This is a genomic window from Streptomyces sp. sk2.1, from assembly GCF_008120935.1.
GTDB lineage: Bacteria > Actinomycetota > Actinomycetes > Streptomycetales > Streptomycetaceae > Streptomyces.
Genome location: NZ_RDBO01000073.1, coordinates 8,993 through 60,061, shown reverse-complemented (window position 1 = coordinate 60,061; position 51,069 = coordinate 8,993). Strand labels below are relative to the sequence as shown.

Here is a 51,069-nt window from a genome sequence, read left to right as displayed (position 1 = left end):
GACGTCGTCCTTGCTGGCCGGGGCGCGCGGCGGGCCACCGGCCGGCGCGCCGCCGGGGGCGGGCGGAAGCGCACTCGGCTGCGGGGCGGCCTTGGTGCCGAAGAGTTCGGGGCGCCGCTCCTTCAGCTTCTCTGCAGCACCCCGCACGGTGCTCTCGTCGGCGCTGTCGTCGACGCGGAGCAGGGCGGCCGCGTCCTCGAGGTCGTCACCAGTCGCACCCAGGCCGAAGTCGAAGCACTCGCCGCGAAGGAGAAGGCCCAGGGCCAGCGCGCCGGCGCCCGCACCGCCCTCGAGGAGTTCGCCACCGAGCACGGCTTCAGCAACGTCGACGACGCCAAGGCGTTCATCACCGCCGCCCGCAAGGCCCAGCAGGACGCCCTCTCCGAGGACGAGAAGCGCCGCCAGCAGCTGGAGCAGCGCGAACGCGAACTGACCGCCAGGGAAGCCGCGGCAACGGTCCGCGAGCGCGACGCCCATCGGCGGACCGTCCTCGTCGGCCTCGGTGCGACTGGTGACGACCTCGAGGACGCGGCCGCCCTGCTCCGCGTCGACGACAGCGCCGACGAGAGCACCGTGCGGGGTGCTGCAGAGAAGCTGAAGGAGCGGCGCCCCGAACTCTTCGGCACCAAGGCCGCCCCGCAGCCGAGTGCGCTTCCGCCCGCCCCCGGCGGCGCGCCGGCCGGTGGCCCGCCGCGCGCCCCGGCCAGCAAGGACGACGTCCAGGCCCGCGCCCGTAAGCGTGCCGAGCAGATGGGATTCCGGCGCCCCGACGCCGCCTGATCCCACCCGAGCTGAGGGACCACGCCCTCTCCGCACCACCCCCGTGGACGACACCCGACAGGTGTCCGCACCCCCAGTGCCACCCCACATTCCACGGGAGGAGATCGGCGTGGACCTCCAGCCGATGACCCGCACCGAGACCGTGACCGCCGACCGGCGGTGGCTGCGCAACCTGCACGGCTCGGGCATGAACACCACGATCACCCTCGACGTCGCCAAGTTCACGTCGGGCACCCACTACCTGCCGGCCACGGCCACGACCCCGCAGGCCGTGTTCAAGTCGGGCCTGCCGCTTGGCAAGGTCACCGCATCGGGCCTGTACGCCCCCTACACCTCGGGCGCGACCGACGGCACGGAGGTCCTCGCTGGACTCCTCGCCACGGACACGCACTTCAACCCGGCCTCCACGAAGGTCGGCGGGGCGCTCCTGGTACACGGCGACGTCGACACCGCCAAGCTCCCCGTCGCACTCACCGTGCCCGATGCGGCCAGCCGCACCGACCTCATCCACTTCTCCTGAGAAAGGGCGACTGAGTCATGCTTGAGACCCTGCTCAGGGACATCGACGCCACCGAGATCAACGCGTTCGCGCGGGCGGTGCAGACCCCGGCGGACTACGCGCTGACCCTCTCCGTCATGCCGGAGAAGACGATCAACAGCGTGAAGTTCCGGATCAAGTCCACGTCCCGCCGAGTGAACGCGGCGAAGTACCGGGCGTGGGACGCGCAGACCGCCGTCGCGACCCGCGAGGCCAAGCGCATCGTCACCGAGGGCATGCTCCCGCCCCTGGGCCAGAAGTACCTGGTCGGCGAGCTCGAGCAGATCCTCCTCGACACCTCCCGCGGCGCCGACGCGTCCGAGCTCGTGGAACTGCTCTACCAGGACGTGGCCGCGCACGTGCAGTCCATCAAGTCCCGCCTCGAGCTCGCCGTCGGCGACCTCCTCACCGACGGCAAGTTCACCCTGTCCGGGGAGAACGGACTCACCGTCGAGTACGACGCCGGTGTCCCCTCCGCGAACATGCCGACCGCAGCCACCGCGTGGACCGACCCGACCGCGGACGCCCTCAAGGACGAGATGGCCTGGATCGAGACGCTCCGCGCCTCCGGCGCCCCGCTCCCGTCCCGCGTCGTCACCTCCTACAAGGCCCGCGCCCTCCTCGCCGCGAACAACGCCTACCGGGCCGCGTTCTACGGCAGCGTGTCCCCGTCGACCACCCCGACCGCCGTCCTCGCCCCGAACGAGGTCGACGTCGTCCGCGCCCGCTACGGCCTCCCGCCGATCAGCGTGTACGACGTTCAGATCCCCCTGGACGACGGCACGATGAAGCGCCCGCTTCCCGAGGACCGGTGGCTGATGCTGCCCCCGAACCCGCAGACGTGGGGCGAGACGCAGTACGGCGTCACCGCCGAGTCCCTCGTGCTGTCCTCCGGCGGGAACCCCGCCATCGAGCGGGAGGAAGCCCCCGGCATCGTCGTCACCCACGGCTACAAGGACGACCCGGTTCAGGTGTGGACCAAGGGCGCGGCCGTCGCCATGCCGGTGCTGTACGTGCCGGACATCCACATCACCGCCAAGGTCTTCTGATGGGCGCCCGGCTGGCAGCGACCGTGTACGTCACGGACCCGGACACGCACCAGACCGTGCGCCTGGACGAGGGAAGCGAGCCCGACACGAGGCTCGCCGCCCTCATCACGAACCCGGCAGCGTGGGAAGACGGCACCCTCCCCGCCGCAGCGAAGCAGGCCGCCGAATCCTCCGACCCCACGGGCGAGGACGACGACGCGGACACCAAGCCGGCCGCCAAGCGGGCGGCCCGTAAGCCGGCCCGGGGCCGGACGGCCGCCGACGAGGGCACCGGCGGCCAGTAAGCGGAGGCGGGCCCGCCCCTGGTGGGGCGCCGCGGCGGGCCCGCCCCTGCCCCTTCTCACACCCACACGCTTCGGAGGTACCGGTGGACGCAGCCGTACAGGCCTGGCTCCTTGCCGAACTCGGCGCCAACACCGACGTGGCCGACCTGGAGCAGCGCTACCAGCGCCTCCACTCCGCACGTGCGGTCGCGATCGAAGTGGTGCGTGGCCGTCTCGCGGAACTACGCGGCCAGCCAGCCACCGTGTCCGTGTCTGGGGTGGTGTCCGTGTCCTACGCCGAATCCATCAAGGCCTACGAGCGGCAGCTCGCCGCCCTCATCGGAGGGGAACCCCCGGCACCGGACGACCCCGACGACGGCATCAGCGACACCGGGTTCGGGACGATTCAGCTCATCGAACGGCCTCGCCGATGACCACCCCCACCCAGGAACGGACCGGGCAGCACGAGGAACTCCTCGCCCTCGTCGGCGTCCTCCTGACTCGCCTTGTCCGCACGTGGAGGACCCTCACTACCGCCCAGGACACCCTCCTCCGCACGCTGGAGCGGATCAGGCCCGGCATGGGCGCCACCCCGCGGATCCGTGACGCGGTCCGTCAGTACAACCAGCAGGTCGCCCGCTTCGACCGGGAGGTACGGGCGCTCGTCGAACGCTGGGCGGCCACCGACCTGCCGACCGCGTACCGCGACGGCGCCCTCAATGCCCTGCGGCGGGCCCAGCGGGACGTGGCCCTGTTCCGGTGGACGACCGACCACCAAGCAGCCCTCACCCCTCTCACCGCGATCTTCTACGCCGACCTGATCCGCCGCATCCAGGAGACCGTACGCCGCGCCCAGGCGTTCGCCCGAGCCGCCCAGGACGCTGCCCGCGAGGTTGCCGCAGGACGCCAGCACGAAGGCATCAACAGTGCCCGTCTCGCCGCCGACCACCCACTCACCACCGTCATCTACGCCGACCAGTCCCGGCACCCCGTCGAGGCATGGGCCCGGTCCGCACTGATGTGGCAGGGGGTCGTCGCAGCGAACACAGGAGCGGTCAATACGGCCCGATGGGAGCTGGACGCCCAGTGGATGCAGTGCGTCGATGGCCCGGCATGTGGATTCGTCTCACACCCGGACACCGACCACGCCGACGGCACGATCCGCAGCATCGACGACGCGTCCATGTACCCCGCTGCCCACCACGGGTGCATCCGCTCCTGGATCCCCCGCCCCGATCTCAACGGCCGCACCGATATCGAATCCGGAGACCCTGCATGACCGCCCCGCAGAAGTTCCGCAAGAAGCCCGTCGAAATCACCGCCATCCAGTTCACCGGCGACAACGCCCATGAGGTTTGGGACGCGTTCGGCACGGACGGGATTTACGGGCCCACGGAGGGGAACCCGGACTACCTGATCCTCGTCACCGTGCACGGTGACGAGGCCCCAGCGCGCCCCGGCGACTGGGTCATCCCCGACGGCAAGCCTGGCACGTTCTATCCCTGCAAGCCGGACATCTTCGCCAACACCTACGAACCGGTCGGAGACCCGGCATGACCGCCATCGACTACGACCTAGAGTTCATCGAGCACCGAACCGGCTGGTTCCGGAAGCGGTACACCATCGAACTGATCTCCATCGCGCTCGTCTCCGAAGATGGCCGTACCTACTACGCCGCGAACCGAGACATGCCCGTCCGACGCATTCGGCGGCACGCGTGGCTGATGAAGAACGTCGTCCCGCACCTCCCGAAGGGGCAGGGCGACATGCGGAACAGAATGTCGAACCGCTGGCTGTTTCACTACGGCGACCCCCGCGTGAAACCGCAAGAGCAGATCGCGCGCGAGGTCGCCGAGTTCATCCAGGCGACGGACAACGTGGAGCTGTGGGCCGACTACGGTGCCTACGACCACGTCCGACTCTGTTGGCTGTGGGGCCTGATGGTCGATCTCCCCGACGGTGTCCCCATGTTCACCAACGACATCCAGCAGGAAGCCCGACGTCTCGGCTTCACCTGGGACCAACTGCCCAAGCAGGAGTCCGGTGAGCATGACGCCTTGGCCGACGCCCGCCACAACCAGGTGAAGCGGCGCTGGCTCGCAGAGCAGGCGGCGGCGCAATGAGCGCGCCCAGCATGGCCGACGAGCCCCGCCACGTCCGGATCACTGCCGACGGCGTCATGGGGAAGGTCGAGATCGACGGTGCCGACATCAGCCGCTCGATCCGAGGCTACGAGCTCCAGCACCAGGTCGGCGGCCCCCCGGTGCTCGTACTCCACACCGTCCCACATCGGGGGCTCGACTTCGAAGGCCTCGCTCACGTTGCCGTCGCCCCACCCAAGCAGGACGAGGGTGAGCTGGTGGCCGCGTTCCTTCAGAACGTCGACGCGGCCGCCCTCGAACGCGCCGCTCTGGCCCGTGATGACCTCGACGACAGCCGCCACGAACTCACCGTCGCCATGCTCCAGCAGCTTGCCGACTGGGCGCAGGGGAGGACCTGATGGCCGGACTCGACGCGGCACTCGCCGGAGTTACCGCATGGATCGGGGACAACCTCCTCATCGACACCGTCCGCGTCACCCTGCCCGCCACCGGTGACCCGGTCCTGAACGAGGCCACGGGGCAGCTCGAGTACCCCGACGGCGACATCCTCTACGAAGGGCCCGGCGCGGTGCAGGGCTCCGCCGCCCAGGCAGAGATCTCCGCCGTCCCGGACCACAACCTGCCCTGGGTGCAGGAAACCACCTCCCGGTACCGGCTTCTCACCCCCCTGCCCGCCCCGATCCCACCGAAGGACGCCGTGGTCACCGTGGTGGCCGTCCACGACCCGGCACATACCGGGCTCCTCGGCCGGTCCTGGACCTGTACCGACCCCGGCCGGGCCGGCACCGTCGAAGTCGTCCGCATCACCCCGCTCGACCAACTCCGGACGGGGGCGCCGTGACCCCCGACGAACTCGCCGACCGCCTCGACCACGCCGCAACCCGCATCGGGCCCGCGATCCAGAGGGCCGTCCGGCACACCGGAGAGCTCGGACGCGCCCGGATCCGCGGCAACGCGTCCGGCCGGCCCGGCCCGAACGTCATCACCGGCGCCTACCGCAACTCCTGGGAGACGCAGACCCGTCGCCTTCCGTACGGGGCGATGTGCACCATCGGCACGAACGCCCCTCAAGGCCGCCGCCTCGAGTTCGGGTTCGTCGGACCAGACAGTCTCGGGCGCGTCTACAACCAGCCCCCGTTCCCGCACGTCGGCCCAGCCATCGACTACATCGGGACGACGCTGATGATGGAGATGCGGTACGCCATCGCGGAGGTGCTCCAGTGATTCCCCGACGCCCCGTCACCGCCGCCCTGGCCGCGCTCCTCGCATCCGCTACGGCCCTGCCGGTCGGCCGCGGCCGCATGCCCGACGCGAACCCCCCGTACTACCTGCTGTACCCCCTCGACACCGGCCTCGACGGGCCGCCGCTCGCCGACACCCACGACGACATCACCCTCGTCTACCAGGTGACATCCGTGTCCGGACCCGACCCCACCCGGCCCGGATCCGCCGGCACTCTCGACCAGGCCGAACTCCTCGCCGACAAGGCCCGTGCGGCAATCCTCGGCCGCGATCCTGCGTCCGGAGAGTGGTCGCACCCACTCACGATCCCCGGCGCCAAGGTCATGTGCCGGGAACTGGACGTCGAGCCAGGGGGAACGACCGACCCCACTGATGGGATCATCAGCTATGTGCAGAGGTTCAGGCTCGCCCTGACCCCCGCCTGACCCCTGGCCAGGCGATTTACCGCACCGCGGCGGCCCCAGCGCGGACGCGTCACCACCCGGTGGCCGACTCCCACACACGCGTGAGCATTCCAAAGGGGCCCAGCATGGCCAGGTTCAACCGCAAGGGCGTAACGAAGATCCTCTTCGCCGAGACGATTGCCGACCTCGGCTACATGCCGACGCTCGTCGAAATCACCGGCGCGACCGACTACACGAAGCAGACCGCCGCAGTCGACGGGTTCTCCATCGAGAACCAAGAGATCGAAACCCCGGACATGGAGTCCACGTTCGTCGCGAAGATCCCCGGCGACGACTCCGCTGCCGACTCCTCCCTCACGTTCTACGAGGACGACACCACCGACACCATCGAGACAGACCTGGCCAAGGGCACCACCGGGTTCATCCTGATCGCCCGGAAGGGCAAGGCGGCAGGCACCAAAGGCCTCGACGTCTACCCCGTGCGCGTCGCATCGACGTCGGCCGCGATCACCGCCGACAACGAGGCCGCCAAGATCATGGTGAAGTTCTCCATCACGGACCGTCCGCTGCTCAACGCGACGATCCCGGCGACCTGACCCGACCTCCCCACTGCTCCCGGTCGGGCCCGACGCGTGTTCGGGAAGGGGCGCCTGTTGGCGCCCGGCCGGGTCCCTTCCCCTCTGATGGAGGACCACCCCATGCCTACTGCCGCCAAGACCGCTGCCGCGAAGCCCACTCCGCCCACCAGCGCCATCGCCAAGGACGCCCACTGGGCCGCAACCCAGGAGCGGCTCCGTAACCGCACCCGGGCCACAGCCACGCTGACCATCTGCGACAACCTCGAAGCCCGCAAGGCCCTCGACGTCGCCCGGTACGCGCTGCGCCGCATCGAGGGCGAGGCTGCAGACCGGCCGGACGACCAGGCCGTAAAGGACGCGGTAGCCGCCGCAAAGGCCGATGTCGACACCGCGCAGGCTGCGTTCGATGAGACGTCGATCGTCCTCACGTTCCGGGCCCTGCCCCGCCTTGAGTTCGAGGCGCTGAAGAAGGCACACCCGGCGACGGAGGAGCAGGCCGAGGACGGGCACGACCTGAACGTCGAGACACTCGGCCCCGAGCTGATCGCGGCCGCGTCCGTGGACGGCATGCCGGTCGAGGCCGCCCGCGAGTACCTCGACACCTGGTCCGAGGCCGAGGCCGCCGAGCTCTTCAACGTGGCATGGGGCGTGCAGCAGACGACCCGCATGGACCTGGGAAAAGGCTGATCGCCGATGAACGGCTCCGAGGAGAACTCGAACTCTGCGACCGATGGGGCATCCCACACTCGCAGTTCCGGGGCATCGGCGACGGCACCTGGACCCCGCGCGACCGGGCCAAAGCCCTCGCCTACCTCGAGTACCAGCGCACCGTCTGCCCGCAGTGCAACACCCGCTACGACGACTGGGACCACGGCGGCCCCGGCGAAGACGACGCCTACGCCGTCACCGTCCAGCGGTGCGTCGGCTGCCAGGTCATCGCCGACAAGCAGGCCGAACTGGGCCGAGACGGCGACGCGGACAACCACGGCATGAAGGTCGCCCTGATCCCCGCCGCTACTGCCGCGGCAATCGAGGCGCAGAAGGAACTCGCCAGCACCCGGCGAACCCGCACCACAGACGACGACTGAACGACACAGAGAGGGGAGGGCGGACCGGATGGCGAACTGGAACCTGTCGGTCGACCTGCGAGGTCACGGCAACGACCTAGCCCAGTCCCTCAAGTCCGCTGCCAAGCACGCCCGAACCCTGAGCTCGGCAGCCCGGACCGCGAAGACCGAGGTCCGGGAGCTCGGCCAGGCATCCCAGACCGCGACCCGGCACATCCGCACCCTCGGTACCGCGGCCCGCACCACCGCCCGCCGCCTCAACAGCCTCGGGAACGACGCACGCACCGCCGGTCGCCAGCTGGGCCGGTACGGGGACGCCGCCCGAACGGCGAACCGTCACGTCAACGCCCTCGGCGACAACTCCCGCACCACCGGGAGGCAACTCGCCCGCATGTCCGGCCAGATCGACACTGCCGTCCGCGACCTCCTCCGCCTCGCCCAGGCCGCGCAACGCGCCTCCACCCACATGAGAGGGCTCAGCGACCGCGGCACTCTACGCCGCATGGCAGCCGACACCGGGCGTCTTCGCAGCCAGCTCATCGGTGCCGCGTCCCTCCTGTCCGGCGGTGCCCTCGTGATGGGCATTGGCGACATGGTCAAGCACGGCAACGAGTACCAGCAGAGCATGAACACGTTCGGCGCGGTGACGTCCGCGAACCGGATGCAGATGCAGCGCGCTGCGGCGACCGCCGCTCAGCTCGGCAACGACCTGACCCTCCCCGCGGCGACCGCCGCCGAAGCCGCCGAGGCAATGGTGGAACTCGCCAAGGCTGGCTTCCGGACCGACCAGGCCATCTCCGCGACCCGGGCCAGCCTTACCCTCGCCTCCGCCGCCCAGGTCAACGCTGCCGACAGCGCCAAGTATTTGGGCGACATGATGGACCAATTCGGCATGGGCGCCGACCAGGCCGGAGTTGCCGCCGATACCCTCGCCGCGACCGCGAACGCTGCGTCCGGCGACATCATCGACATCTACTACGCCATGAAATATGCCGGGCCAGTGGCGCACGGCCTCGGCGTCAACATGCAGGAAGCTGCCAGCGCGGTCGGCATGCTCGGTAAGGCGGGCATCCTCGGCCAGACCGCCGGAACCACGCTGCGCGGCATGATGGCCAACCTTGCGTCCCCGACGAAACAGATGACGCAGGGCCTCGAGGCCATGGGTATCCAGGCGTGGGACGCCCAGGGCCGGTTCAAGGGCCTTCGGTACGTCATCGATGGCCTGTCCAAGGCGCAGCACCGCATGACTCAGCAGGACTTCGCCGCCGCGGTGAAGCAGTCCATGGGCAAGCCCGCCATGTCCGGGGCCATCGCACTCGCCCACCAAGGCGTCGACTCATTCGACGCGCTCATGGCCGCCGTGTCGGACACCGGGGCCGCCTCCGACATTGCCGCGGCGAAGGGCAAGGGCCTCGCCGGTGCGATGCTGCAGCTGAAGACCCAGTCGAAGCAGACCGGCCTGGCCATCTACGACGGCATGGCGCCCGGACTGGAGTTCCTGACCCGCGGCGTCACCAGCGGCCTGTCCAAAGCCACCCCGAAGATCGAGTCCTTTTTCGCCTACCTGAACGACGCCGCGACCCTGTTCGGCCCGGACATTGCCGCAGCCGCCCGCAGCACGTTCGCCGACATCGGTGACGCCGCCGACGACATGCTCACCCCCTTCAAGGAGCTCGGCGGAGACGCAGCCGCCTCTGCCCTCCACGTCCTCCTGTCGGCCGGCCAGATGGTCGTCGATGTCCTGAAGAACCTCGCCGAGGGTGCCACCCCCGTCGTATCCGCCCTGGGAGACATCGCTGGAGAAGGCAGCGGAGTAGCGGACTCCCTGGACATTGCGGTCATGGCCCTGGACGCCGCGGCCGAAGCCGTGTCGTTCCTGTCCCAGATCCTTGGCCCCGTTGGGCACCTCATCGGCGGACTCGTCTCCGGATTCGGGGCACTGCCCGCCCCGGTACAGGCCGCAGTCCTCGCGATGCTGCTGATGCGCCGCGTCGGCCCGGTCATCCAGTCCACCGCGACAGGTATCGGCACCCGCCTCACCGGCGCCTACCGGTCCCTGAACGCGCAGATGGCTGTACAGCGGACCCTGGCCGCCTCGTCGGGGGCGTCCATCGGCCGCTACGGGGCGGCGTTCGCTGTCCTGCAGACCAGGGTCCCCGTCATCGGCGCCATGGGTGCCTCCTTCCGGGCCGCATCCGCCAGCGCGACCGGGTTCGGCGGCGCCCTGCGCGGTGTCACCGCGGCCGCCGGCACCGGGCTCCGGTCTGCGATGGGCGGCCTCATGGGGGTCATGGGCGGCCCCTGGGGCGTCGCTCTCGCCGCTGCCACCGTTGGCCTGGGCATGCTCGCCTCTCGACAGCAGAAGGCTGCCGCCGCAGCCGCCGAGCACCAGCAGCAGATCTCCAGCCTCTCCCAGGCACTGCGCGAGTCGAACGGCATGGTCGATGAGAACGTCCGCGCCATCGCCGCCGAGAACCTCATGGGGCAGAAGGTCAAGACGACTCTGGATGGTCAGCAGCGTCTCGTCGACCTGGCCCGCAAGGCCAAGGTTCCGATGTCGCAACTCGTCGACGCGTACACCAACCAGGGCACATCCCTGAAGACGCTGCAGAGAGAACTCGCTGCCGCGGCCGAGGCACAGAAGGCCATGGTCATGGACCCGGAAACGGGGCAGACCAGCGAGGCATTCACCGTCCAGGGGCGTGCCGCGGATGACCTCCGCAAGGCCCTCGGCGGCCTGGGCGGGGACTTCGAGAAGGCAGCAGCGGACGCCAAGTCCTTCAACGAGGGCGTGAAGGGGGCCGGGTCCACCACCGCGTACGACCGGCTGAAGGACGCCGTCGGGGCCCTGGCGGACAAGACTGCCGACGCCGACTCCCGCACCCGCGCCCTGCGCGACGCCCTCGACCTCCTGTCCGGCGGTTCCGTCAGCCTGCAGGCCGCGCAGGCCCGCGTGAACGAGGCGATCACCAACGCCAACGAGGCCATGGCTGCTGGTATCGACAAGGCGGACGGGTGGGGGAAGGCGCTTGTCGGGGCGAACGGGGCACTGGACACCACGACGAAGAACGGCCAGCAGCTGTTCTCGACCCTCGACACGATTGCCGACTCCAGCTCGTCCGCCGCAGTAGCCGCGTACGACTTCGCGCAGTCACAGGGCAAGACAGTGCCGCAGTCCATTCAGTCCGCGACTCGTGAGATGCAGACCGCCCGCGACTCCGCGATCAAGCTTGCCGAAGGCTACGGCCTGTCGAAGAAGCAGGCCGCCGGAGTCGCGGACGCGATGGGTCTCATCCCCGGCCGGGTGTCGATCCTCCTGCAGACAGAAGGCGTCGACACCGCGCTCGCGGAGCTCCTCGGAGTCCAAGCCGAGTTCGAACGCTTCCCTGCAAAGAAAACCATCAAGGTCGACGCACTGGGAGCGGAGGCGAAGAAGGAACTCGAGGACATCGGGTACAAGATCCAGCTGATCCCGGGGACCCGCGAGTACAAAATCACCGCCCCGACAAAGGCGGCCCGCGCCGAGTTGGACCTCCTCATCGCGAAGCTCGGCCAGACCAACGGCAAGACCCTCGACATCAAGGCGCCCACCGGCAAGGTCAAGGCCGAGCTGCAAACAATTCAGGACAAGGTCCGCGCCACCAAGGGCAAGACGCTCACCATCAAGGCCCCCACTGACGGGGCCCGGCAGCAGCTCGAAGCCCTCGGCTTCAAAATCAAGAACACCAAGGGCAAGACCGTCACGATCAGCGTCCCGACCGGAGACGCCACCCGCAACGCCGCAATCATCCAGTCCGCCATCAACAACATCCGCGGCAAATCCGTCAGCATCTACCTCAATTACAAGAAGACCGGGAACGACCGCGACGCCAACGGCGTCCCCGACATGGTCCAGGCGCCACAGGCCCGCGGCTCCGTCTTGGACTTCTACGCAAACGGCGGCACGAACCGGCGCGGCATCCGGGAGAACCACACCGCCCAGATCGCCCCCGCTGGCGCATGGCGGGTCTGGGCCGAGGAAGAGACCGGCGGCGAGGCGTACATCCCCCTCGCTACCTCCAAGCGCGGACGCTCCCGTGCCATTACGGAAGAGACGATCCGGCGCCTCGGCGGCGACCCCCGCAGCGTGCAATGGAACGCCGACGGGACCGTCACCGACTGGACGTACGACCCCGTGTCCGGATCGCTGTACTCGTCGTCCGATGCTGGGCAGGCCGCCCACAAGACGAAGAAGGTCAAGTACAAGTCCAAGGGCAAAACGAAGACAAAGGAAGTCGACTACTTCGACCTGGGCGCCCTCGAGAAGAAGCTCAAATCGAACAGCAAGGCCACAGCCACCTGGTCGAAGAACCTCACCACCGTGGCAGACCGGGCCGGTGCCGACGTCGCCGACGCCCTGGCCGCCATGGGTGAGGACGGCATCAAGCTCACCGCGAAGATGGCCAAGGGCTCGAAGAAGTACGTCGACGAGATGGCCAAGGCGCTACGCGGACTGGCCGCAACGGCCAAGGCCTCGCTCACGGACTACACCCGGCAACTGTCCAAGGCGAACACCGCCGACGCCACCTTCGCGAAGAACCTGATCGCCCTGTCCGCGAAGGGCTACGGCGACCTCGCGAAGCAGCTCGCCGCCCAGGGCGACCAGGCCGCCATGGAACTCGCGGCCGCAGCGGTGAAGGACAGCAAGAAGGCGTCCAGCGCGAACAGCGCCGCGAAGACTGCGAACAACGCGCTCACCTCGGACCAGGTGCAGCAGCTCGTCGCCATCATCGCCGCCGTCAAGACGTCTAAGACGGGCCTGCATGCGGTCGCGGACACGACCGGGTTCGGCGAAGACGAGATCATCACGGTCGCCAACAAGGCCAAGGGCCAGATCAGCAGCTCCCTCGGGTCGCGGGCCACCCAGTTCCTCGCCGACCTGGCCCGCGCCAACAAGGGCCTCTCGTACGCGAACGGCGGGATTCGGGAGGGCATCTACGCCACCCGCGCCGGCGCTGTCACCTTCGCGGAGCCGTCCACCGGCGGGGAGGCGTATATCCCGCTCGGCGCGAACAAGCGGCGCGCCGCCACCAACGTGCTGCGCGACGTCGCCAACCGGTTCGGGGTCGGCCTCACCGACATCTCCGCCACCCGGCCGGTCGTCATTGTTCGCGACGGCGGCGACACCCACGTCACCGTCACCGCAGTCCGCACCGGGGCTTCCGCCTCGGACATCGGATCGCAGGTAGGCCGCTCGGTGCGCCGGGCCCGTAGGGGAGGGGTGAACGCTCGTGCCGCTGCCTGAGCTCACTGACTGGCAGTACGACCTCGGAGGCGTCCTCATGGGCGCCGGAACCCCGGTCCAGGTCAGCGAGACGACCGGGCTGGGCAGGCCACCAGTCCGGGACAACGACGTTGACCAACCGTCCATGGACGGGGCGTTCGCCGGGCCCGACTACTACGCGGGCCGGCAGGTCCAGTTCGACGCGGCCGTCCGTATCCCCGGCGATCCGGCCGCCTGCCACGACGTGGTGGCTGCCCTGCAGGCCGCCGCGGACGATCCGGCGGTACGACTGGCGGGCGGCGCGACGATGCCGCTGCGCATCAAGCGCCCCGGCCGACCGGTCAAACAGCTTCAAGGGCGCCTGCGACGGGTCGACCCCGAGTTCAAGCAGGTCATCCACGGCTACGTCCCTCTCGACCTGGAGTTCATCGCCACCGACCCGACGTACTACGCAGACGAGGAGACGACCACCGAGATCCCGCTCGGCTGGCTGACCGGCGGAGGATTCGCCGCCCCCGTCGTCGCGCCGATCTTCGTGCAGTCGGGTACGACGGCTGCCGATCGGCCCGGCTGGGTCACCAACCAGGGGACCGGGGACGCGTGGCCCGTCATCCGGATCGCCGGCCCGGTCGCCACGGTCACCGTCACCCACGTCGCATCCGGCCGGCAGCTGTCCATGCCGACGCTGAACCTGACCAGCTCGAGCCAGTGGGTCGAGATCGACACCCGGCCCGGCTACCGCACCGTCCGCCGGGAGAACGGCGGCAATGCCTCAACCGCACTCTCGGCCGCCTCCCGCATCGACCTGTTCAGCCTGCCGCCCGGCCAGTCCGAGATGCGGTGGACCGGCTTCGACAGCACGAACACCGCCCGCATGCGCCTGACCTGGCGCGACGCCTACACCGCCCTCTGAGGAGCGCACACGTCATGGCCCTTTTCCCCGTGCCGATCCTCACGAACGGCGCCACGCACTCCGCCCAGCAGTTCCGCATGATGGTCCGCGACCTCGTGTCCGGCGCCGAGGGCATCACCCAGGGCACTGACCTCAAGGTCACCCAACTTGCCACCCCCGGCACCAGCGTCCAGGTCGGGGACGGGTCCGGTGTCGTCCGCGGCCGCGTCAACGCCTTCCAGGGCACGTACTCGGTCTGCAACATTGGCGCCGCCACCGTCCCGATCGCAGCCACGGGCGGCACGGCACGCTCGGACATGGTCATCCTCCGTGTCGAGGACCCCGAGTACGAAGGCACCCTCAACCCCGTCGTCGACCAGATCAACTACTTCCAGGTCATCTCGAACGTCTCGTCCAGCGCGACAACGATCCCTGATGGCCGGACGGGTATCCCGCTGGCCCGGATCGACATCCCTGCGTCGACGTCCACGATCACCAACGCCATGATCAAGGACATCCGGCAGGTGGCCGCGCCGCGCCGGGAGAGCCGTCTGTGGACCCAGTCCCCGACGGCCCTCTCAACCGAGATCACCGGCAGCGCCAGCGTCTTCTCCTACTTCACGACCGCGGCTGGGTGGACCATCCCGATCCCGGCCTGGGCCAGCACCGTTCGCATCACCATCACCGCGTCCCAGATCCGGTACTCCACCGCCCCCTACTACGGGGGCCTGCGCGCCACCTTCGGCGCCTCCCTCACCGTCCAGCCCGTCAACCTCGACGACAACCAGAGCGGGATCCGCCGCGGCACCGTCGCCGCCGCCGACACCCTCACCATCCCCGACGCCTACCGCGGCACCAGCCAGCTCCTGCGCCTCCAGGCCGCCGGGTACACCGGCAACACCGGCAAGGTCGGCGTCGACGGCAGTACGACGCTCATCGCGCAGGTCGAGTTCGAAGAGGCCGCCCGATGACCTCTGTCCCGGACCGGGTCCTCACCCAGCACGCCCTGACGGGGGAGTGGCTGTCACTCGCCCTGCCCGTGGGAGAGCTGGAGTACGGCGACGAGCTCAACGGTCCCGGATCCCTCACCGGCACCCTGTCCCCCCGCCTCCTCTCGCAGAACCCGACCCTCCTCGACCCGGGCACCACACTCATCTACGTCGAGTCCGCCGGCCAGCTCCGGTGGGGCGGCCTCGTCTGGGACATCCGCCCCCAAGGCGACAGCCTCCAGCTCGAGGCGGCAGGCTGGTCGTCGTACCTGATGCACCGGTACGACGTGGACGGACAGCTCGGCGCCCGCGGCCCGTACACCTACGCCGACCGGTGCCAGGTCATCCGCGACGTCTGGGCCTACGCCCAGTCCATCGCGGATGGCAACCTCGGCGTCACCGTCGACCCCGTCACCTCCACGTCCACCGTCGGCACCCCGGCCGAACGCTACGACTCGAACTGGTGGGACGGGCGCGCCCTGGGCGACATCGTCGACGACATGGTGTCCGCCGAGGCCAGCCCCGACTACACCTGCACCGTCGCCTGGAACTCAGGCAAGACGGCCCCGGTGCGCCGGATCCGGCTCGGCTGGCCGCGCCTCGGCGCCCGCCGTACCGACATCATGTTCTCCTCCAGCACGAACATTCTCGAGGACCCGGAGATCCCGTTCAGCGGGGACGACTACGCGCAGGTCGTCATCGGCATGGGCGCCGGCGACGGATCGGCGAAACGACGGCAGATCTCCGCCGTCCGCAACGGCCGCCTCCGCCTCGAGCACGTCGTCGACTACCCGGAGGTCAAGGGCAACGACGTCCTCGCCTCCCTGACCGCGGCCGAACGCGGCCGCCGCGAGGTCCTCGGCTCCGTCGACCAGATCATCATCCGCGACACCCCGGCCGCGCCCTTCGGGTCCTGGCAGGTCGGCGACGACGTGTACACCCGCGTCCATAACCCGTGGGTCGACTACGTCGGCTGGCGCCGCATCACCGGCTGGACCATCAAGCCCGACGCCCCCGGCGGCCCCCAGGCCGTCATCGACCTCAAGCCCGCCGACGCCTACAAATACGGAGGAGTCTCATGACTGACATCGGCCGGACCCTGGCCCGACTCGAGAAGCGCCTCGCCGCCGTCGAGCGAACCGCCCGCCTGTCCGCCGCCTCCCTGGACAACACGGCCCTCGAGGTCCGCGACGGCAGCGGATCCCTGCGCGGCATCGTGGGCCAGCAAGGCGACGGCACCACCGCGGTGAACATCGTCAACGGCGCCCCGCCCCCGGCCCCCTCCACGCCGACCGTGGCACCGGCCATCGGCGGAGTCTCGGCAGGATGGGACGGAGCTTTCGCCAACGGAGCGATCATCCCCCTCGACTGGGCCCGGGTCGAAGTCCATGCCTCGCCCGCCGCCGCTTTCGTGCCGGGGCCGGACACCTTGAAGGCGACGATTGAGACCGCTCAGGGCGGCGTGGTTTACATCCCCAGCACTGTGCCCCTGTACGTGGCTCTCTTGGCTCGTAACACCTCGGGGGTGGCATCCCTTGCCACGGCGCAGATCGGACCGTACGCGCCGAAGCCCGTCGCGGGGGAGATCGGCATCGGGGAGATCACCGAGACCCTCATCGCGGACGGCGCGGTCACCACCCCGAAGGTCTTCGCGAACGCAGTCACCACCGCCAAGCTGGCCGCCGGGTCCGTCGACGCCGTCGCCCTCAAGGCCGACGCCATCACCGGAAAGACCATCACAGGCGGTACCGTCACCGGTGCCACGCTCCAGACCTCGAGCACAGGCCAGCGCGTCAAGGTCATCCCCAGCAACTCCGCAGGCATCCCGGCAGTCCAGCTCTACTCGGGCGCCAGCACCGAAACCGCCCCGGGCGAGCTCGTCGCCTCCGTCATTAACACAGGCCACCCCCGCCCCTACGCGGCGCTCTGGGCCCCCACCGTGGCCGCCACCGACACCAGTGCCACCCTGCAGCTCACCTCGGGCGGCGGACCCGACAACGACCAGGGCGAATGGGAGATCTCCACCGGGGACGGGTCCGGCGGCCTGACCCGCCTCTACGCGTACGCCTCCGACGGCGGCCCCAACCCCGGGCAGATCACGGCCACGATCTACGACCCCGCCGGCAGCGGAACAACCGCTGAACTCAGCGTCTACAACAAGGTCCTGGAGTGGACCGACGCCAACAACCAGGGCTTCACCTACACCTCCGACCCGGCCCTCGGCCCCGTAGGCATGCACGTCACCGGAGACATCACCATCGGAGGCATCGCGCAAGGCCGCGGCTACGCCGCCTTCCAAGCCCGATCCACTGCCACCGGGACCGCCTCCACCAGCACGGAACCCATAGCCCTCACGCAGACCGGTGTCGTCATCAAGACAGGGCGCGCCTACCGCATCAAGGTGCACGGTCTCGCCCAGAACAACACGGCGAACACCGGCGTCCGGATCCGCATCAGGAAAACGAACGCCACCGGCGCCGTATGGCTCGACACGTTCACCGTCACCACCCCCAACGCCGGGGCGAACTACCAGTACAACAACGAACACATCATCATCAACGAGACCGGCGCGGACATCACCACGACCCTCGTCATGACCTGGACCAGCGTCGCCGGCGGCAGCAGCACCCTCAACGCAGGCCTGGGGCTCTACACCGCCTTCGAAGTCTTCGACATCGGGCCCTCCACCAACTTCCCCACCGCCCAATCCGTCACCTGAAAGGAACCCCCACATGGCACTGACCAGCCCCACCTCACCAACAAGTCATCACGGTGCGTCGTCTCCATCCAGAGCATCGACCGAGACATCAGGATCACCGTGCCTCTCAACGCCGATCAGGTTGCGACCTGGGAGGACCAGGACCTCACCAGCCGTGTCGACGACCTGATTGCCGCCATCAAGGGGTTCCTGGTTGCTGGCGAGACACTCCGTGTCGACGTCGCCTGGGAAGGCACCGGCAGGGCAGAAATCATCGTCAGCGACCAGGTAATCGAAGCGCCCGCCGCCGAACCAGCCGAGGAACCTGTTTCCTGACCATTCCGACCAGGGGCAGCGACCAGTTGGCCCCGCCGTACGCTGACTCATAGGGCGACCCTCCGCCCGCACCACCCCCGAGGGACTGCAACCCGGCTGACGGCCGACGCAGCACATCAGCCATCCAGCTCTGGGCGCGGGGAGTGCAGGAGCACGGGCGAGTGCCCACCGATCTCACGATCCACCAGTACAACCCCCAGCCCGGCCTCGGCCGGCACCTCGTGCTGGACCCGCGCAGCCTCGCCTACCGCCGCCCCTACGACGGACAACCGCTCCGCGCCACGGCGTGGGAGCCGCGAATCCCCGTCCTCGACCAGCGGAACCTCCTCGCTCAGGGCATCCGCACTGCGCAGGCGTACGGGCTGGACGCTGACGTGGACGCCCTCGCCTCCTGCACGGGCAACGCCGCCACAGCTCTCCTGTCGATCCTTCTCACCCCCGAACAGGCCTACGCCGCCTCGCTGAACACCTCAGATGCTGCGGACGCCGAGCACTTCGCGATCGGCCTGTACGCCGACGCCACCACCTGCGACCAGTGGTCCGACATGACGTGGCCGTCGCAGGACGTCGGCTCGTCCGGTCTCGGCGTCGCCAAGGCCCTCCGCGCCCGGGGGCTCATCGACCAGTACGGGCACGCCACCACAGCGGAGGAACTCTGCGTGCTCCTGCAGACCGGGCCAGCCCTGATGGGGCTGCCCTGGTACGCCGCCATGTCCGACCCAGGCCCCGGCGGATTCATCGACGCCGATTCCGACTGGACCAGCTCCCCGCTCGAAGGCGGACACGAGGTCTGCATCACCGCCCTCGAAGACGTCGCCCTGGTCGACGGCGCTCTCGATCCCGCCCGTACCGTCCTGCGCTTCCGCCAATCATGGGGGGCCGCATGGGGCGACCAAGGAGACGGCCGGTTCTACCTCTCCACCTACCTGCAGCTTCTCGAGCAGGTCGACATCATCCAGCCCCGCCTAGACGGAGTTACCCCATGAAGCTTGTCACCCGATCCGACCTCGGCTGGCCCGCGTCAGCAGCGCCGACACAGACCAGTACCAAGGGCGTGAAGGTCCACTACGAGGGGACCGCAGTCTCCGTCAAGCTGTCGACAGATCACGACGCGTGCATCGCCGAGTGGAAGGCGATACGCAAGTCCCACCTCGCCAACAAGGTCGAAAACTACAGCGACGTCGCCTACAACTACGCGGCCTGCCCTCACGGATACCTCCTCGAAGGCCGCAGCATCGGTCGCCGCACCGGCGCCAACGGCAACCAGGCCCTCAACCAGGCGCACTACGCGATCGTCGGTCTCGTCGGATCATCCGGCCTGACCGAGCCGACCGACGCCATGCTGTCCGCGATCCGCGACGGCATTGAGCTGCTCCGCAAGAACGGCGCTGGAGGCGAGATCAAGGGGCACCGTGACGGCTACGCCACCGCCTGCCCCGGCGGCCCGCTGTACGCCTGGGTGAAGAAGGGCGCCCCTCGGCCCGCCGGCGGATCGACGCCGCCGCCGAGCACTGGGGGCGGAACCAGCCCGAGCGCCACGTACACGGTGAAGAAGGGGGACACGCTCTCCTCCATTGCCACCGCACACAAGACGACCGTGGCCGCTCTGGCGGAGCTGAACAGTCTCAAGGACCCGAACAAGCTGACCATCGGCCAGAAGCTCAAGGTGCCCGGCAAGTCGTCGGCTCCCAGCGCCCAGCAACTGGAGCCGTTTCCCGGCGCTTCGTTCTTCCACGGCGGCCGTCACTCTGCCGTCATCACCGCGATGGGAAGACGGCTGGTTGCGGAGGGCTGCGGCGCCTACAGCAGTGGGCCCGGTCCGAACTGGACAAACGCCGATCGATCGTCCTACGCCGCATGGCAGCGGAAGCTCGGCTACACGGGCTCGGCCGCCGACGGAATTCCGGGCGCAGCGTCGTGGGCAAAACTCCGCGTCCCCAAGTCCTGACCACCCCACCCCGTCCCTCAAGGAGAACCTCGTGAAGATCTTCGGCCGTGAACCGGCCCTCATCATCGCTACTGTGTCGGCCGCCCTGTCGCTCCTGGTGTCCTTCAACGCCGGGCTGACCGGGGAGCAGGCCGGCGCGATCGTGGCCGCCCTGTCCGCCGTGTTTGCCGCAGTCACCGCAGTCGTCACTCGGCCGATCGCCCCGTCCGCGTTCACCGGCCTCGTCGCAGCAGCCGTCGCGCTGCTTGCCGCGTACGGCTTCAGCGTCTCCCCGGAGACGGTCGGCGCCCTGAACGCCGTGGTCCTCGCCGTCCTCGGCCTCCTGACCCGAGGCCAGGTTTCGCCGACCAAGCCGACCAGCGCCTGAGGTGGAGTAACCCCGTGCCCGACGAGCCGACTCTCGGCGAGGTGATGCGCCGCCTGGAAGACGTACGCACCGACCTCAAGGACGACTTCCGGGAGCTCGGCCTCCGCCTCGACAGCAAAGTGTCCCTGGAGAGGTACCAGCTCGAGCAGGTGGCGCGCGACGACGCGTTGAAGCTGCTGATCGAGCGAGTCCGGGGCATTGAGGAGGCGAGGGAGCAGGCCGCTCAGAACCGCAGGGAAGAAGAGCAGCGGGCGGCTGACCGGAGGGCCGCTGATCGCCGCCTGATTTTCACAGCCCTCGTCGCCCCCGTGCTGCTGCTGATCCTGACCGTATACCTGAACGCCCAGGGGGCGGGAGCATGAGACGACACAAGAATACGGGCGCGGAACGGCGCCGCAGCGACCTCCTGTTCGGGCTGGGGGCTGCGGTGGCGCTGGCGGCGTTCGGGCTCCTCGTCGTCATGCTGCAGGGCCTGTCCCATGACCTCCGCACCGCGAACGAGGCCAGGGACGCCCTGGCGCAGCAAGTGGAGCAGCTCGGGGAATCCCCGGTGGCCGGCCCGCCAGGAAGCCGCGGCCAGCCCGGCGATTCAGTCGTCGGCCCTGCGGGCTTGAAGGGCGACCGGGGAGACAAGGGGGAGCCCGGGGTGCCTGGTCCTACCGGTCCGACTGGGCCGGTAGGACCCTCCGGAAGCCCCGGCATCGACGGGGTCGGCACGCCCGGAACGCCTGGCCCGTCCGGCGCGCCGGGGGCAGACGGGGCCAAGGGAGACCCCGGACCGGCAGGGCCGCCAGGGGCCGACGGCAAGAACGGCTCCGATGGGGCGCCGCCGGCCGCGTGGACGTACACCGACTCCGCCGGGGCTACGTACCAGTGCAGTCGGGTCGACGACTTCGACCCGAGCAGCCCTCGGTACCGGTGCACGCTCACCAGTGCACCGACCCCTACCAGCGACTCGTCGACCGCAGCCGTACTGAGGAGACCTCGGTAAGCACCGTGAAGGGCCCCCGATCAGGGGTTCTGTCCTATAAAAATTCACACCAAGTAACATGATCTTGCCCGACTTGACAGCCCCACCATGTCGCTAGGGCACCTGCTGGACAGGGTGTTCGGTCGCCCGTCATGCTGTGCGGATGTTCCGACGTGGATGGCGAGCGTGGCAGGACCGACGGGCACAGAACCGTGGTGTGGCGGCCCGGATGAACGCGTTCTACGACTCGCTCTCGGGGCAGGAGAGGACGTCTGCCCAGGATGTCGCCATCAAGTACGGTCGAGAAGTCGACTCCCTGCGTCTACTACGCGCGAAGAACACCTCGGCCGCCCCGTACTACGTCGGGCTGTCCTCAGAGATGGGGAGCTTCACCCATGTCACCAAACGGGTTGTTCTGGTCACGGACACCATGCTGCTGTCCGAGCACGGCACCGGAGCTGTGCACCAGCTTGGGTTCTGGCCAACCGAAACCCGTATCGTCGACCCATCAGGAACCGGAGCGGAATACGGCACAGGTCGGATCAGTCGCTACGGAATGGTGACCAAGGACATTGGAGAGCTAGGCCAGTGGCTCCTGAATGCTGAGCCTCTGCTACGCAGTGGGCTGGTTTGGTATTTTCCGATCAAAATTACCGGGGCCTCTGTCCGTGATTCGGACCTTGACCGGGAACCTCCGAATCCCGATCCGCTCCCTTCGTTCAGTGACCAGTCGATCGACTTTGTGGTGGAGCACGGCCGTGCCGTGGATCTGTCGAGGGCCAAGCCGTTGGCCAGCCGGGTAGTCCGGCCGATCCTGGAGATTGATCTGCCCTTCATCGATGGGCTCAGCCTCAGCGACTTCGCGCAGGTCACCAGCGAGGAGTTCGACTCCTACACCCAGTACCGCGACTTCATGCGCTCTCGGCTCCTCGACCTCGACGACGCGCTGGAAGCGGTCGACTCCCAGGTCGCCCTGGAACGGATCGCGCTCACCATCCGCGACGAGTTGCGCGCCGCTACCGCGGAAATCAACAAAGCGGCCCGGTCCCGGGCCCTGATCCGGTCCGGTGCCGTACTGGGGTCGACGAGCGCCGTCCTCGCTGCGGTGCGTCCCGAAGCCCTCCAAGGCGCGCTTGCCACCAGCGCGACGATCGCGGCCGGCGCAACCGGCTTGTGGCCGACCATCCAGGCATTTGCTGACATCAAACCCAAACGCGCACACGGCAAGTGGCACTACGTATGGGTCCTGCAAAAGAAGGCCGCCCGCTGAGTCGCGTGTGGGGCAGCCCGCTCCGACGATCGGGACTCGCGAACGCGCGCGGTTCCTACTCGACCGCCAAGCACTCCGCTGGGGTCACCCTCTCGCGCCACTTCGCCCCGTCCTGGTGAACAACCCGCTGGTCAGGAACCGGGCGTCCGTCTGCTCGTCTCGGTACGGGCATGAGGACTTTCGATGCGGTGCATGTGTCCAAGCCGGGCTTGGTTGTGGTGGAGGTGGCGGCCGGCGACGAGGAGACGGCTCTGGCCGCGGTCGCGGAGCTGGGTGAGCGGTGGGCGACATCGGGTCCGTCGGAGGTGTGGCGGGTGCCGGGTGAGCCGGGGGTGCGGGTGCGGACGTACGCGGATGTGCGACCGGTATCCTGACGCGGAGGTGCCCCCGGCCACTGATCCTGGCCGGGGGCACCGTGCTGTTCGGCTTACTGGGCGGTCCATTCGTTGCCTGTGCGGACCCAGCAGAGCCACTCGCCCCAGTGTCCGTCCGACCACTTTTCAATTGTGATCCGGTTGGCACTGGTAGTCGCCTTCTCGGCCTCGCCCGCCGCGCGGACGGCGGCTTCCGAGGTGTAGGGCTTGTGGGTCGGGCCGTCGAGGGACGGCAGAGTGGTCCGCCACGGCTTGGACGGTCGGCTCATGGTCGTGGTCCTCACTGCTTGGTGGTGCGGGCGGCCAGGTCCTCGTCGACGACGCGGTGGGCGACGTCTCGGAGGGGCGACGTCGACTGAAAGAAGTGGCCACGACGGTACTCGCGAACCTCGACACCTGCGGCATCAAGGAGCCGCAGATAGCTGATAGATCCGTAGGCGCGGAACATTCGGACTGCGGTCTCTTCGGCTGCTACCTCCGAATCCACCGAGCGAGCCTCGATGTTGGGCGTCGGGTAGTACTGGTGGCGACCGTCGCGGATTCCGCCGGTGATGGCGTTCAGGGTCAGCATGGTTGTGGTCCTCACTGCTCGGTGGTGGGCCCGTACTGGGTGCCGTCGTCGTAGATGCCGCTCGTGATCGTGCTTCTCACTGCTCGGTGTAACGGTAGGTTGCGCTTTCAGTGCGGAAGTTTCCTTTTGAGGCGGGCTTCAGATTGACTTGCTTGCGGGCTTCTTCGTCGGCGGGGTCCAGCGTGATGGCGATATATGCCTCGTTCGGGTCGGCGACGTGGATCACCTCGGTCACCTCCCAGCGCGCGCTGCCATGCTGGGGGTCTTCCCACTCGAAGAACTCTCCCGTCCTCGGGACGACAGGCAGCTGCACGGTCCAGTCGGCATGGGGGAAGTGCAGCGACATCTTGATGCCTTGGTCCGGACGGACGGCTTTGACCGGGCCGATGACGGCGATGGTGCGGCCGTGGCGGGTGAGGGCAATGACTTGCCCGGTGGTTCGAGCGTGGTCGGCGATGTCGCCGAGTTGAGCGCGGGCGGCTTCGATGCCGTAGGACTTCTCCATGAAGAAACCTTAAGGTCTGTAAGGTCTTGATCGCAAGGGGTTCACCCTCTTCCACTCAAGCGCCACCCAGGGTTCTGATGCGCGATAAGCTCACTTCTGGTTGATCAGCCCGGTTCGTCCGACCTCAGCTCCGTCTGCAACTCGGCGAGCGCGGCTTCGCACTCACCCCGCCCGCGCACAGCGAAGAATCGCACTGTTCGAGCAATCCCCTCGCCAGGTGACCGCGGCGGGGGCAACGTTGTTGCCTCACTCCAGATAATGTTCCCTCACCCCAGTCAGAAGCCGTGCGGCGGGACCGCCTTGTGATCACCCTCGTATAATTTCCCTTGTAGGTGGCTCTTGCATGAGCCGCCCTGAGAAGGGATCTTCCGTTCCGATGCCGCAGCCGCACATCACCGCCGACGACGTACAGGCGCTCCAGGCCTTCATCGAGGACCGCGTCAACGAGGAGTGGGAGGCGATCAACACCGACGAGGACCTGGACCCCGATGCCGCCGCCCGCTTCTACCGAGTCTCGAACTCCAACAAGTACGGGCTCGCGGGCATGGCCGAGTCCGTCGTGCACCTCCTCGCCCAGGGCAACGCCGAGGCCGTCGAACGGGCCTGGCATCTACTGACCGGCGCGGGTGAGCAGTGGCGGGAGCACCCCGACTACCTCTCCGCCTGGGAGAACCCTCAGATGGCCCGCGTTCGTCTGGCGCTTGGGGGCTGACGTCGTGAACGACGAGGTGGAGGTGGTCGACGCCGAGCTCGTGGACGACGACCACCTCCCCGCGGCCATCCAGCCCCACCTTGCACCAGCAGCACGCCCGATGGTGGACCGGCACACGATCATCTACCCCGGGCAGTCCGTCCCGACCGAGGCCGATCAGCCGACGTACACCGAGCGTGACCTCCAGGTCTCTCAGCGAACCGCCGACCGCCTGGAGAACCAGTCTGCGCCGAAGAACACCAGCGCCAACTACGCCTCCCAGCGCGGCATCTTCGAGACCTGGTGCGCCGAGCAGGGCCGCGTCGCCCGCCCATGCACCACTGCTACCTACGTTGAGTACGTCGCCCACCTCATCGAGCTCGGGCGGTCTCCGAACGCCATCAGCGCCGCCATGTCCGCGATCCGTACCTGGATGCCCGAGGACAAGAAGCCCGGCACAAAGCAGGCCCGGGGCATGCTCAACGAGTACAAGAAGACGTGGGCGAAGCGCACCGCGGTCCGCAAGGCGCCCCCGGTCACCGACGACCTGCTGCGGGCCATGGTCGCCACGTGCGACCTCCGTACGCCGGCCGGGCTCCGCGACCGGTGCATGCTCCTCCTCGGCCGAGGCGCCCTCAATCGGCGTATCGAACTCGCCGACCTGTCCATCGCCGACGTGGCTGTCGACGACGACTTCGTCACCCTCCACATCCGGTCCTCCAAGACCGACCAGGACGCCAAGGGGGAGCACACCGACATCCCCGCTGATGACGACCCGCTCCTCGACCCAGTCTCAGCCGTACGAGACTGGCTGACCGCCCTGCACCGTCTCGGGGTGCGCAAGGGGGCGTTCTTCCGGGCCCTCACCTCGCGCGGCACCCTGCAGAACCGTTCTGTCGCGAAGGAGCGCGGCGACTACGTGACCGGGGACGCCATCAACGACTGGGTCCGTAGCCGGGCGCACAAGGCTGGGGCGAAGAACTGGCAGCAGATCACCGCGCACGGGCTGCGCCGCGGCGGTGCCCAGGCCATCGCTGGCGCCGGCGGGGATCCGACGAAGCAGGGCCGGTGGAAGGCCGGCTCGGCCGTCGTGAAGCGGGAGTACCTGGACCGCGCCCAGTCGAGGGCGGAGAATCCGTGGCTGAAGGTTGCGGCGAAGCGCCGTGCCGCAGCAGAGGAGCAAGGGTGACCCCGAAGCAGCACAGCGCCCCGTCCGTACGGCAGTTGGCCGCAGTGGTCGACGGGATGGCGGGCTCGGTGTCGGAGGGCCGGCTGCGGCAGCTGCGGATGGTTGTCGGGATGTTCGACCGGGCTGTGGGACGGGACGAGATGCCGGGCCGGGCTTCCCGGACCGCGGCCCAGTTGTTCACGTGGGCTGCGCTGCGCCCGTTCTGGGACCTGGCAGTGGACGGGCAGTTGCGGCACTGGGAGAAGGATGTCGGGAAACCGTTGCCGGAGTGGACGCAACGGATCGTGCGGGACTGCTTGAAAATCCTGGCCTGTGAGGTCCTGCCCGCGGGGAAGACGGTGCGGTTGCCGTCGATCGCGAACCCGGAGCCGAAGGCCACGGTCGGCGGCCGGTCGCTGGATGCCTTGTACCGGGGGATGGTGGACCTGGCCGGGCAGGGGCCGCTGGAGCGGGACGGGACGGCCTTGTCGTACGAGGACCGGACCCGGTTGCTCGCGATCGTGGCAGTGATGCTGGACGCGGCCCCACGATCGGGGGAGCTGGCGGTGCAGTCTCTGTCCGACCTCGCCCCGGGTGAGACTGCGGTGGCGGTGCGCCGGCAGCAGCAGAAGGCGCCCCCGAACCGGGTCGAGGAGATCGCCGCTTTGGCTGAGGTGGGGACGGAGGCGGCCCGGTCAGTGCTGGGTGGTTGGGTGGAGCGGGTGTCGGAGGAGACCCGGCAGCGGGTCCTGGCCGCGGTCGCCGAGCTGGAGCCGTTGCCGGAAGTCGAGTGGTACCCGCTGCGTGAGGGTTCCCGGGTGGCGGTGCGCCGCTGGTTGAAGGTGCGGCAGGGCCTGGTGGAGTCGCTGCCGCTGGAGGGTGCGAAGACCGCGTTGTGGGTGTCGCTGGTGCCGTCGAAGGCCGGCCCGCCGGGTGTGCCGCTGCGCCCGCAGGGGTTGCGGCAGGCGTACGCGCGGGGCATCACGGCACTGAACTGGGTGATGGCCGGTGCACATGGGTGGGAGCCGTTGCCGACGACGATGGAGCAGATCCGGCGGTCCGTCGAGGCGGTGCCGGTGGAGGGGCCTCCGGCCGGCTGATGTCGACGGGCGGTCAGGGCGGGTTGCCCGTACGGTCGGCGTGGGTGCCCTGACAGGACGGCGCTCTCCGGGTGGGCCCCGCGGCCACTTCGCACGTTCCGCGGGGCCCACCCCTATGTGAAGGGCCAAAGCATCCTGGGCGGCTGATGATCAGCAAAGTGATGGCAGCGCTCGATGCGGCTAGGGAGCTGCTGATGCGGACTGTCCGAAGTCGCAGTCGACGGTACCGTCGGAGGCAAGGAGCTGCCGGGCTCGTTCGAGAGTCGTCGGCTGATACTGGGGCGGGCAGAGCGTCAACAGGTCCCCGCGGCTTGAGTGGTAGATGGTGACGACGCCCCCGTGCCAACTGCACGCGCCTCGCTGCCCGATAGAGGGGGATCCCCACCCGTCTCGGCACTGCCGGGTCTGGACTGGCCAGGTTATGGGGGTTGAGGCCTCTGTCGGCGAGGGCTTCGCAGCTGGGGTCTTGGCTGAGTCGTCCCTGTCCCAGACAAGGTTCCCCACGACAATGAGGGTGATCCACCCGAGTGCGAAGGCTGCGACGAGCGTGTAGGAGATCCACTTGAGCCCAGCGATCAGGGCGTTCCTGGTCCTGGTGAAGCGACGACGCTTGACTGGTCTGGGTGGGTCGATGCTCACTGCGGGATCCCCCCTGTGCGCCGAGTTCTGAGTGCTGGATCATTCCACTACGTGCCGGGCAGTGGCTCCTGATCGACATGATGCTCGGGTGCGTGCCCGGGCCGGCGGGTGGGGTCGCATTCGGGCCCGTACCCGGTGAGTCGGGAGTCGAGGTTGGTGAGGGGGCGCCCGCACTTGCGGCAGTACCGGTGCCGGTAGCCAGCCGGGGTGTCGACGAGGGTGGGCTGCGTGGTCCGGGCCATGGGTCCAGTGTCCTCTGATGTGTGAAGAGTGCTGGTGGCGTGGAGAGTTCTCCGGCTACACTGCGTGTGCGCGATTACTGCGACTTGGAAGGCCACTGCCTGATTTTGGGCGGTGGCCTTCGTCATGGGTGGGGTCAGTCCGTGTCGCAGATGCATGCCTCGTGGGGGAACCAGCACGGGCGGGGATGCGCCTTGGACGCGTCACGTGCAGCGATCATGGCGTTGATCTCGTCGTCGGTGAGTCCCTTGGCGAGCCGGTAGCTTTCGCGCCAGTAGTCGGCCTCCATGTACTGGTCGTCCGCATTGTTGCGGGCGCGCTTGGTCTCGGCAAGGAGATCTCGTACGTCCTGAGCCGCCGGCCCGGTCGGGCTGTTGATGGCGGCCTCGATGTCGGCGAGGCGGTCGCGGGACATGGGCTCTGTCGCGTTCACGGAAGTCTCCTAGGCAGCAAGCGCGGCGTCGGTCTGGATGAGGGTGCGGGGGGTGTAGTCGGCGTCGTCCTGGTCGCGGGCGAGCTCGTAGAAGAACAGCGCCTGCGCGTCCGTGGTCGGCGCGGGGGTGGGGCGGATGTACTTGGTGGGCTCGGGCCGGTCGATGACGTAGGCGATTCGGTGGGTGGTGTAGGCGAGCACGCCGGACAGGTGGAACTGACGCTCCTCGCTGCGGAGGCGGCACATGGCGACGATGACGATGCCGCCGGCGCGGGTGGTGCGGATCTCGTGCACCTCGATGGTCCGCACGGCGGGTTCGGCTTCTCCGGGCTTGAGATAGGTGATCGTGACGGCGGTGCGCCGGTCCAGGGAGCGGTAGAGGTCGGCGAGGGTCTTGGTGGTGGTCTGCTGGTTCGTGTGTCGCATTCGGTGCCCCCGCTGTGTGGTTGGTGTGCGGCCACCATTCCACATTTCCATTGCGCACGCAATAGCTTTGCAGTACGGTGGACCCACCACCCGCCAAGCGTCATTGCGTACGCGATACGAGAAGGAGGAAACTGGCGTGGCATACACCCCCCAGCGCCCGCCGAACCGCACCCGGTCCGACCGGCGCCCGCCGAGAGGACACCGCCCCGTGCCCGCCAAGGACACCGACCTCCGCTCCCGCCTCACCGCCGCAGCCACCAAGCTCCGCAAGGTCAACGAACCTGACCTTGCCGACGCCATCGACACCGTCCTCGCCCCGAACGGCTGGGGCCGGCTGCGCCGCTCCGACCCCGCCACGAGCAACTCCCTCGACCGCAACATGGCGATGCGCATGCCCGCCGAGTGGCGCGAGCAGATCAAGACCCGGGCCGAGGCGGCGGGAGACAAGCTCGCCAAGGAGGTCAACGAGGGCCTGCAGAAGTACCTGGACGGCAAGTTCGTCCCCGTGGCCCCGGGGCGCAGCCCGTACGGGTCCGGGACCGAGATGCCCAATTTGAACGTCCGGGCGATGGACTCCCTGCGCGAACAGGTCGCTGAGCGGGGTGACCACTCGCCGGCCCTGGTCGCCTCCGCGTACCTGATGAGCAAGTACAAGGTCGGCCCTTACGCCCCGAAGGCGGCGAAGAAGTAGCCGCCGCCCCGGTGCGTGGCCTGGGAGCCGACAACTAGGCCACGCACCGGCAGCACATCACGACAACCTCACAGGAGACCTCATGGCCACGGCCATCGAGGCCCCCGCCAGCAGCACGGCGGAGGGCCCCACCTCGCACACCCAAAATCAGGCCGACGCTCTCGCTCAGTTGCGCGAGCCGTTCCAGCCCAACCAAATCTCGAAGCTCCCGAAGATCTGGTGCGGGGCCTGTTCCAAGGCCCAGTTCAAGGTGTGCGACAAGCACGTCCGTCAGAAGTGCAACGTCTGCGACGCGAAGATGACCGACGCGCACCTGCACCTCGACTACGTCGGTCACGCCGAGCTGACCGGACGCCTCCTGGAGGCCGATCCGCTGTGGACGTGGGAGCCGATGGCGTTCGACGCCGACGGTCTACCGAGGTTCGACCACAACGGTGGCCTGTGGATTCGCCTGACCGTGGCTGGGCACACCCGGCTCGGGTACGGCGACTCCCAGGGCAAGACCGGTCCGAACGCCGTGAAGGAAGCCATCGGCGATGCCTTGCGGAACGCCGGGATGCGCTTCGGTGCCGCCCTCGCGCTGTGGTCGAAGACGGACATGGACGAGGCAAACGCGCAGAAGAAGACCATGTCGACCGAGCCGTGCCGGGAAGACCGGCTGGAGGACCTGTACGGCCTGATGCAGAAGCGGTGGGGCCACCTGGAGGGCTTGCGCGCGGTAAAGGTTCAGGTCGGGGAGGAGTCCTTCCACGAGTCCCAGGTACGCGACCGGTCAGGGTCGATGCGCCTGTTCGGTCAGATCATCGACGACCGGATCCGTGAGCTCGTCGAAGCGGAGAAGACTCAGCGGTTCATCAAGGCCATGCGCGCCGGGTGGAACGACGCGGCCGCAGCGGAGAAGAACCTCGAAGAGGCCCGCGCCAAGGGTCTCGCGGACGTCACCATCCCGTTCGGCACCCCGGAAGCCCCGACCCGTATCGAGGACCTGCTCGTCAACCGCATCGCGGAGCTGAATGGCGAGAGCAGCAAGCAGCCGCCCGCGAATCCGGAACAACAGAGCACCCCGTCTGGCCCGGACCCGATCGACCAGCTGATGCTCCAAGTGCAGCGCCACTGGAACGACTTCAGCGAGCTCACGAAGGACATGGCCGAGGCCGGCCGCCGCAACCAACTGCTGCGCGAAGTCGAGGGCCCGGTCGGCGGGTGGGTGCCGTTCGGCGACATGGTCACTGCCCGCATCGCCGAGCTCAAGGAGCAGGCCCGCCAGGTCGAGCAGAGCGCCCACCAATCTGAGAGGAGCGCCGCCTGATGTACCGCAACGACGACACCGCGCTGACGGTCATGGACTGGTTCTGTGGCGCGGGCGGCTCCTCCCAGGGCGCCCATGCTGTGCCCGGTGTCCGGGTGACCAGGGCCGCGAACCACTGGGCGAAGGCAATCGACTCCCACGAGGCGAACTTCCCCGAGGCCAGCCACTACCGCGGCGACATTCGCAAGGCGCCGGTCTGGAACTGGCCCGTCACCGACATCTTCTGGGCCTCCCCGGAATGCACGAACTGGTCCGTGGCCAAGGGGAAGCGCCGCAACTTCGACATGGCCATGCAGGGCAGCCTCCTCGACCTCCTCGCGGACCAGGCCGAGGAAGAGCCGGCCGACCTGGAGGAGGAATCCCGGGCACTCATGGAAGAGGTGCCGCTGTACCTGCGGGGCGTCATCGAGCGCGGCGGCCTGGTGAAGGCGGGGGTCGTCGAGAACGTCACCGACGTCAGGGCCTGGGACCAATGGGACCGGTGGATCGGCGAGCTGCACAAGATGGGCTACCGCACCCGGATCATCGCCCTGAACTCCATGCACGCCAACCCGCGGTCCGTGCACGCAGCCCCGCAGTCCCGGGACCGGCTGTACGTCGGGTACTGGCACGAATCGCTCGGCCGTACCCCGGACTGGGACAAGTGGCTCCGGCCGCGCGCCTGGTGCTCCGGCTGCGACGAGTACGTCCAGGCCATGCAGGTGTTCAAGACGCCGGGCCGCGACATGGGCCGCTACCGCACCCAGTACGTCTACCGCTGCCCCCGCACCAGTTGCCGGAACCAGGTCGTCGAACCCGAGGCGCTGCCGGCCGCCGCGGCGATCGACTGGTCCATCCCCGGGCAGCGGATCGGGGACCGGACAAAGCCGCTCGCGGACAAGACGATCGCCCGCATCCAGGCCGGGCTGAAGAAGTTCTCCCGGCCCGTTCCGATGATGGTCCCGGCCGGAGGAACCTGGCGGGACTCGGCCGTCAGCGTCGGTGAGCCCATGGCTACCCGCACGACGCGGGAGAATGACGGGCTGATGGTCCCGCCACTCCTCGTCCCGGTGGAGGGCCGGGAGGGCAAGGAAGCCCGCTCCGCGCACGACCCGCTGCGCACGATGACGACCCGGAACGAGACCGGGTTGGCGTGGCTGCCGTTCATCGCCGAGTTGCGCGGCGGCGGCTCCGTCGCCCGGTCGGTGACCGAGGCCCTAGCCACGGTGACCGCGTCCGGGAACCACCACGGACTCGTCACCCCGGAGTCGGTGGACTGGCAGGACCTGCTGATCCCCTACTACAGCAACGGCACCGCGCGAACCGTCGCCGAGCCGATCGGCGCCCTGTCCACCCGCGACCGGTACGCCCTCGTGCGGGGCGACGTCGACATCAACGACGTCCGGTTTCGGATGCTGGAGCCGCACGAGATCGGCCGGGCCATGTCCTTCGCCGACGACTACATCGTTCTCGGATCCAAGCGCGACAAGGTCCGCCAGTACGGCAATGCCGTCACCCCGAACGCCGCCGAGGTCATCCTCTGCGCTCTCGTCGAGGCAATCAACGGCGAGGAGATGGAGCGGTATGCACAGCCAGAACAACAGATGAGTGCTGCCGCCTGATCCGTCGGCCGGCCCCAGTCGGGGCCGGCCGCTGTCTTCCCCGTAGTACCTGGGCCCTGAAGGAGGCGATGGCCGTGTACTCGATAGCCGTGGGCGGGTTCGCCGCCCTGGCCCTGGCCGGGGGCATGGCGTGGTGGCGTATGTGCGCCCTGCAGCGCGTGCTCCGGCTGGAGCGGGCCATGGTCCGTCTCACCGATGCTGCCCGGCACCGGGACATGGCCGTCTTCCGCCGTCGTATCGACGCCGCGATCGCAGAGCAGCGCGTCCTGGAAGCCGCCGACCGCATCGTCGACGACGAACTGGCCCGCACTACCCGCCACAACCCGCAGGAGGAGGACACCCCATGACGGACCCGATCGCAGCCCGGCAGGAGCTCACCGACCACCCGCACTACCGGTACCGGGGCTGCGCCCCCGACCCCGACAACCCGAGGATGGCTGCGGGGGATCCGGATGTGTCCGTGGACGCATGGGCCCCGTACACGGGGGACGGTGCGGAACCGCAGCGCGACCGGATCGCCCGGGAGAAAGCCGCGGTCAGGGTCTGCGGGTACTGCCCCGTGCAGGCCCTGTGCCGCACCTACGCGAGCACCGAGGTCGTGGAGGCGGGTTCGGGCGGGGCCCCGGACGTGGTGCGCCTGGCGGAGCCGGAAGGGGTGTGGGGCGGCCAAATCGCCCTGGAGCGTCACCGTGCCCTGATCGCCCGCCGCGCGGGTACGGCCGTGGTGTCGGAGCAGGCCCTGGCCGAGGCCCAATCCCCGCAGAAGCTCGCGGTGCTGCGGGCCCTGGCCGTGGAGCTGTACGAGACCCGGGTCGCGCACCGGGCGGGCATGGACGTCCGCCGCACGAACTGGCACCGCTCCGCCCTGTGTTCCCTTCTGGGGCTGAACAAGGAGACCGCGTCCCGCGATGACCTCCTGGTCGCGGCCGTCCGCCACGGGCTGCTCCCCGGCACGCACCGAATCGTGTGGGACGGGCTGTGGCCGATCGCAGCCGCCCCGAACACCGACGGCAGCAGGCAGCGGCGCATCGCGCCCGGCTTCCCGCTCGACCTCCTCACCCCGCGGCCCCGCCAACGCCGTACACCGACACCCTCCGTCCAGGTACCTGCCGGCCGCGGCCCGGCCACCCGCCCCGGCGATCGACGCCTGCCGCACTTCACCCCCGCGCCAGCCGCCCCTGCCCTGCCTCTCCCCGCCACCGTTCTGGAGCCCGCAGCATGACCACCACACCCGGCACCACCCCGATGGCGACCACCACCCACACCGACCAGGTCCTCGCCGACCGCTGCCAGTCGTCCGGGGAGTACCTCGCCGGGATCCTCGCCGCCGCCATGCTCGACACCGCGGGCACCCCCGCCAAGCTGCCGCAGTACCTGTTCCCGGACGTCGACCCCAGAGTGGTGCGGCAGATCTGGGAGGCAGCCCTGCCGGTCGGGTACCGGGCCGGGCACCTGGCCGCCCAGCCGTCCTGGACCCCGGAGGCCCTGGACCGGCTCCGGGCCGCCCTCGTCGACGCCGGGTACACGGCCATGGCCGGCAAGGCCGCCCGGTCCGCCAGCATCCACCCGCCCCGGCACCCCGCCGACCACGAACCCCTCAACACCATCATCGGCGTGCGGGAAGGGGGCCACCCGTGACGTACACCGCCACCAACCGCCCCGTGTTCGACGCGCCGAAGCGGCAGCAGTACCTCGACGCCGTTACCGCTGGCATGACCCTGGCCGACGCGGCCGCCACCGCGGGCATCCACCCCAACGTCCCGCCACGCCACGCCCGCACCGACCCCGACTTCGGCCGCGCCCTCACGGACGCGAAAGCAGCGGGGAAGAAGGCGCGGCGGGAGAACGTCCCGCACGGCGAGTACCGGTACAACTGCCTGCAATGCCGGTGTGATGTGTGCTGCACCGCGGCAACGAAAGGCCGCGCCGGACGCCGCGCCGCCGCACCGCACGGCCCCGCCGTGGAGGGGCCCGAGGCGCAGGGCCAGGTTCATGAGATCCGGGCCGAGCCCAAGTCCTTCTCTTCCTCTTTGCTGGCCAGGGCTTCTTGAAGGGGTGCCAGGCCTCCGCGCTGGCTCACGTTACTTGGTGTGAATTTTTATAGGACAGAGATCGTTGGCCGTACAGCCGTGCGATGAGCTGCCTATCTGATGACTAGTCCGATCAACGACACGTTGAGCAAGGGGTGGGACAAGTGGAGCGCGGAACCGGTAGGCTCAGCCTGGCGCCAGACGACCACTCAGAAACGAGTACGGTCGGACGGGGTCACCAAGACAACAGGAAAGCCCCCGCAGTACCCCAGATGCGGCAAACATCTGGTGCGGGGGCGGACCGACACCACACTCCGCTAGAAGAAGGTGCCAGTTCTATGGCGAAGCTTACCCGGGGATCCGGGCTATCAGACAGTGGGACCTCGCACTCCGGCGTGAACATCACACCGCCGTCGCAGCGCAGGGGCCCTGTCGCCACTACCCGCACACTCGCGTGACCGGCCGAGCCTGGCCCTCTCGCGAGGAGTGGCAGGCAAGTGCCGAGAAAGCCGTGCGCACATTCTGTACGCCGTCCGAACGGCTTGCGCGAATCAACCCCGGAGCCCGCTGGTCCACGCTCGACGAGGACATCGAGTTCGAGGAACTGGCCACCAAAGCGGCCAAGGATGTACGCCCACTCCTGACCCAGGAGATCGGCCGGCTCCGTCAGACTCTCCCTGACCGCCCCGCAGCAGGCCGCCCTCGCATGGCCTGGTTCATCGAGCTGGAAGGCCAGCGGTACGAGGACGCCTGCAACCTGGGCGCCCTCGAAGAGATGCGTCGGGACATTCAGCGTGCCGTACGCGGCAGCAACTGGGGCACGGTCGCTTGGGAAGTCGGCCGACTCTTCGACCACTACCACCCCGCGATCACGATGAGCCTCGCGCTGTGCAACGCCATCCAACGGATGCGCGCTCTGTCTGCTGCCGCTCAGGAGCGGCACGACCAAGCCGCTCGAGAAGCAGTGGACGCGGCGGTCGCTGCGGAGGTCGCACGCCGGGCCACGGAAGAGGCATGGCAGAAGGAGCTTGAGCGCCGTGCCGACATTGACTCCCCGCGCGTGATTCTCGTGGGTGCACAGACCTCACCCAGTAAGGGAGATCAGGTGACGTAGCAACTGCCTAGGCGGGAGGTCCTGGGCCCCTTGGCGGGGGCACTTCCTCTACCGCCGGCCGCTGGTGTTGGCGCACCGTGCGCGGCCACTTCCTACGGCTCGGTTTGGCGACCGAGCTAAGGCCCGACTCTCAGATCCGGTTTGGCGACCGGGGCCGAGCAGGTCGAGCGAACAACAGGTTCCTCACGAACCACTTCACCTTCACCACCGCAGTGAGAGTCCTTTTGGCGTTCTCGCTCCCAGTGAAAGCAGGTACATAGTGCCGTACCCGAACACTGCTTGTCAGCTTTCGCACGCCCGGACGGGCGATTCACCCCAAAAGTCCCCTGCCCCTGGCGGCATCCCGCGTCAGGAATCTCCTCGCGACACGAACACCCCGCATGACACGTTCGAACGCGTGTGCGAGTACAGTGCGGGATCCGGTCGTGGTGACAGCCTCCGGGTGATCGCAGCCAACCAATGGCTCGACTCCACGACCGGGCGCATCGCGACCTGCCCCTACTCCTGGATGCAGGCCGTCCACTGGGTAGGCGGCTCCGGCCTCTACACCCCGTCCCGCAACCACGGACCGAAATGGGGGCCCACCACCGTGCTCATCGCGCAGGAGATCTCCGCCCTCGCCGAGTGCCGGCCGAGCGTTGCCTACCTCGCCCGGAAGCTCACGCTGTCCGAGCGGACCGTGCAGTACCACCTCGACATGCTCCGCGAGGCCGGACTGCTCGCGTACCGCAGCAAGGGCACCCGACTCACCGGACGCATCAACCAAGCCTCCGTCTTCGAGCGCGTCATCCCCGCCGAGTTCGACGAGGCGCTCGGCATCCGCACGGTCGGCGAAGGCCCCGGTCGGCGCCCCGTCGGCATCGCGGAAGAGGGCCGGAAGCTCATCGGGAAGCTCGCGAAGAGGGCTGCCCGCAAGGTCCGGAAGAAGCGGACAAAGAAGGCTGTGGATAAAGGAAGGCGTTGCACCCCAATGCAGGGTGGTACCTCAGCGTCTTCTCCTGCCGGTACTTCCACATCTCCCTCTGAGACAGAACTCGCAAGCGGGCCGAGCCAGTCCCCCACCCAGAAGAAGTCCAGCCGCAGCCCGAAGAAGCTCAACAAGATCGGCCGCCGCTACCAGCTGGCACGGGAACTCATCTCCGTCGTGCCATGGCTCCGACAGGCATCCGTCCCGCGTATCGCATGGATCGTCCGGCACCTCGCAGACGCCGGGTGGACTGTCGCCGAGGTCTGCGCGTTCCTGTCGCTCGCTGAAGTCCCCGCCGCCCGACGACCGTCCGGGATGCTGGCGTACCGCCTCAAGGGCGCCCACCAGCTCTGGGCAACCGCCTCGCAGCGGGCTGCGGGCGTCGAAGCCTGGCACCGGGCCGAGGAACAACGCCGCCGACACCGCATCGATGCTGTCCGGACCGAACGGGAAACGGCAGGCGAGGTCACCCACGCGAAGAGCGCCCGTGTGACCCAGGAGTGGAACACCGCCGTCCTCAAGACCCAAGAGGCGGCCGGAACCCACGACGCCACCTGTCATTCCGCTGAAGACCTGCGGGCCCTCGAGGACCTGTCCCGCGACGAGGTGAAGCAGCACCGTGCCTGGGCCGAGCAGGACCCCGGTTTCATCCTTGCCGCCTTGGACGCAGGGATGACCGAGCACGATGCTCGGCGGCTCTACACCAACCGGCTTGTCAACCGAGCGCTCTGCACTGGCCTCACCCCCGCCTTCTGACCCCCCGCCCGCTCTTGGAGGTGCCCATGTCCGAAACCCCGCAGTCTGGCCGCGACCTCGCCCGTCAGGCCCTCGCCGCCTACAAGGCCGGCCGCCGACCCGGCCCCGAGAATCGGTCCACTGTCCGGCGAACCCATCGCCGCCGAGCCAGTGACGGCCGCGACCCGCAGAACTTCGCCACCGTGCTCGAACGCCTCAGCACCGAGCAAGGCTGGACGAGCGGAGTCCGCGGCGGAGACATCCTCGCTCGCTGGCCCGAGCTGTGCCCCCAGTACGTCGGCCGCGTCCACCCTGTCGTCTTCGACACCGACCGAGGCCGACTCGACCTCCGCCCCACCTCTGACGCGTACGCCGCACAACTTCGGCTTCTCGGCGGACAGCTGTGCCGACAGATCAACGACAAGGTCGGCTCAACCGTGGTCCGCAGCATCCGTGTCCTGCCCGTTGGAGCCGCAGCCACCGACACCCCGGCCGCTGGCACCGGCCCGGCCGAACCGGCCCCAGCGCCTGGCCCGATCCGCACCCGTGAGACCGCGTCCCCCGGCTACCACCAGGCCCTGGCCGCAGCGCTCTCCCACAAGCCCGACACCGCCACCACCAACCCGTACGTGCGGGCCGCCATCGACCGGCAGAACCAAGCCCTCACCGAGCAGCGCGAACCCGAGACCGCGTTCACGGACGCCGTCGCCGCCCTTGAAGCACTCGCTGCGGACGAGCCCGCCGACAGTCTCCAGGCCAGCATCCGCGCCGCCCTCGACTACAAGCACGGCGGCGGTCAGCCTGTCCGCCGCGCCTTTGACGCCGCATGAGGCCGGCATGAACCTCGCCCTCATGCGCCGCGTGACCGCCGCCGGGATACCCATCCACCACATCACTGCCTGAACGGAGCCACACCATGCCCGACCTCCCCCAGCACGCCGCGAAGCCCGAGACGCCGCAGCAGCAACTCCCCAAGCCCGCGTACCGCGGTCTCTTCCTTGAACCCGCCATAGCCGACCCGCAGCCCGAGCCCGAATGCGACGAGTAGAGCCGCGCGTCGACGTATACCGCGGTATACGCACGGCGAGCGACTAACCAGGAGTCGGTGTACGCCTTCTGACGCCAAGGACGTATACCGCGGTATACACCGACGCGCGGCACCACCAGGGTGGTGCAAATGTCCGGGTCGATCATCTGCAATGCTGTTCCGGTCCGAGTACCGAGGACTCCTCGGGAAGCACACGGAAACGGAGCATCATGACCTCCTCCATCCTCGTCGTATCCACCGACCCACAGGGCTCCACCATCTGGTGGGCAGACCGGATCGGCGACAATCTCCCCTTCGACTTCGCGACCGCCCACGAGGACCCCGAAAGCCTCGCGGAACTCAAGAACCTGGGCGCCGAGATCCACGTCATCGCGAACCAGAAGGGTGGAGTCGGTAAGACGACCACCACGGTCAACCTGGCAGCAGTCACGCACGACGTCCTCGGGCACAGCGAGCAGCGCCAGCACATCTTCATCGACACACCGGGCAGCCTCGAGAACGAGCACATCCTCGCGGCCGCGCTCGACATCGCCGATGACGTCCTGGTCCCACTCCCCCCGGAGCCCCTCGCCTTCGACCCGACCGCCCGGACCATCACCCAGGTGATCGCGCCCCGCGGGCTCCCGTACAAGGTCGTCGTCAACGCCTGGGACCCCCGCGACGGCAAGGCCGACCGCGACGAGACCATCGAGTACATCGACGCGATGGGTTGGCCGCGCGCCAACACCGTCATCCGGCGCTACAAGATCCACACTCGTGCAGCTGCCGAGGGCAAGGTCGTCACCCAGTACGCCGACAACGGCACCACCCTCCGGGCGCGGGAGGACTACTTCCGGCTGGCGCTGGAGCTCGGGTACGGAGGCCGCCGCTGATGGCCGGCCGACGAATCAGCCTGTCCGCCCTGGCGGGCGCGGCCGTGGAAAGCACTCCCGGCAGCAGCAAGCCCACTCTGGTCCACGTCGCACCAGACCAGGTGGCACCCACACCCCTGAACCCGCGGCAAGACTTCAACGAGACCCAGCTCGTAGAACTCGGCAACAGCATGCGCGGCGGCCAGCTCCAGCCGTGCGTCGGTGTCACCCGTGCCCGGTACGTGAAGCTGTTTCCCGAGCACGAGAGTCTGCTGCCCGACTGCCGCATTGTCATGGCGGCGGGGGAACGGCGGTGGAAGGCCGCGCAGAAGGTCGGACTGGCGACCCTGGACGTCCACGTTCGCGAGGACATCGCGGAGAGCCGCGTCCGCTTCCTTGCGGCGGTCCTCTCGGAGAACGTCGAGCGGGCGAACTTCAACTTCATCGAGGAAGCCCGCGGTCTTCGGCAGATGCTGGAGATGAGTGATGGGAACCAGACGAGGGCTGCTGAGCAGCTGAACAAGTCCAAGCAGTGGTTCAGTCAGCGCATCGGGATCCTGCGGCTCTCGGAAGAGATGCAGGCCCTCGTTTTTGAGGGGAAGCTCACGGCGTTCCGGGAGATGCGTAAGTACTCGGTGCTTCCCGCCGACGAGCAGATGGCGGCCTGGGAGGCCGACCGGAAGGCAGCTGAGCAGAGGGAGGCTCAGGCGAAGGCAACTGCCAGGGGTGCTACGAGCGCTCCGACTCCTCGGGCTGAATCTGCTGTCGCGTCGCGGCCTTCTGGAGAGCTGCCAGCCACGGCTCCTGCGTATACCGCGGTATACGCGCAGCCGTCCCCCGCGGCTCCGGCTTCCAGCGGTGAGCTGGATCAGGTGCCCGAGGAATCGACCCGGTCACTGCCGGAGCCCCGAGGGGACAGCTCTGCCGACCAGCCCATCAACGTCCCGCAGAAGGCGGTTCCAGAGACCGTCCATTCTGAGGGGTCGCAACTGCTGCCAGGTATGTGGGAGCCGGGCGAGTGGGAGTCGGTGTTCGACGTGCTGATGACGCGGATGGGTGAGCTCGACCGGCACCGGCTGACCAAGCGGCTGCAGAAGGTTATGGAAGAGGAGCTGGCTACGGCTCTACCGTCGAGCCGCCCGTGAGGGCAGCGGCCTGACGATTGTGGCCCCGTTCCTTCCGCCTGGTGGTGGGGGAGCGGGGCCGTTGTCGTTTCTGGCTTGCCCCGGTCAGGGTTCCGCCCCTTGGCCGGGTTTCCGGTCACACGGCCAGGTGACATTCGGCCCCGTTTCTTCCACGCTCCGGGAGTACCGGCTTGGGTGGGGGGCGCCGTCACTCTGCCGGAAGTGGCCGGCGGCGGGGGCAGAGGTGTTCTGCCCCCGCCTCACCGAAGACAGACCGTCCCGCTGCTACCTGCGTGGCGAGCTCCCGCACTACAATCACCGGTATCTGACGGGCCTGCCCGTGAGGTCTCAAGCCCCCGGCTCGAGGCGGGTCGTTGTCGGCACTTCGCCCCCCACGCTTCCGGGGGCTTCCTCATGCCCCCCGACAGCCCGCGGCACGGCGGTGGGAGGTGTTCCCGGCGGGATTACAGGAACATCAAAACTCGGGAGCGTCTTACACGCCGGCCAGTAGAGGTGTCACAGTGGCACCCCCGGGACTGGACACCGGCAGCCATACCGGGGGAGACGGTGCTGCAAATGCCGTCGCCCTTCCCAAGAGCCGGAGGAGCGGAGACGCCCCATGCCCTCAGCAGCAGAACCTGTCCCTCCGGTCACGTCCGGCAGCACAGGGAACATCATCCGTCTCGACCGCCGGCCCAGCCGCGGGCTCCGGCGCCGACGGACACCGCCCCCGCCTCTGCTGCACGCCGATCCCACACCGCAGCAGCTTCTCGCCGAGACGATGGAGGCGCACTTCCTGGCCCGGGGAAGCACTCTCACCGACGGGCCCACCGCGGATGCGTACAGGACGACTCTGGACGCGGTGCAGCTGATGCTCGACGGATCGCTCGCCGAGCACTTGCTGGGGGAGGACCAGCATCAGCATCTGAGCGGCATGCTCCTGGGGATGAGGGACGCCCCGGACGAACTGTGAATATGCCAAGGGGCAATGCGGGGCCAGTTGTGACGAATCGGCAACAGCCCCTCGCGCACCGTTGATCCATTGGCACTATCCGTTCAACTCGTGACAATCTCATGCCAGACTGGGGCGTCCGGAATCACCCGGAGTGACAGCCTCCGGCCACCGGCGCGCGCCCGGCACACAAACCGTCACGCACCGCGCCCCAGGCCGGATTACGGGACGGGGACAGCATGAGCACGGGAGCCGACAACACCACCGCACACCGCCTCAGCCTCCTCCAGGCCGAGTTCGTGGAGCATCCCCGTACCGGGCCGGGCGACGGGCGCACCCAGCGCCCCGCCCACGCACCCGCCCCCCTGAACCTGGCCGTCGTCGACCGGATCCGTGCCGCGGTCCGCGAAGTCGAGGAGCACACCCGGGCCGAAGCGCCCGGCGCCGGCCCGTTCACCGGCGAGGCGAGCCGCGTCTACGACTGGGCCCGCGGCCGCACCGCCCACCTCGACGCCGAACGCCAGCAGGCCCGCGAAGCGATCATCTACCGGCAAGGTCTCGAACACGCCATCGCCGCAGGCGACACCACCGTCGTTCGCCGCCACCCCTGCCCCGAGTGCGGATGCTGGGGCCTGTACTGGCGCGAGGCGGCCCAGCGCGCGGTCTGCGTCAATCACTACTGCGTCGACGACGACGGCCTGTCCCACGCATGGACGCTGTCCCGCCTCGCCCAGCAGCACATCGCCAGCAAAACGGCTGTCCGGCACAGCGCAACCTGACCGCGCCCTTGGCGGTCTACCTGGCATCACCGCATTCTCATCACGCACACCAGCGGATTCTCTGAATCCCTCTCCACCCTTCGCCCTGTATCGGCCGCCGGAGCTGCGAACGATGGCCGTCCGATCCTGGGAGCACCCCGCATGGCCATACAGTCGATCGTCCCGTACACGGTCGCCGGCGACATGATGACCCTCGAGGAGATCAGCAACCAGCTGAAGACCACCGGCCACCCCGCCTCGGTCTCCACTATCCGGCGATGGATAGAGCGGGACGGCCTGCGCACCGAGCGGTACCGCCGCCGGGACTACGTGAGCTACAGCGACATCCTGCTGGCTCACCAGGAAGCCGTCGCCCGCAGAGGCTGATCACCGCCCCCCTTCCCCCTGAGAGCCCTCGCCCTGGACGTATCCGGGCGGGGGCTTTCTGCTTGCCTCCACACATTTCTATTGCGCACGCAATAGAAGTTGGGCTAGTCTGGCAGAGCCGACAACGACCCACCCACCCGGGAAAGGGCCAAGCAGCAACCCCAGGAGCCCCGCCATGAGCGTGATCAGCCCTGCCCGCACACACCCCGCCGTGGTCCACCCGCACCACCTCCCGGCCCCCATCGCCGACCAGGCCGACGAACTCCTCGACCAGGCCGACCAGCACGCCGACCACCGCAACCTCGCCGCCAGCGCCCTCATCCACGCCCAGGTCATCCACCTCATCGGCATCCGCCCCCCGGCCAGCGGTGAACTCGCCCGCTGCACCTGCCAAGCCTGCTACTGCAGCGTCATCTTCGACGCAGCGAAGGCCCGCACCTACCTCGACGGCACCGTCGAATTCGTCCAGTGCGAAACCTGCGCCGACGAACACCGCCTCACCGGCGACGAGTAACACACGCTCCCCGGCCCCGAGTCGAGCACCACACCCGATGGGGTGCGCAGTAGCTCCCGGGGCCGGGTGCCCGACCACACCCACACCACGCCCGGACTGGGAGACCGCCATGGCCAGCAGCACCGGAACCATCCTCCGCACCACCGCCCACATCCTCAGCTACTACGGCCTCCACACCGGCAAGCAGTTCGCCAGCGCCGACGGCCGCCTCGACATCTGCGCCGCCATCTTCCGCGCCACCACCGGCAAGACCCCGAACTGCTTCCTCACCGACGAGGACACCGCCCTCCTCCAGATCCGCATGTGCGAGCCCGCCATGGACGCCATCCACATGCTCTCCGCGATCCTCCCCACCCAGCCGCCCACCGACCCCGACACCAGTGCCGACGACCACATCGAGCACGTCACCCACTGGGCCACCACCCCCACCTGGCCCGACCAACAGCCCCCGACCACCTCCGAGGTCATCGGCGCCATCCTCCGCGCCGCCCAGACCGCCGACACCCTCACCGACACCCCCCACCAGACCGCCGCCTGACCGCCCCACCACGAAACGGACACCACGCCATGACCGCCATGACCATCACCACCGCCATCCTCGGCGGCCAGGACCCCGACTACTACGCCGGCCGCGCCGACGCCTACGACGACCACCACACCGGAACCACCCTCGACACCCTCATCACCCGCCTCAGCTACCTCATCGACGACCACCCGAACACCGGCTACGTCACCGGGTACGCCGACCGCGTCTGGGAGATCCACCGCGAGCAGCGCGCCATCACCTTCGCGGAGACCGAACTCGCCCACACCTTCCGGGCAGGTGCCGCATGAACGCCCCGATGACGCCGGACGCGGCCCTGACCCGGCTGCGGCAGTACGGCGAGCGCACGTCGACCTGGTCGACGGCCACGTACAACGACGGCGTGGAGAAGGCCCTGCACGAGATCGCGCTGGCGCTGGCCGCGGAGGTGGACCGGCTGAAGCGTTCCGCCGTGCTGGCCGAGGAGGACTACCAGCGGATCGTCCGTGGCGCCTGTCAGGTCGAGAGCCAACTGCGGGCCCGGGTCGCCGAGCTGGAGGCGGCGCAGCACTGCCCGTCGCAGATGACCACGTCGCTGGGGACGTCGCAGTGCGCGCTTCCTGTGCGGCACCAGGGCGACCACCGCAACGCGGCGAAGAACCACTTCTGGTCCGACGACTACGCAGACGCCACCCGCATCCGCCCGCCGGGCGAAGCCACCACCACGTGACCTGGCCGCCCACCGCACCCACCGTCATCGCCGCCGTGCTGGGACTCATCGCCATCGCCATGATCTGCGCCTCCCAGCACGGCCACGGCACTCACACCACCAACCCGCAGAACCGCCGACACCAGGACCCTAAGGAGCACCCCCAGCCGTGAACACGAACCGCGAATTCTGGATCCGCATCAACCCCGAAGGCTGCGTCACCGGCTCCGTCCTCGCAGCCTACGTCGGCCGGCTCGCCGAGGACGCCCACAAGGAGTTCACCCCGCGCATCGCCGACCGGCGCAAGGAAGCCGCGACGGGTTGGCGACACGAACTCATCGGCCGGGACGAGTGGACCCGCCGCGCCCAGCCGTGCCTCACCGGCCGATGCAGCCACCCCAACTCCGCCTCAAAGTGAGGAAGCAAAGTGACCCAGCAGTCCGGCTATGGCGATGCCCATCTCTGCACCGCCGAGTTTCCAGGTGACGACCTTCACGCCGGGCAGCTCTGCGACTTGGAAGTCGGCCACGAAGGCGACCACGTTGCGGTCGTCGGACTGGCTGCCGCCTTCCGCCGCCGCCTTACCTGGACCGCTGAGGAGACAACGTCGTGACCACCACCCCCGACCAGACGTACCTCGTCATCCTCGGCGCCGCACTCGCCCAGGCCAACCTGAACGCCCTCGTGCTCGCCGAGAACGGCCCCAACCAGCTCGGCCGCCCCCACCCGGGCCACCCCGGCTACCGCATCTGGAACGGCAACCTCTGCCGCATCGGCCACCACGATCACGACCCGTTCGTCCTCGAGGTCAACGCCATCCTCCCGGGCCGCATGTACGCCGACATGGCCCACCACCGGCACGCCCGACTCACCAACGACGGCACCTGGACCCGCTGCACAGCCACCGCCGACGGAGCCATCCCCATCACCCTCGCCATCACCCAAGTACTCGACCAGGAGGCCGACCAGTGACCACCATCGAATGGACCGAGCAGACCTGGAACCCCACCACCGGCTGCGACCGCATCAGCCCCGGATGCGACAACTGCTACGCCCTCACCATGGCCAAGCGCCTCAAGGGCATGGGCTCCGCCAAGTACCAGAACGACGGCCACCCCAAGACCTCCGGCCCCGGCTTCGCGCTCACCGCCCACCCCGACACCCTCACCGAACCCCTGCGCTGGAAGAAGCCCCGCAAGGTCTTCGTGAACTCCATGAGCGACCTCTTCCACGCCCGGGTGCCGCAGGAGTTCCTGGCCCGCGTGTTCGCCGTCATGGCCGCGACGCCACAGCACACCTACCAGATCCTCACCAAGCGCCCCGAGCGCGCCGCACGCATCCTCACCGATCTGTGCACCTGCGGCGCCGGCCACCCGCCCGGCGAGCACCTCCGCTCCTCCATGGAGTGGGCAGCGACCTCTCACAGCCCGACCTACATTCCGGGCCTGGAGCACGGCATCTACCACCGCAGCAGCTGGCCTCTGCCGAACGTGTGGATCGGAACGTCCATCGAGTCCGCCGACTACGTGCGCCGAGCCGACGCGCTCCGCGAGACCCCGGCCGCCATCCGGTTCATCTCCGCCGAACCGCTCCTCGGCCCCACACCGAGCCTCGACCTGTCCGACATCGACTGGCTGATCATCGGCGGCGAGTCTGGACCCGGCGCCCGCCCGCTGCAGATCAGCTGGGTGGAAGACCTGCTCGTCAACGCGGCCGAGACCGCCACCGCGCCGTTCGTGAAGCAGCTCGGCTCCGCCTGGGCCCGCAACTGGACCGTGAACGGCAAGACCGTCGCAGCCCACGGCGACACCAAGGGCGGCGACCCCCAGTACTGGCCGGCGCACCTCCGCGTCCGCGAGTACCCGGCCCCCCGGTGACCGAGTACGAGATCGCCTGCCTCGGCAAGACGCGCTTCCCCAGCCGTCGATCCGCACGACGCAAGACCCGACAGATACGCGGCGAAGGCGGACCCGACTTCCGCACCTACCGCTGCCAGTACTGCCTGGCCGTCCACATAGGCCACCGCCCCGGCCACGCCACCTACCTCCGCATGACACCCCACGGCCCCCGCCCCATACAGGAGCTCAACGCATGAAAGCCCTCACCATCCGGCAGCACTGGACAGCTGCCATTGCCCACGGGGCGAAGCGGACCGAGAACCGCAGCTGGCCCGTCCCCGCCAAACACATCGGTACCCGCATCCTCATCCACGCTGCAGCCGACATCGACCGCACCCGTCAGCCGAGCTTCGATGTCCCTCAGGAACTCACCGACGGCATCGGCATCTGGCCCGATCACCGGTCCGCGATCGTTGCCATCACCACCCTGGGCGGCTGCCACTTCGATGAAGGTGGCTGCTGCGCGCCGTGGGGGATGAGCGGCTACTTCCACTGGGCCCTTGCCGACGTTATCGCTCTCCCCACACCGGTCCCCGCGAAGGGCGCCCTTGGCTTCTGGACCCCGCCGGTCGACGTCCTGACCGCCGTCCTCGCCCAACAGACGGAGGCGGCCAGATGACCACCCTCGCCCGCGAACTCCGTCTCACCATCGTCGTCCACGGCCGGCCAGCACCCCAGGGCAGCAAGCGCTATGCCGGGCACCGCCGCAACGCCGCCTCCGGCCGGGTCTCCGCAGTCCTCGTCGAACAGTCCAAGCGCGTCAAGCCCTGGCGGGCCCTCGTCACCCGAGCCACCGAGGACGCCATCCACACACAGCGCACCGGCACCGTCTCCACTCTCTACCCGCCCCTCGACGGTCCCCTCGAAGCCGACATCGTCTTCACCGTCCTCAAGCCCGCCTCAGCCCCCAAGCGTCGGCGTACCTGGCCCACCACACGGCACAGCGGCGACGTCGACAAGCTCATCCGCTCCACGTTCGACGGCATCGCGGACGGCGGCGGAGTCGTCGACGACTCCCGCATCATCCGCGTCACCGCCACCAAGACCTTCCCCGGCGAGCACCCCGACGCCCTCGACCAGCCCGGAGCACTCATCCGCCTCTACACCCTCGGAGACCCCTCATGACGATCCTCAACGCGGATACGCGCCGCAGTAGGAGTTACGCCGCGCCCGCATCCCCGGACTGGAAGACCCGCAGCGTCTGCCGCGGCGAGTTCGTCGGCAAACTTGCCGACGATTTCTACAGCACGATCAAGTCGCGCAAGGAGCGTGCACGTGCTCTGTGTGTCGGGTGCCCCGTCATCGTCGAGTGCCTGAGCAACCAGCGGCAGTCGGACGATGCGATCTACCGGTGGGGTGTTGGTGGCGGGCTCGACCCGGAGCAGCGGCGGGCGCTGGAGTTGGAGGAGTTGCTGGGGAACGTTCCGAACTTGGCCATGGCCAGGGTGTTGGTCTCCCCGCGGTGGCTGTGGCGGCTGCGACAGCTGAAGGCTGGCTGCCGGTCCTTGGAGGGCATGACGGCTGCGCTTCGCGAGGACGGCCTGTTCGTCGATGTGGTGACGGTGCGGGTTGCGGTGTGGTGGTCCGGCGGGCAGGGGTCGCGTATGGCCCGACTGGGGCCGGGCGATCGCAGGTCGTGGCGGGCGCAGCTGAGAGACGACTACGTGGACGTGATTGTGGCGTTGCACGAGCGTGGGGCGCGGAGGGCCGACATTGCCGCGTACCTGGGGATTCCTAGCACGAACGGCGCGAAGGGCGTCTCGGACATTCTCAGGGCTGTGACGGAAACGGAGGCCGCGGCATGAGTGGCCTGACTGCCGAGCAGCGCGGCGACCTTGCCGAGGACATGCTGCCTGTGGCCGCGCACCTGGCCGTCCTGGTCCACGGAGATGGTGGCCCTGAGGACATTCAGGAAGTGCTGGCCGGCCTGGACGATGCGCAGCGCAACGCCCTCATAGTCGTCCTCGCCGGCCTGGTCGACCCGGAGCAGCCGATGGGCCGGGCGCTGGGCTGGCTGGACTTCAACGAGAACGGGGCGCTGACGGTCCCGCACTGGGGTGAGCACCGTCCGGTCCGTGACCTGGCGGCGGTGCCTGATCCCGACTGCGGCAGTGAGTACGTCGACCCTGTTGCTGTGCAGCGCTTCGTGGACGGGTACCCGGTGAACGTTTCGGATGCCGAGCTGCTGGTGGCGCTGGAGAAGTGCGCGGGCCGTGGCATGTCGCTCCGTCAGGTTGACCAGCTGCGCCGCCTCCCGAAAGGGACCACTGCGAACGCGGTGAACCGGTTGCGGAAGGCGTACACGCGGGCAGGACGGGAGCTTCCCTCGGTGCTGCGAAGCGGCAAGAAGCAGACCGATTTCACCGCTGCTCAGGTCGTCGAGATCCGTGAGAAGTACGCGGCGGGTGGGGTGACGGACCTGGAGCTGTCGATGCAGTACGGCCGGTCCAGGAAGACGATCACGTCCTTGCTGTCCGGGGTGAGTTACCGGGACGCGGGTGGCCCGATCAGGGCACCGCGAGGCCCGAAGCCGAAGGAAGTGTCGCGGGCAGGGCTCAACGGGCGGACAGGGCCGGTTCCGGCCGTAGGCGTAGCACGAGCAAGCTGACGAAAGAAGAGGGGCAGAACATGGCAGGCGAGACAGTGATCACCGTTTGCGGGCATCTAGTTGAGGATCCCGAACTTCGGTTCACCCCGAACGGCGCCGCGGTGGCGAAGTTCCGGGTGGCGTCGACGCCGCGGGTGTTCGACCGGCAGACGAACGAGTGGAAGGACGGGGACGCCCTGTTCCTGACGTGCTCGGTGTGGCGTCAGGCCGCGGAGCATGTTGCGGAGTCTCTGACGAAGGGGATGCGGGTGATCGTGCAGGGCCGGCTGAAGCAGCGGTCGTACGAGGACCGTGAGGGTGTGAAGCGCACGGTGTGTGAGCTGGATGTGGAGGAGATCGGGCCCAGCTTGAAGAACGCGACTGCCAAGGTGACGAAGGCGTCGAGCGGTCAGGGACAGCAGGCGCGGCGTGATCAGGGACAGGCCAGTGCTGAGGATCCATGGGCGTCGGGAACGCCGGGTGCGGGCCGGCGCGCGGGTGGCGATGGCGGGTGGGGGAGCGGGGGGACTGACGAGCCACCGTTCTAAGTCGATCCTGCCGTACACCTCCCGCGCCCTCCAGCAGGTACGTAACCTCCGAACATGAACTGGTTACATGCTGCCTACTGGGGGGCTTTCGGCGGTTTCGCTATGGAAGCGCTGGACTACTGCCGGGCGATCAAGTGGCACCGGCAGCAGCCATGGAGGGTCGCCTCCGCAACGATTGGCGCAGGCCCACCCGTACCGCGGATGGATGTGCGGCCCGGAGAGGAAAACTTGCCCGCCCCAGGTCTCGGCCCCTACTTACTGGGGGCGGTGTTCCGGATCGTGGTCGGTGGCGGTGTAGCTGGGGCTGTCAGTGCCAGCACGCCAGCGGTTTCCCCCTGGGTCGCACTTATTGTTGGAGCTGGCGCCCTGCCCGTTCTTGAACGAGTGACGTCGTTCGTTCCGCTGCTGGTACGGCTTGGGAAGGATGCAGTGGTGGGCGCGGTTGAACAGCAGCAGGCGCAGCAACAGGCCCAGCAGCAAGTTTCAGTACCGCCGCCTTCCGGACCTGCGAACGGAGTTCTAGCGCAGCAGGATCCGGGCAGCATGACGTTGGGCGGTCCTGCAACGGAACCGCAGCCGGCTGATCCCCGACCTGGAGGTGGGGTGTGATGGTAGCGATTGCGGCGGAGTCATTCGCGGGCAGGTTCCTTGCCGTGGTCTCCCGGCGCTCCCCGGCTTTCCGGCCGCCCGGCCCTACGGCCAGCAGCTCCCCTCCAGTGAAGCGTGTGGTCGTGCCAGCCGCCAATGTGCTCAGCTCGAGTGATCTGAAGGCCATCGCGGCACGTGCAGCGCTGGACGATCTGGAGGCGTCGCTGCGCCGGCTTACCCTTCCGCAGCGGATCAGGGCCCGTGAAGACCTGCACATGGTCAGCTCGCTGATGCCGCAGATGCGAGACCAAGTACGAGGCTTAGAGCTCCTCTGCGCGAGTATCGATCAGGGCCAGGCAACTGCGTATCGGGTCCGCAAAGGTGAGACGCAGGCCCGCGAGCGCGCCTTGCGATGGTTGCTGGAGACAGTTGTCGGGGGGCAGAACCGCGTTATCGATGCGCCTCGCCCCACGCCAGAGCTTCAGCATGGGCTTCTGCACCTGTCCGAGTACATCCGACACGATGTCGAGGCGACACTCAAGTTACTCCGTGCGCCTCAGGCCTCGGCTGTGCGTCGCCAGGTTCCCGTTGCGCAACGCCTTCTTCGGGAGGTTCGACTGGCAACCACCGAGTCGCAGAATCTGCTGGAAAGAGCTGCTGACGACTTCTCAGGCGCAGATTTGAGAAATTTCGATCTCACAAGTATCGATCTGTCGTGGGTGCGGTGGGATGAGTCGACGCGGTGGCCAACTGGGTGGGCTGCCAGGATTCGGCGTATGTCGGTGCAGCAGTCGCCAGGGCTGTGGGTGGTGATGCCTGCGAACGTGGATAGCTCTGTGGGGCACCTGATGGACGTTTAGGCCCCCGCACGGAGGGGTGGGGCCCGGTTCCCGGTTCGGGGGTCGGGCCCTTTGTCGTGTCTGGACGCAACTCCCAATTCACATTGCGCACGCAATAAGATTTGGGTTAGTCTGGCAGAGCCGACAACGACCCAGAACAAAGGGGCACACCATGCGCGATCTCCGCCTCCTCGACCCCGACGGGTACACCGTCCCCGGCACCGTCCAGACCAACGTGCCCGACGCCAACGTCGACCAGGTCCGCGACCACCTCCTGAACGAGGTAGCTCCCGAACACGCCAAGCACTGGGCGGACTTCGGCTACGACGCCCGTAACTACCGCGTTGCCTGAACCACCCCCGACCCGGTCTTCCCGCTTGGGAGACCCCGGCC

At 68.6% G+C, this 51,069-nt stretch carries 69 protein-coding genes; 63 read left to right on the top strand and 6 right to left on the bottom strand.

All coding sequences use genetic code 11. The annotated features are described in order from the left end of the window. From EAO76_RS44830 to EAO76_RS26425, 27 genes are all read left to right on the top strand, one after another. Positions 1–780: hypothetical protein (locus EAO76_RS44830; RefSeq protein WP_222872206.1), on the top strand; the 780-nt coding region annotated here is incomplete at its 5' end. A gap of 109 nt (positions 781–889) precedes the next feature. Then, positions 890–1,300: a head decoration protein gene (locus EAO76_RS26555; RefSeq protein ID WP_262375768.1), complete on the top strand. Its 411-nt coding sequence runs from the start codon at positions 890–892 to the stop codon at positions 1,298–1,300. A 17-nt stretch (positions 1,301–1,317) separates the two neighbouring features. After that, positions 1,318–2,367, top strand: coding sequence for a major capsid protein (locus EAO76_RS26550; protein WP_148838465.1), 1,050 nt, complete (start codon positions 1,318–1,320; stop codon positions 2,365–2,367). Beyond that, on the top strand, positions 2,367–2,651 hold the full coding sequence (locus tag EAO76_RS26545; RefSeq protein ID WP_148838464.1) for a hypothetical protein: 285 nt from the start codon (positions 2,367–2,369) through the stop codon (positions 2,649–2,651). Before EAO76_RS26550 ends, EAO76_RS26545 begins: the two co-directional genes overlap by 1 nt. 83 nt (positions 2,652–2,734) lie before the next feature. Next, positions 2,735–3,064, top strand: a complete 330-nt coding sequence (locus EAO76_RS26540; protein ID WP_148838463.1) for a hypothetical protein — start codon at positions 2,735–2,737, stop codon at positions 3,062–3,064. After that, entirely contained in the window at positions 3,061–3,909 is an 849-nt protein-coding gene (locus EAO76_RS26535) for a hypothetical protein (protein WP_148838462.1), read from the top strand. Before EAO76_RS26540 ends, EAO76_RS26535 begins: the two co-directional genes overlap by 4 nt. After that, on the top strand, positions 3,906–4,187 hold the full coding sequence (locus tag EAO76_RS26530; RefSeq protein WP_148838461.1) for a hypothetical protein: 282 nt from the start codon (positions 3,906–3,908) through the stop codon (positions 4,185–4,187). Before EAO76_RS26535 ends, EAO76_RS26530 begins: the two co-directional genes overlap by 4 nt. Continuing rightward, the gene (locus EAO76_RS26525) at positions 4,184–4,753 is read left to right on the top strand and encodes a 3'-5' exoribonuclease domain-containing protein (RefSeq protein ID WP_148838460.1); all 570 of its coding nucleotides are present in this window, start codon (positions 4,184–4,186) and stop codon (positions 4,751–4,753) included. The genes EAO76_RS26530 and EAO76_RS26525 overlap by 4 nt, the downstream gene beginning before the upstream one ends. Positions 4,754–4,764: 11 nt before the next feature. Then, positions 4,765–5,130 carry a hypothetical protein gene (locus EAO76_RS26520; protein ID WP_148838459.1) on the top strand — a complete coding sequence of 122 codons (366 nt, stop codon included), beginning with the start codon at positions 4,765–4,767 and terminating at the stop codon, positions 5,128–5,130. Beyond that, positions 5,130–5,573 carry a DUF6093 family protein gene (locus EAO76_RS26515; RefSeq protein WP_148838458.1) on the top strand — a complete coding sequence of 148 codons (444 nt, stop codon included), beginning with the start codon at positions 5,130–5,132 and terminating at the stop codon, positions 5,571–5,573. The genes EAO76_RS26520 and EAO76_RS26515 overlap by 1 nt, the downstream gene beginning before the upstream one ends. Beyond that, positions 5,570–5,956 (top strand): HK97 gp10 family phage protein, encoded by a 387-nt coding sequence (locus tag EAO76_RS26510; protein WP_148838457.1) that lies wholly within the window; start codon positions 5,570–5,572, stop codon positions 5,954–5,956. Before EAO76_RS26515 ends, EAO76_RS26510 begins: the two co-directional genes overlap by 4 nt. Then, the gene (locus EAO76_RS26505; RefSeq protein ID WP_148838456.1) at positions 5,953–6,399 is read left to right on the top strand and encodes a hypothetical protein; all 447 of its coding nucleotides are present in this window, start codon (positions 5,953–5,955) and stop codon (positions 6,397–6,399) included. The genes EAO76_RS26510 and EAO76_RS26505 overlap by 4 nt, the downstream gene beginning before the upstream one ends. Before the next feature lie 104 nt (positions 6,400–6,503). After that, a complete protein-coding gene (locus EAO76_RS26500) occupies positions 6,504–6,974 on the top strand; it encodes a hypothetical protein (protein ID WP_148838455.1) in 471 nt (156 codons plus the stop codon). 102 nt (positions 6,975–7,076) lie between these two features. Next, positions 7,077–7,643, top strand: a complete 567-nt coding sequence (locus tag EAO76_RS26495) for a hypothetical protein (protein ID WP_148838454.1) — start codon at positions 7,077–7,079, stop codon at positions 7,641–7,643. Further along, complete coding sequence (locus EAO76_RS26490; protein ID WP_148838453.1) at positions 7,598–8,044, top strand: hypothetical protein; 447 nt, start codon at positions 7,598–7,600, stop codon at positions 8,042–8,044. The genes EAO76_RS26495 and EAO76_RS26490 overlap by 46 nt, the downstream gene beginning before the upstream one ends. Before the next feature lie 28 nt (positions 8,045–8,072). Beyond that, entirely contained in the window at positions 8,073–13,307 is a 5,235-nt protein-coding gene (locus EAO76_RS26485) for a phage tail tape measure protein (protein WP_148838452.1), read from the top strand. Continuing rightward, on the top strand, positions 13,294–14,199 hold the full coding sequence (locus tag EAO76_RS26480; protein WP_148838451.1) for a phage tail domain-containing protein: 906 nt from the start codon (positions 13,294–13,296) through the stop codon (positions 14,197–14,199). The genes EAO76_RS26485 and EAO76_RS26480 overlap by 14 nt, the downstream gene beginning before the upstream one ends. Positions 14,200–14,213: 14 nt before the next feature. Further along, the gene (locus tag EAO76_RS26475) at positions 14,214–15,149 is read left to right on the top strand and encodes a hypothetical protein (RefSeq protein ID WP_148838450.1); all 936 of its coding nucleotides are present in this window, start codon (positions 14,214–14,216) and stop codon (positions 15,147–15,149) included. After that, the gene (locus tag EAO76_RS26470; protein ID WP_148838449.1) at positions 15,146–16,249 is read left to right on the top strand and encodes a hypothetical protein; all 1,104 of its coding nucleotides are present in this window, start codon (positions 15,146–15,148) and stop codon (positions 16,247–16,249) included. The genes EAO76_RS26475 and EAO76_RS26470 overlap by 4 nt, the downstream gene beginning before the upstream one ends. Beyond that, on the top strand, positions 16,246–17,886 hold the full coding sequence (locus EAO76_RS26465; protein WP_148838448.1) for a hypothetical protein: 1,641 nt from the start codon (positions 16,246–16,248) through the stop codon (positions 17,884–17,886). The genes EAO76_RS26470 and EAO76_RS26465 overlap by 4 nt, the downstream gene beginning before the upstream one ends. 99 nt (positions 17,887–17,985) lie before the next feature. Then, complete coding sequence (locus EAO76_RS26460; RefSeq protein ID WP_148838447.1) at positions 17,986–18,201, top strand: hypothetical protein; 216 nt, start codon at positions 17,986–17,988, stop codon at positions 18,199–18,201. Positions 18,202–18,362: 161 nt separating this feature from the next. Next, complete coding sequence (locus EAO76_RS26455) at positions 18,363–19,187, top strand: hypothetical protein (RefSeq protein ID WP_148838446.1); 825 nt, start codon at positions 18,363–18,365, stop codon at positions 19,185–19,187. Then, positions 19,184–20,149: a peptidoglycan-binding protein gene (locus EAO76_RS26450; protein ID WP_148838445.1), complete on the top strand. Its 966-nt coding sequence runs from the start codon at positions 19,184–19,186 to the stop codon at positions 20,147–20,149. The genes EAO76_RS26455 and EAO76_RS26450 overlap by 4 nt, the downstream gene beginning before the upstream one ends. Positions 20,150–20,180: 31 nt before the next feature. Beyond that, entirely contained in the window at positions 20,181–20,516 is a 336-nt protein-coding gene (locus tag EAO76_RS26445; RefSeq protein WP_148838444.1) for a hypothetical protein, read from the top strand. Positions 20,517–20,530: 14 nt separating this feature from the next. After that, a complete protein-coding gene (locus EAO76_RS26440) occupies positions 20,531–20,878 on the top strand; it encodes a hypothetical protein (RefSeq protein ID WP_148838443.1) in 348 nt (115 codons plus the stop codon). A gap of 837 nt (positions 20,879–21,715) precedes the next feature. Beyond that, on the top strand, positions 21,716–22,756 hold the full coding sequence (locus EAO76_RS26430) for a hypothetical protein (protein WP_148838441.1): 1,041 nt from the start codon (positions 21,716–21,718) through the stop codon (positions 22,754–22,756). A 170-nt stretch (positions 22,757–22,926) separates the two neighbouring features. Further along, a complete protein-coding gene (locus EAO76_RS26425; protein ID WP_148838440.1) occupies positions 22,927–23,130 on the top strand; it encodes a DUF6207 family protein in 204 nt (67 codons plus the stop codon). 53 nt (positions 23,131–23,183) lie between these two features. On the opposite strand, the gene EAO76_RS26420 is transcribed toward EAO76_RS26425, so the two are convergent. From EAO76_RS26420 to EAO76_RS26410, 3 genes are all read right to left on the bottom strand, one after another. Further along, entirely contained in the window at positions 23,184–23,399 is a 216-nt protein-coding gene (locus tag EAO76_RS26420; protein WP_148838439.1) for a hypothetical protein, read from the bottom strand. A gap of 11 nt (positions 23,400–23,410) precedes the next feature. Further along, complete coding sequence (locus EAO76_RS26415) at positions 23,411–23,701, bottom strand: hypothetical protein (protein ID WP_148838438.1); 291 nt, start codon at positions 23,699–23,701, stop codon at positions 23,411–23,413. A gap of 76 nt (positions 23,702–23,777) precedes the next feature. Continuing rightward, positions 23,778–24,206, bottom strand: a complete 429-nt coding sequence (locus EAO76_RS26410; RefSeq protein ID WP_148838437.1) for a type II toxin-antitoxin system Phd/YefM family antitoxin — start codon at positions 24,204–24,206, stop codon at positions 23,778–23,780. A 376-nt stretch (positions 24,207–24,582) separates the two neighbouring features. Here EAO76_RS26410 and EAO76_RS26405 point away from each other — a divergent pair, with 376 nt between their 5' ends. From EAO76_RS26405 to EAO76_RS26395, 3 genes are read left to right on the top strand one after another with little or no spacing between them, the layout of a single operon-like run. Continuing rightward, the gene (locus EAO76_RS26405; RefSeq protein WP_148838436.1) at positions 24,583–24,918 is read left to right on the top strand and encodes a hypothetical protein; all 336 of its coding nucleotides are present in this window, start codon (positions 24,583–24,585) and stop codon (positions 24,916–24,918) included. A gap of 4 nt (positions 24,919–24,922) precedes the next feature. Further along, positions 24,923–26,086, top strand: coding sequence for a tyrosine-type recombinase/integrase (locus EAO76_RS26400; protein WP_262375764.1), 1,164 nt, complete (start codon positions 24,923–24,925; stop codon positions 26,084–26,086). Beyond that, positions 26,083–27,165, top strand: coding sequence for a LacI family DNA-binding transcriptional regulator (locus EAO76_RS26395; protein WP_148838434.1), 1,083 nt, complete (start codon positions 26,083–26,085; stop codon positions 27,163–27,165). The genes EAO76_RS26400 and EAO76_RS26395 overlap by 4 nt, the downstream gene beginning before the upstream one ends. 686 nt (positions 27,166–27,851) lie before the next feature. Here the strand turns inward: EAO76_RS26395 and EAO76_RS26390 are convergent. From EAO76_RS26390 to EAO76_RS26380, 3 genes are all read right to left on the bottom strand, one after another. Then, positions 27,852–28,046: a DUF6011 domain-containing protein gene (locus EAO76_RS26390; protein WP_148838433.1), complete on the bottom strand. Its 195-nt coding sequence runs from the start codon at positions 28,044–28,046 to the stop codon at positions 27,852–27,854. A 134-nt stretch (positions 28,047–28,180) separates the two neighbouring features. Further along, complete coding sequence (locus tag EAO76_RS26385) at positions 28,181–28,477, bottom strand: hypothetical protein (protein WP_148838432.1); 297 nt, start codon at positions 28,475–28,477, stop codon at positions 28,181–28,183. A gap of 9 nt (positions 28,478–28,486) precedes the next feature. Continuing rightward, positions 28,487–28,903, bottom strand: a complete 417-nt coding sequence (locus EAO76_RS26380; protein ID WP_148838431.1) for a WYL domain-containing protein — start codon at positions 28,901–28,903, stop codon at positions 28,487–28,489. A 136-nt stretch (positions 28,904–29,039) separates the two neighbouring features. Here EAO76_RS26380 and EAO76_RS26375 point away from each other — a divergent pair, with 136 nt between their 5' ends. The 33 genes from EAO76_RS26375 (at position 29,040) to EAO76_RS26225 (ending at position 51,028) form a co-directional block, all read left to right on the top strand. Then, the gene (locus EAO76_RS26375; RefSeq protein ID WP_148838430.1) at positions 29,040–29,594 is read left to right on the top strand and encodes a hypothetical protein; all 555 of its coding nucleotides are present in this window, start codon (positions 29,040–29,042) and stop codon (positions 29,592–29,594) included. An 82-nt stretch (positions 29,595–29,676) separates the two neighbouring features. After that, the gene (locus EAO76_RS45525; protein ID WP_222872205.1) at positions 29,677–30,903 is read left to right on the top strand and encodes a hypothetical protein; all 1,227 of its coding nucleotides are present in this window, start codon (positions 29,677–29,679) and stop codon (positions 30,901–30,903) included. Continuing rightward, positions 30,903–32,504, top strand: a complete 1,602-nt coding sequence (locus tag EAO76_RS26365) for a DNA cytosine methyltransferase (protein ID WP_148838429.1) — start codon at positions 30,903–30,905, stop codon at positions 32,502–32,504. The genes EAO76_RS45525 and EAO76_RS26365 overlap by 1 nt, the downstream gene beginning before the upstream one ends. A 68-nt stretch (positions 32,505–32,572) precedes the next feature. After that, positions 32,573–32,851, top strand: a complete 279-nt coding sequence (locus EAO76_RS26360) for a hypothetical protein (RefSeq protein WP_148838428.1) — start codon at positions 32,573–32,575, stop codon at positions 32,849–32,851. Then, positions 32,848–33,726: a hypothetical protein gene (locus tag EAO76_RS26355; RefSeq protein ID WP_148838427.1), complete on the top strand. Its 879-nt coding sequence runs from the start codon at positions 32,848–32,850 to the stop codon at positions 33,724–33,726. Before EAO76_RS26360 ends, EAO76_RS26355 begins: the two co-directional genes overlap by 4 nt. Beyond that, positions 33,723–34,142, top strand: a complete 420-nt coding sequence (locus EAO76_RS26350; RefSeq protein WP_148838426.1) for a hypothetical protein — start codon at positions 33,723–33,725, stop codon at positions 34,140–34,142. The genes EAO76_RS26355 and EAO76_RS26350 overlap by 4 nt, the downstream gene beginning before the upstream one ends. Continuing rightward, entirely contained in the window at positions 34,139–34,555 is a 417-nt protein-coding gene (locus EAO76_RS26345; RefSeq protein WP_148838425.1) for a hypothetical protein, read from the top strand. The genes EAO76_RS26350 and EAO76_RS26345 overlap by 4 nt, the downstream gene beginning before the upstream one ends. Positions 34,556–34,988: 433 nt before the next feature. Next, the gene (locus EAO76_RS26340; RefSeq protein ID WP_148838424.1) at positions 34,989–35,648 is read left to right on the top strand and encodes a hypothetical protein; all 660 of its coding nucleotides are present in this window, start codon (positions 34,989–34,991) and stop codon (positions 35,646–35,648) included. A gap of 589 nt (positions 35,649–36,237) precedes the next feature. Further along, positions 36,238–37,371 carry a helix-turn-helix domain-containing protein gene (locus EAO76_RS26335; protein WP_148838423.1) on the top strand — a complete coding sequence of 378 codons (1,134 nt, stop codon included), beginning with the start codon at positions 36,238–36,240 and terminating at the stop codon, positions 37,369–37,371. A gap of 26 nt (positions 37,372–37,397) precedes the next feature. Then, the gene (locus EAO76_RS26330; RefSeq protein ID WP_148838422.1) at positions 37,398–38,180 is read left to right on the top strand and encodes a DciA family protein; all 783 of its coding nucleotides are present in this window, start codon (positions 37,398–37,400) and stop codon (positions 38,178–38,180) included. Between the two features lie 86 nt (positions 38,181–38,266). After that, positions 38,267–38,398 carry a hypothetical protein gene (locus EAO76_RS46660; protein WP_262375761.1) on the top strand — a complete coding sequence of 44 codons (132 nt, stop codon included), beginning with the start codon at positions 38,267–38,269 and terminating at the stop codon, positions 38,396–38,398. 209 nt (positions 38,399–38,607) lie between these two features. Next, a complete protein-coding gene (locus EAO76_RS46655) occupies positions 38,608–39,270 on the top strand; it encodes a ParA family protein (protein ID WP_148838421.1) in 663 nt (220 codons plus the stop codon). Beyond that, positions 39,270–40,394, top strand: a complete 1,125-nt coding sequence (locus EAO76_RS26320) for a ParB/RepB/Spo0J family partition protein (RefSeq protein WP_148838420.1) — start codon at positions 39,270–39,272, stop codon at positions 40,392–40,394. Before EAO76_RS46655 ends, EAO76_RS26320 begins: the two co-directional genes overlap by 1 nt. Positions 40,395–40,992: 598 nt before the next feature. Next, positions 40,993–41,346 (top strand): hypothetical protein, encoded by a 354-nt coding sequence (locus EAO76_RS26315; RefSeq protein WP_148838419.1) that lies wholly within the window; start codon positions 40,993–40,995, stop codon positions 41,344–41,346. Positions 41,347–41,564: 218 nt separating this feature from the next. After that, on the top strand, positions 41,565–42,104 hold the full coding sequence (locus EAO76_RS26310) for a hypothetical protein (RefSeq protein WP_148838418.1): 540 nt from the start codon (positions 41,565–41,567) through the stop codon (positions 42,102–42,104). A gap of 141 nt (positions 42,105–42,245) precedes the next feature. Then, on the top strand, positions 42,246–42,470 hold the full coding sequence (locus EAO76_RS26305) for a hypothetical protein (RefSeq protein ID WP_148838417.1): 225 nt from the start codon (positions 42,246–42,248) through the stop codon (positions 42,468–42,470). A gap of 175 nt (positions 42,471–42,645) precedes the next feature. Then, on the top strand, positions 42,646–42,984 hold the full coding sequence (locus EAO76_RS26300; RefSeq protein WP_148838416.1) for a hypothetical protein: 339 nt from the start codon (positions 42,646–42,648) through the stop codon (positions 42,982–42,984). Positions 42,985–43,093: 109 nt separating this feature from the next. Further along, positions 43,094–43,522, top strand: coding sequence for a hypothetical protein (locus tag EAO76_RS26295; protein ID WP_148838415.1), 429 nt, complete (start codon positions 43,094–43,096; stop codon positions 43,520–43,522). 29 nt (positions 43,523–43,551) lie between these two features. Next, on the top strand, positions 43,552–43,818 hold the full coding sequence (locus tag EAO76_RS26290; protein WP_148838414.1) for a hypothetical protein: 267 nt from the start codon (positions 43,552–43,554) through the stop codon (positions 43,816–43,818). After that, positions 43,815–44,237, top strand: a complete 423-nt coding sequence (locus tag EAO76_RS26285) for a hypothetical protein (protein ID WP_148838413.1) — start codon at positions 43,815–43,817, stop codon at positions 44,235–44,237. The genes EAO76_RS26290 and EAO76_RS26285 overlap by 4 nt, the downstream gene beginning before the upstream one ends. After that, positions 44,234–44,389, top strand: coding sequence for a hypothetical protein (locus EAO76_RS44825; protein WP_187438804.1), 156 nt, complete (start codon positions 44,234–44,236; stop codon positions 44,387–44,389). The genes EAO76_RS26285 and EAO76_RS44825 overlap by 4 nt, the downstream gene beginning before the upstream one ends. After that, a complete protein-coding gene (locus EAO76_RS26280) occupies positions 44,386–44,634 on the top strand; it encodes a hypothetical protein (protein WP_148838412.1) in 249 nt (82 codons plus the stop codon). Before EAO76_RS44825 ends, EAO76_RS26280 begins: the two co-directional genes overlap by 4 nt. A 9-nt stretch (positions 44,635–44,643) precedes the next feature. Then, positions 44,644–44,829, top strand: a complete 186-nt coding sequence (locus tag EAO76_RS45515; protein WP_148838411.1) for a hypothetical protein — start codon at positions 44,644–44,646, stop codon at positions 44,827–44,829. Continuing rightward, the gene (locus tag EAO76_RS45510; protein ID WP_148838410.1) at positions 44,826–45,188 is read left to right on the top strand and encodes a hypothetical protein; all 363 of its coding nucleotides are present in this window, start codon (positions 44,826–44,828) and stop codon (positions 45,186–45,188) included. The genes EAO76_RS45515 and EAO76_RS45510 overlap by 4 nt, the downstream gene beginning before the upstream one ends. Next, positions 45,185–46,093, top strand: a complete 909-nt coding sequence (locus tag EAO76_RS45505) for a DUF5131 family protein (RefSeq protein WP_148838409.1) — start codon at positions 45,185–45,187, stop codon at positions 46,091–46,093. Before EAO76_RS45510 ends, EAO76_RS45505 begins: the two co-directional genes overlap by 4 nt. Further along, positions 46,090–46,311 (top strand): hypothetical protein, encoded by a 222-nt coding sequence (locus EAO76_RS26260; RefSeq protein ID WP_148838408.1) that lies wholly within the window; start codon positions 46,090–46,092, stop codon positions 46,309–46,311. The genes EAO76_RS45505 and EAO76_RS26260 overlap by 4 nt, the downstream gene beginning before the upstream one ends. Further along, complete coding sequence (locus EAO76_RS26255) at positions 46,308–46,733, top strand: ASCH domain-containing protein (RefSeq protein WP_148838407.1); 426 nt, start codon at positions 46,308–46,310, stop codon at positions 46,731–46,733. The genes EAO76_RS26260 and EAO76_RS26255 overlap by 4 nt, the downstream gene beginning before the upstream one ends. Beyond that, entirely contained in the window at positions 46,730–47,239 is a 510-nt protein-coding gene (locus EAO76_RS26250; RefSeq protein ID WP_148838406.1) for a RusA family crossover junction endodeoxyribonuclease, read from the top strand. The genes EAO76_RS26255 and EAO76_RS26250 overlap by 4 nt, the downstream gene beginning before the upstream one ends. After that, positions 47,236–47,919: a WhiB family transcriptional regulator gene (locus tag EAO76_RS26245; protein ID WP_148838405.1), complete on the top strand. Its 684-nt coding sequence runs from the start codon at positions 47,236–47,238 to the stop codon at positions 47,917–47,919. Before EAO76_RS26250 ends, EAO76_RS26245 begins: the two co-directional genes overlap by 4 nt. Continuing rightward, entirely contained in the window at positions 47,916–48,722 is an 807-nt protein-coding gene (locus tag EAO76_RS26240) for a hypothetical protein (RefSeq protein ID WP_148838404.1), read from the top strand. The genes EAO76_RS26245 and EAO76_RS26240 overlap by 4 nt, the downstream gene beginning before the upstream one ends. Positions 48,723–48,742: 20 nt before the next feature. After that, positions 48,743–49,249, top strand: a complete 507-nt coding sequence (locus EAO76_RS26235; RefSeq protein WP_148838403.1) for a single-stranded DNA-binding protein — start codon at positions 48,743–48,745, stop codon at positions 49,247–49,249. 725 nt (positions 49,250–49,974) lie between these two features. After that, positions 49,975–50,697, top strand: a complete 723-nt coding sequence (locus EAO76_RS26230) for a hypothetical protein (RefSeq protein WP_148838402.1) — start codon at positions 49,975–49,977, stop codon at positions 50,695–50,697. 151 nt (positions 50,698–50,848) lie between these two features. After that, complete coding sequence (locus EAO76_RS26225; RefSeq protein ID WP_148838401.1) at positions 50,849–51,028, top strand: hypothetical protein; 180 nt, start codon at positions 50,849–50,851, stop codon at positions 51,026–51,028. The last annotated feature ends 41 nt before the right edge of the window (positions 51,029–51,069 follow it).

Excerpts from the sequence above, each read along its gene's own strand:
- EAO76_RS26550 (WP_148838465.1), top strand. The coding sequence starts at position 1,318 with ATGCTTGAGACCCTGCTCAGGGACATCGACGCCACCGAGATCAACGCG.
- EAO76_RS26545 (WP_148838464.1), top strand. The coding sequence starts at position 2,367 with ATGGGCGCCCGGCTGGCAGCGACCGTGTACGTCACGGACCCGGACACG.
- EAO76_RS26535 (WP_148838462.1), top strand. The coding sequence starts at position 3,061 with ATGACCACCCCCACCCAGGAACGGACCGGGCAGCACGAGGAACTCCTC.
- EAO76_RS26530 (WP_148838461.1), top strand. The coding sequence starts at position 3,906 with ATGACCGCCCCGCAGAAGTTCCGCAAGAAGCCCGTCGAAATCACCGCC.
- EAO76_RS26525 (WP_148838460.1), top strand. The coding sequence starts at position 4,184 with ATGACCGCCATCGACTACGACCTAGAGTTCATCGAGCACCGAACCGGC.
- EAO76_RS26520 (WP_148838459.1), top strand. The coding sequence starts at position 4,765 with ATGGCCGACGAGCCCCGCCACGTCCGGATCACTGCCGACGGCGTCATG.
- EAO76_RS26515 (WP_148838458.1), top strand. The coding sequence starts at position 5,130 with ATGGCCGGACTCGACGCGGCACTCGCCGGAGTTACCGCATGGATCGGG.
- EAO76_RS26500 (WP_148838455.1), top strand. The coding sequence starts at position 6,504 with ATGGCCAGGTTCAACCGCAAGGGCGTAACGAAGATCCTCTTCGCCGAG.
- EAO76_RS26495 (WP_148838454.1), top strand. The coding sequence starts at position 7,077 with ATGCCTACTGCCGCCAAGACCGCTGCCGCGAAGCCCACTCCGCCCACC.
- EAO76_RS26490 (WP_148838453.1), top strand. The coding sequence starts at position 7,598 with ATGGGGCGTGCAGCAGACGACCCGCATGGACCTGGGAAAAGGCTGATC.
- EAO76_RS26485 (WP_148838452.1), top strand. The coding sequence starts at position 8,073 with ATGGCGAACTGGAACCTGTCGGTCGACCTGCGAGGTCACGGCAACGAC.
- EAO76_RS26475 (WP_148838450.1), top strand. The coding sequence starts at position 14,214 with ATGGCCCTTTTCCCCGTGCCGATCCTCACGAACGGCGCCACGCACTCC.
- EAO76_RS26470 (WP_148838449.1), top strand. The coding sequence starts at position 15,146 with ATGACCTCTGTCCCGGACCGGGTCCTCACCCAGCACGCCCTGACGGGG.
- EAO76_RS26465 (WP_148838448.1), top strand. The coding sequence starts at position 16,246 with ATGACTGACATCGGCCGGACCCTGGCCCGACTCGAGAAGCGCCTCGCC.
- EAO76_RS26450 (WP_148838445.1), top strand. The coding sequence starts at position 19,184 with ATGAAGCTTGTCACCCGATCCGACCTCGGCTGGCCCGCGTCAGCAGCG.
- EAO76_RS26430 (WP_148838441.1), top strand. The coding sequence starts at position 21,716 with ATGAACGCGTTCTACGACTCGCTCTCGGGGCAGGAGAGGACGTCTGCC.
- EAO76_RS26425 (WP_148838440.1), top strand. The coding sequence starts at position 22,927 with ATGAGGACTTTCGATGCGGTGCATGTGTCCAAGCCGGGCTTGGTTGTG.
- EAO76_RS26420 (WP_148838439.1), bottom strand. The coding sequence starts at position 23,399 with ATGAGCCGACCGTCCAAGCCGTGGCGGACCACTCTGCCGTCCCTCGAC.
- EAO76_RS26415 (WP_148838438.1), bottom strand. The coding sequence starts at position 23,701 with ATGCTGACCCTGAACGCCATCACCGGCGGAATCCGCGACGGTCGCCAC.
- EAO76_RS26410 (WP_148838437.1), bottom strand. The coding sequence starts at position 24,206 with ATGGAGAAGTCCTACGGCATCGAAGCCGCCCGCGCTCAACTCGGCGAC.
- EAO76_RS26405 (WP_148838436.1), top strand. The coding sequence starts at position 24,583 with ATGCCGCAGCCGCACATCACCGCCGACGACGTACAGGCGCTCCAGGCC.
- EAO76_RS26390 (WP_148838433.1), bottom strand. The coding sequence starts at position 28,046 with ATGGCCCGGACCACGCAGCCCACCCTCGTCGACACCCCGGCTGGCTAC.
- EAO76_RS26380 (WP_148838431.1), bottom strand. The coding sequence starts at position 28,903 with ATGCGACACACGAACCAGCAGACCACCACCAAGACCCTCGCCGACCTC.
- EAO76_RS45525 (WP_222872205.1), top strand. The coding sequence starts at position 29,677 with ATGGCCACGGCCATCGAGGCCCCCGCCAGCAGCACGGCGGAGGGCCCC.
- EAO76_RS26365 (WP_148838429.1), top strand. The coding sequence starts at position 30,903 with ATGTACCGCAACGACGACACCGCGCTGACGGTCATGGACTGGTTCTGT.
- EAO76_RS26360 (WP_148838428.1), top strand. The coding sequence starts at position 32,573 with ATGGCCGTGTACTCGATAGCCGTGGGCGGGTTCGCCGCCCTGGCCCTG.
- EAO76_RS26355 (WP_148838427.1), top strand. The coding sequence starts at position 32,848 with ATGACGGACCCGATCGCAGCCCGGCAGGAGCTCACCGACCACCCGCAC.
- EAO76_RS26350 (WP_148838426.1), top strand. The coding sequence starts at position 33,723 with ATGACCACCACACCCGGCACCACCCCGATGGCGACCACCACCCACACC.
- EAO76_RS26330 (WP_148838422.1), top strand. The coding sequence starts at position 37,398 with ATGTCCGAAACCCCGCAGTCTGGCCGCGACCTCGCCCGTCAGGCCCTC.
- EAO76_RS46660 (WP_262375761.1), top strand. The coding sequence starts at position 38,267 with ATGCCCGACCTCCCCCAGCACGCCGCGAAGCCCGAGACGCCGCAGCAG.
- EAO76_RS46655 (WP_148838421.1), top strand. The coding sequence starts at position 38,608 with ATGACCTCCTCCATCCTCGTCGTATCCACCGACCCACAGGGCTCCACC.
- EAO76_RS26320 (WP_148838420.1), top strand. The coding sequence starts at position 39,270 with ATGGCCGGCCGACGAATCAGCCTGTCCGCCCTGGCGGGCGCGGCCGTG.
- EAO76_RS26315 (WP_148838419.1), top strand. The coding sequence starts at position 40,993 with ATGCCCTCAGCAGCAGAACCTGTCCCTCCGGTCACGTCCGGCAGCACA.
- EAO76_RS26310 (WP_148838418.1), top strand. The coding sequence starts at position 41,565 with ATGAGCACGGGAGCCGACAACACCACCGCACACCGCCTCAGCCTCCTC.
- EAO76_RS26305 (WP_148838417.1), top strand. The coding sequence starts at position 42,246 with ATGGCCATACAGTCGATCGTCCCGTACACGGTCGCCGGCGACATGATG.
- EAO76_RS26300 (WP_148838416.1), top strand. The coding sequence starts at position 42,646 with ATGAGCGTGATCAGCCCTGCCCGCACACACCCCGCCGTGGTCCACCCG.
- EAO76_RS26295 (WP_148838415.1), top strand. The coding sequence starts at position 43,094 with ATGGCCAGCAGCACCGGAACCATCCTCCGCACCACCGCCCACATCCTC.
- EAO76_RS26290 (WP_148838414.1), top strand. The coding sequence starts at position 43,552 with ATGACCGCCATGACCATCACCACCGCCATCCTCGGCGGCCAGGACCCC.
- EAO76_RS26285 (WP_148838413.1), top strand. The coding sequence starts at position 43,815 with ATGAACGCCCCGATGACGCCGGACGCGGCCCTGACCCGGCTGCGGCAG.
- EAO76_RS26255 (WP_148838407.1), top strand. The coding sequence starts at position 46,308 with ATGAAAGCCCTCACCATCCGGCAGCACTGGACAGCTGCCATTGCCCAC.
- EAO76_RS26250 (WP_148838406.1), top strand. The coding sequence starts at position 46,730 with ATGACCACCCTCGCCCGCGAACTCCGTCTCACCATCGTCGTCCACGGC.
- EAO76_RS26245 (WP_148838405.1), top strand. The coding sequence starts at position 47,236 with ATGACGATCCTCAACGCGGATACGCGCCGCAGTAGGAGTTACGCCGCG.
- EAO76_RS26240 (WP_148838404.1), top strand. The coding sequence starts at position 47,916 with ATGAGTGGCCTGACTGCCGAGCAGCGCGGCGACCTTGCCGAGGACATG.
- EAO76_RS26235 (WP_148838403.1), top strand. The coding sequence starts at position 48,743 with ATGGCAGGCGAGACAGTGATCACCGTTTGCGGGCATCTAGTTGAGGAT.
- EAO76_RS26225 (WP_148838401.1), top strand. The coding sequence starts at position 50,849 with ATGCGCGATCTCCGCCTCCTCGACCCCGACGGGTACACCGTCCCCGGC.